This is a genomic window from Pseudoalteromonas sp. Isolate3 (genome assembly GCF_022398505.1).
Classification (GTDB): domain Bacteria; phylum Pseudomonadota; class Gammaproteobacteria; order Enterobacterales; family Alteromonadaceae; genus Pseudoalteromonas; species Pseudoalteromonas apostichopi.
Window position 1 is genome coordinate 1 of record NZ_JAKEVN010000012.1, and the last position, 57,671, is coordinate 57,671.

A 57,671-nucleotide genomic window follows, 5' to 3' on the forward strand; every position below is an offset into this window, starting at 1 on the left:
ATATTATAGTTGAGTTCTAGGATGGAAATTTCCCGTAACTCTTGCAGGGTGATTAAGTAAAAATTACAGCATAAGATAATTTTGTAATTATTCATTGGTTATTCATTAACCATTTTTCCCTAATCCATTACCAAGAAAATTGAAAAAAAATTTTTTTTCGATGTTTTCCACTTTTTCCCACGTAATTCATAGGCTTTGCCTGAGGCCTTATTTTTTCTGGCTTCACAAGGCGCTTATGATGATCTGCTTACTTGACAAAATGGCTTGTCAAGCCCTAAACTGGAGCACTGTGGTAAAAAGTGGTTTTTAGTGGATCAAACTGGATCGGAAATAATCATTAACGATTAATAACCTATTTTTAAGGCAAGTTATGTTTCGGGGTGCGAGCTCTCTGAGTTTGGATGATAAAGGACGCTTTGCGGTACCAACTAAGTACCGAGATGCGATCTTGTCTGAAGATCAGGGAACGGTTATTTGCACTGTGGCCTTAAACGAACCTTGTTTGTGGTTATACCCGTTAGCAGAATGGCTCGAAATCGAAGAACGATTATTAAAGATTTCGAACATGAATCCACGTGCTCGCCGCATGCAACGTATGTTGCTTGGTAACGCTACAGAGTATCAACTAGATAAAAATGGCCGAATTCTGCTGGCGCCGTCTTTACGAGCACACGCAGAACTTGGAAAAAAAATCATGTTGGTTGGCTTGATGAACAAGTTTGAAATTTGGGATGAAGATCGTTGGCATGAACAAATGCGCCAAGATACTGAAATTGAACGCCAAGGCGATTTTGAGGCGAATCCTGAGTTCGATAACTTCTCACTCTAACCACAATAATAAAAAGGCAAAAACTAGCTAATGACAGCGCAATTTGAACATGTCTCTGTACTGATGGACGAAACCATAGATGCTTTGGATATTAAACCCGAAGGCATTTATATGGATGGCACATTTGGTCGCGGCGGACACTCAGGGCAAATTCTTGCGCGTTTAAGTGAACAAGGTCGCTTGCAAGCGATTGATCAAGATCCACAAGCTATTAAAGCTGCTGAAAAATTTGCTGATGATGCACGTTTTTCGATTGCCCACACGCGTTTTTCAAATCTTAAAGCCGTTGCTGAAGATAACGATTTAATCGGTAAGGTTGACGGCATTTTGTTAGATATCGGTGTTTCTTCACCACAGCTTGATGATGCTGAACGCGGTTTTAGCTTTATGAAAGATGGCCCGCTCGATATGCGCATGGACCCAACCAGTGGTCGCAGTGCTTCACAATGGTTAGCTGAAGCTGAACTTGAAGATATTACCCATGTGATTAAAACCTACGGTGAGGAAAAGTTTGGTCGTCGCATTGCCCATAAAATCATTGAGACTCGTGAGCACACACCTATTACTAGCACTAAGCAGCTTGCTGATTTAGTCGATGAAGCTGTGCCGGTTAAAGATAAGTATAAGCATCCTGCAACACGAACATTCCAAGCGATCCGTATTTATATCAACAGTGAACTTGAAGAAATTCAAACTGCACTGCAAGCCGCTGTTGACGTTTTAAAGCCAGGTGGACGTTTAGTCGTTATTTCGTTTCACTCGTTAGAAGATCGCATTGTTAAGCAGTTTATAAAAAAACAGAGTAAGGGAGAGGCGATACCCAGAGGTCTGCCTTTGACTGATGCACAAATAAATAAAAACCTGACGTTAAAGGCAGTGGGTAAAGCCATTAAGCCAAGTAAGGCTGAAATTGAAGCTAATCCGCGTTCACGTAGTTCGGTATTAAGGATTGCACAGAGGCTGTAATGAAAGCTAAAGCGGTGAATCGACAACCCAACTTATTTGTGGAAATTTTTAAAGGCCTAGGAGCTAATAAGCTGACCTTGGCCTTATTGGTTGTGATTCTTGCTTCTAGTTTGAGTGTGGTTCAGGTGACGCACTTAGCGCGTCAACAATTGATAGAGCAAGATAAATTATTGCAAGAGCGCGATGAACTCGATCTTGAGTGGCGTTACTTGCTAGTAGAAGAAGAGTTTTATTCGCAGCATGCGCGCATTGAAGAAGTGGCAACCATGCAATTAGAAATGAAGCGGCCAACAAGCAAAGATGAACAGGTGGTAATACTGCAATGAGAAGCAGAGGGAAAAAGCCAACAAATACTTTGATCACATGGCGTTTTTCGCTGGTGTGTTCAGTCGTATTTTTAGTATTCATGTCGCTGGTCGCACGTGCTGCATTTTTACAAGTAATTGAGCCTGATAAAGCGCGCTCAGAAAGTGATAAACGTACGGTACGTGTTGAAAAACAACATGTGCAACGTGGCATGATCTTCGATCGCAATGGTAAAGAACTAGCTGTAAGTGTGCCTGTAGTGAGTGTTTATGCCGACCCTAAAGCGTTAAACAAGTCATTGATCAGTAAGGTACTGCGTCAAGCACGCAAAAACGGTGAAGACCAACAAGCGCTTGCTGAAAACACGGCAGAATTAAACAAACGTATTGCTGCTTATTACAATAATGATATTCGTTGGCGTGAGCTTGCGGATGTACTACGTATTGAACCTAGCAAAATTAACTCTCGTCTTCGTGATAATCCAAAGCGACGCTTTGTCTATTTAAAACGTCAAGTCACTCCTGCGGTTGCTAACTATATTGGCGATCTTCGTTTACCGGGTATCCATTTGCTGGATGAATCAAAACGTTATTATCCAGCCGGTGAAGTGACGGCTCATGTTATTGGTTTCACTAACATTGATGGCCATGGTATTGAAGGGATTGAAAAACTTTATGAAAAGGCGTTAACGGGCGTTGAAGGTCAGCGCACTATTCGTAAAGATGCCCAAGGTCGTGAAGTAGAGGTGCTTGATGAACGTGAGCGCGTAGAGCCAGAGAGCATTCACTTAAGTATCGACCAACGTATTCAAGCAATTGCTTATAAAGCAGTAAAATCAGCGGTGTTATCTTACAAAGCGACCTCAGGTTCAGCCATGGTTGTGGATGTTAAAACAGGTGAAGTGTTAGCGATGGTAAATAGCCCATCGTTTAACCCAAACAACCTTAATGACGCCGCACCGCATAAGCGCCGTAATCGAGCGATTACCGATTTATTTGAACCTGGCTCCACTGTTAAGCCACTAGCCATTTTAGCTGGTTTAGACTACGGCACAATTCAACCGGATTCAATCGTTGATACATACCCCGGCTGGATGCGAGTAGGCGGTAGTCTAGTACAGGATACCCGTAATCATGGTGAGATGACTTTAAGAGAAATCTTAAAATATTCAAGCAACATGGGGGTGACTAAGGTTAGCCAAGAACTTCCAAAAGATTACTTTGTTGGCCTATATCAAAAAGTTGGCTTTGGTAGCGATAGTGGTACTGGCATGGTTGGTGAGAGTAGTGGTTTATTTTACCCAAATCGCCGTTGGTCTGATCATGAAATTGCTGCACTATCATTTGGTTATAATCTAGCAGTAAGCACCGCACAAATGGCGCGTTTTTATGCCATGTTAGGTTCAGGTGGTGTCATGCGCCCATTGACTGTACTTAAACAAGATTCGGTACCTGAAGGCGAACGTATTTTTCAACAAAAAGACGTTGAAGCTGTTGTCCACATGATGGAAAGCGTATTCGAAAAAGGCGGTACTGCACAAAAAGTTCATGTTGATGGTTATCGTGCCGCAGGTAAGACAGGTACTTCTAAGAAAGCGGCTGTCGGTGGTTATGGTGACGAATACGTTGGTTACTTTGCTGGTATTGCACCTGCGAGTAACCCGCGTTTAGCAGTAGTAGTATTGATTAACGAACCGGGTGGAGATGTTTATTACGGCGGTGCGACGGCAGGCCCTGCATTTGCAGAGATTGTCTCCAATGCCTTAAGAATTCTAAACGTCGCACCGGACAAAGATGCGGTTGCGTACGTAGAAGGCAAAGATAACGATGCGTGATTTAAAACCGATTCTTAATCATATTGATATTGAGGCCAATAGTTTATTGGTCAATCAACTACGTCTTGATAGTCGAGATGTGAAAGCTGGCGATGTGTTTGTTGCCATTAAAGGTCATCAACTTGATGGCGGACAGTTTATTGAAAAAGCCATTGAAAATGGTGCGGTGGCAATAATTGCTGACCGTTTATGTGAGTTCGATTGTGAATTTGAACCACTTTATTTAGTAACAGATTTAGCAAAAAAGTTGCCAGCACTCGCCGCTGCTTTTTATCAACAGCCATCAAAGCAACTTGATTTAGTGGGTGTAACAGGCACCAATGGCAAGTCAACGACAACAGCGATGATCGCGCATTTAGCAGCGTACTGTCAAAAACGCACAGCGGTGATTGGTACACTTGGCTATGGGCACCCTGATAATCTCACTGAGCTTGCTAACACCACACCATCAAGTGTTGATTTGCAGCGTATTTTATCTGAACTCGTAGAGCAACAGAGTGATGTTGTGGCTATGGAAGTTTCGTCACATGGCTTAGTACAGCACCGTGTTGATCATTGTCAGTTTAAAGCTGCGGTGTTTACTAACCTTTCACGTGATCACTTAGATTATCATGGCACTATGGATGCCTATGGCGATGCTAAGTTGATGTTAATGCGTAATCATATGCCAGAGCTTGTGGTGCTTAACCAAGATGATGCTCAAGTTGAGGCATGGTTGGAAAAGTACGACTTTAATAACCTGATTTGTTATGGTCATAAAAATTTAACGCCTGAAAATGCACGCTTTGTGTATTTCAGTGATGTGACTTACGATAATGCAGGTATTTCGGCGAAGTTTGATACCAGCTGGGGGCAGGCTGAGGTTAATTGCACACTATTCGGTGAATTTAACTTATATAATTTAGCCGCTGCAATGGCCACTTTATTAGGTATGGGCTACCCACTCACTTTGTTAGTTGAAGCCTGTAAAACACTGCAACCAGTCGCTGGGCGCATGCAAGCATTTAGTGAGCCAGGTCAACCAACCTGCATTGTTGATTATGCTCATACTCCAGATGCACTTGCTCTTGCATTACAAGCACTACAAAAACATGTACCGGGTGGAGTGAGCTGTGTGTTTGGTTGCGGTGGTGATCGTGATAAAGGTAAACGCCCGATGATGGCCAAAGCCGCAGAAGGCAATGCAGACCGTATTATTGTTACTAGTGATAACCCGCGTAGTGAAGATCCAAACGCTATTATCGCAGATGTGGTTGCAGGGCTTGAACAGCCAGAACTTGCACATTGTGAAGCAGACCGAGCGCTAGCAATTAGTTATGCTATATCACAAGCCGGTGCTGATGATGTGATTTTAATTGCAGGTAAAGGTCACGAAGATTATCAAATTATTGGCGATCAACGAATCGACTTCTGCGATCGTCAATATGTACAACAACAACTAAAAGAAAAATCGCAAGGGGCGCAGTTATGATCCCTATGGATTTTGATTGGCTAGCAAATGTTCTAGCAACAGATTACCAAGGTGGTAATCAAAAGGTAAAAAACATCAACACAGACACTCGTACTTTGTGCGATGGTGAAGTGTTTTTAGCGCTACAAGGCCCCAACTTTGACGGCCACAAATTTGTTGCGCAAGCAAAAGAAAAAGGGGCGATAGCTGCTATTGTTGCGCGTCCCGTTAATGTCGATATTGTACAGTTTGTGGTTAGCGACACGCGCATTGCGTTAGGCCAAATTGGTACTGCTGTCATGGCTCAGGTCGCACCAAAAACGATTGCTATCACAGGTAGCGTAGGTAAAACGACCGTTAAAGAAATGTGTGCGGCGATTTTATCTGATCACGGTGAAGTCCTAGCAACAAAAGGCAACTTTAATAATGACATTGGTGTACCACTGACGTTATTACGCCTTGAGCCACAGCATCAATATGCGGTAATTGAATTAGGTGCCAATCACATTGGTGAAATAGCTTACACTGTTGCAATGACGAAACCTGATGTTGCTGTGGTATGTAATGTTGCAGCTTCTCACTTAGAGGGATTTGGGTCATTACAAGGTGTAGCAACGGCAAAGGGTGAAATCTATGACGGCTTAAAGCCTGATGGTGTCGCTGTGGTTAACTGCGACAGTGATTTTGCCGATTTTTGGCTCGAAAAATTAAATGATCGCAACGTAAAACGCTTTTCTACTAGCCAACAACTAGATTATTGGGCAGAAGATGTGGTGCTTGATGAACAAGCCCGTGCTTCTTTTGTGCTTTGTAATAAAGATAAAAAAGTGCCTGTCACCCTCGCATTACCTGGAAAACATAATATTGCCAATGCTTTAATTGCCACAGCCTTAACTACTGAGTTGGGTGTAAGCCTTGAAAATGTTGCATCAGCATTAGCAACCATGGGTGAAGTGAAAGGCCGTGTTAACGTCCTTAAAGTATCAGACACTTTGACTGTTATTGATGATACCTACAACGCAAATGTGCAATCGGTTAAAGCGGCAATTGATTTATTAAGTGATATGCCGGGCCGTCGTATTTTTGCGTTAGGAGATATGGGGGAGCTTGGCGAAGAAGCTCGTTTTTATCATCAACAAGTCGGTGAATACGCGCAGCAAAAAGGCATTGATGAGCTGTACAGCCTAGGGGTATTAAGCAAATCAGCCAGTGATGTATTTGAAAAGCCAAACCGCCACTTCTCAAGCCGTGAACAATTATTACAACAATTACAAAGTGAGCTTGCTCAATCGATGCAAAAAACCACGATCGTTGTAAAAGGTTCGCGTAGTTCTCGAATGGAACTTGTGGTCACAGATTTAGTAAATGGCCAGCAAAATGGCAACAATGGAGTATCGTCATGTTAGTTTGGCTGGCAGAGTATTTAACACAGTATTACAGTGGTTTTAATGTTTTTTCTTACCTTACGCTACGTGCGATTTTAGGTATTTTAACGGCGCTGCTTATCTCTCTTTATTTTGGCCCTAAGCTGATTCGTGCATTGCAAAAAATGCAAATTGGTCAGGTGGTTCGTCACGATGGTCCTGAGTCTCATTTATCTAAAAAAGGCACGCCAACCATGGGCGGCATTTTGATTCTAGGGGCAATTTTTACCAGCACATTACTGTGGGCTGACCTTTCAAATAAATATGTATGGGCAACCCTATTTGTAGTGGGCTCGTTAGGTGTGGTTGGCTTTATTGATGACTACCGTAAAGTGATCCGTAAAGATCCTAAAGGCTTAATTGCGAAGTGGAAATACTTTTGGCAATCAGTGATTGCGTTAGTGGTTGCAAGTGCACTTTATTTTACGTCGCAGCAAGCCAGCGAAACCTCGTTAGTAGTACCGTTTTTCAAAGATGTGTTACCTCAGCTTGGGCTGTTTTATATCGTTATGACTTACTTTGTAATTGTAGGTACGTCGAACGCGGTAAACCTGACAGATGGCCTTGATGGTCTAGCGATTGTACCTACGATTTTAGTGGCGGCGGCACTTGCCATTATTGCTTACTTAACCGGTAACGTTAATTTCTCAAGCTATCTACATATTCCACACTTACCATTAGCTAGTGAGCTTGTGGTTGTGTGTACTGCGATTGTAGGTGCAGGACTAGGCTTCTTATGGTTTAACACTTACCCAGCACAAGTATTTATGGGTGATGTAGGCTCATTAGCACTTGGTGGAGCACTGGGTATTATTGCAGTGCTTGTTCGTCAAGAACTGATACTTGTCATCATGGGTGGTGTGTTTGTAATGGAAGCATTGTCGGTGATTTTACAAGTAGGCTCTTACAAATTACGTGGCCAACGTATTTTTAGAATGGCGCCTATTCACCACCATTATGAATTAAAAGGTTGGCCTGAACCGCGCGTTATTGTGCGCTTTTGGATTATTTCAATCGTGCTAGTACTTGCTGGCCTTGCGACATTAAAGATCAGGTAAATGACAGTCATTAACGAGATTAAAAACAAACAAATTTCAGTGCTTGGACTCGGTGTAACCGGTCTGGGCATTGTGCGTTTTTTATTATCTCAGAATATTAAGCCAATCGTTGTTGATAGCCGCTCGGCTCCTCCTGGAGCTGATTGGTTAAACGAGCATGCCAGTGAGTTAACAACTCACTTTGGTGATTTAGAACAGGCTGACTTAGCTAGTAATGACATTATTATCATCAGTCCAGGTCTAAGCCTAGCTACACCTGCTGTAGCAAAAGCGATTGCTGCTGGTGTTGAAGTAATTGGCGATGTTGAATTATTTGCCCGCTTAACCGATAAACCTATCGTTGCTGTGACCGGCTCAAATGGTAAGTCGACTGTAGTTACATTGGCGTTTGAAGTACTTAAAGCGGCCGGTTATAAAGTTGGCCTTGGTGGCAATATTGGCACGGCAGTGCTTGATTTACTGTCTCAAGACTATGATGTATATGTACTTGAACTATCTAGTTTTCAACTTGATACCACTCACAGCTTAAAAGCGAAAAGTGCCTGTGTATTGAATGTCAGCGAAGATCACCTCGATCGTTATCCAAGTTATCAAGCATACATAGATTCTAAGCAAAGTATTTATAACGGCTCAGAGCTTGCTGTAGTTAATGCGATTGATGTGACTACGCACACTGCAAAGCAACCACAAGTGAGTTTTGCGCTTGCGAATGCAGATTTTGCTTTGGTTGAACATCAAGGTGAACAATACTTTGCAGCACAAGGCAATCCTGTATTACCTGTAAGCTGCTTGAAAGTAGTAGGCTCACATAATCAACAAAATGCGTTAGCGGTCATGGCGTTACTGAGCCCGTTTGCTATCGCGAAAGAGCATTATCAGCAAGCATTCAGTGCCTTTACAGGGCTTGCACATCGTTGTCAGTTTGTCGCTGAAATAAATGAAGTAAAATATTTTAATGATTCAAAGGCGACTAATGTAGGCGCAACCATCGCAGCTATTGATAGCTTGGCGGGCCAAGCAAAGCAATTGATTGTGATTGCTGGTGGTGATGCGAAAGGGGCTGATTTAGATGCCTTAAAGCCATACTTAAACGACAAAGTGAAAGCGCTTGTTTGTTTTGGTAAAGATGCTAAAGCGTTAGTGGCACTAACTGATAAAGGCCACCTAACAACCAATATGTATGAAGCTGTGCTGTTGGCAAAAAAGTTAAGCACGAGCGGCGATATCGTATTATTAGCACCGGCTTGTGCCAGCATTGATATGTATAACAACTATATGCAACGTGGTGATGACTTTGCACAGTGTGTATTGGCGGAGGCAGTATGATTGCATTTGCTGACATCCGTGAAGCATTAACACCAAAACAATCGCCACAGCTTTATGATGTGCCTTTGTTGTATTGCATGTTGATGTTGATTGGCGTTGGCTTTGTGATGGTAACCAGTGCCTCTATGCCAACAGCAGAACGATTATTTGATAATCCATATCACATTATTATTCGCCACGGCATGTTCTTAATTATGGGCTTTTTCTTGTTTTGGATTGCCACTAACGTGCCTATGGATTGGTGGAAGCGCAGTAACGCCTACTTATTATTACTAGGTTTAGGTTTGCTCGTTTTGGTGCTTATTGTTGGCCGTGAAGTAAATGGTGCAAAGCGTTGGATACCAATTGGTCCTGTTGGCTTTCAGGTTGCTGAGGCCGCCAAGTTGTATTTCTTTAGTTACATTGCAGGTTATTTAGTGCGTAAACGTGAAGAAGTACAAGAGAACTTGAAAGGCTTCTTTAAGCCATTAGCTGTATTTGGTGTTTATGCATTTTTGATTTTGATGCAACCAGACTTAGGAACAGTTGTTGTACTGTTTGTGACGACTGTTGGTTTGTTGTTTTTAGCAGGTGCTAAGCTATGGCAATTTTTTGGTCTTATCTTAACTGGTATTGCAGCAGTTGTGGTGTTGATCATCGCTGAACCATATCGTATGGCTCGAGTAACAGGCTTTTTGGAGCCATGGGAAGATCCATTCGGTAAAGGATATCAGTTAGTACAATCGCTAATGGCATACAGCCAAGGTGGCTGGTTTGGTCAAGGGTTAGGTAATAGCGTGCAAAAACTGCAATACCTACCTGAAGCACATAATGACTTTATCTTTGCTGTGATTGGTGAAGAGCTTGGCTTCTTTGGCGTATTAAGTATTTTGATAGTGCTCGGTGTGTTTGTATTTAGAGCCCTGTTAATTGGCCAAAAAGCGCTGAAATGTGGCAAAGAATACGAAGGCTATTTTGCCTTTGCTATTGGTATCTGGTTTGCGTTTCAAACCATGGTCAATGTTGGCGCTAGCGCGGGTATTTTGCCAACGAAAGGCTTAACATTACCGTTTATTTCATACGGTGGTTCTAGTTTATTAATTATGACCATAGCAACAGGTGTACTTTTGCGAATAGATTTTGAAACCAAAATGGCGACTAAGCAGGCAACCTCACGTGGAGGTAAGCGATGAGTAAAAAGTTACTTGTTGTTGCTGGCGGTACCGGTGGGCATATTTTCCCAGGTATTGCGGTTGCTGACTTTTTAAAGCAACAAGGCTGGCAGGTTAGCTGGATTGGTACCCCTGACAGAATGGAGGCAACTGTCGTTCCTAAGCACAACATTGAGATTGAATTTATCAATGTGAAAGGTGTGCGCGGCAACGGGGTTAAGCGCTTGATTAAAGCACCATTTATGGTGATGAATGCCATTTTTCAAGCACGTAAAATTTTAAAAAAGCAAAAGCCTGATGTTGTTTTAGCTATGGGTGGTTATGTAACTGGACCCACTGGACTTGCAGCGAAAAGCTTAGGTATTCCTTTGGTTATTCATGAGCAAAATGCAGTTGCAGGTATGAGTAACCGTTGGTTAGCAAAGTTTGCTAATAAAGTGCTGGCAGCTTTTCCGTCGGCTTTTGCAAAAGAACAATGTGAAGTGGTTGGCAATCCGGTGCGAGTAAGTGTTGCTAATGTCACTGCTAAAAAAACGACTTCGCCAATCAATGTGCTTGTGGTAGGTGGGTCACTGGGCGCTCAGGTACTCAATGAAACTTTACCTGCTGTATTCAGTGAACTTTCAGCGCTAACAGCGCTTAATATATGGCATCAAACGGGTAAAAATAATGAACCTAATGTGACTGCTAGCTATCAACAGTTAGGGTTAGCTGAAAATAGCAAAGTTGCTGAATTCATTGATGATATGGATAGTGCATATCAATGGGCCGATTTGGTAATTTGCCGCGCTGGTGCGTTAACGGTTAGTGAGATTGCTGCTGCAGGTCGAATGGCGTTATTTGTGCCCTTCCCACATGCTGTAGATGACCATCAAACTGCTAATGCAAAGTATTTAGTCGCTGAGCAAGCTGCATTGATTATGCAGCAAAGTGAGTTTAATCAAGCGGCGGTTGTGGAGTTATTAACACCGTATGTCAGCGCACCAGAAAAAATTTCAACAATGGCAAGCAAAGCAAAACAGCTTGCTATTTTAGATGCCACAGCCAATGTTGCAAAGCGCTGTGAGCAACTAGCAGATAGAAGAGATTAGTAGTGAAAGAAAGCACGATGAAAGAAAACAACACTCGCCCTGCGATGCGTCGTATCGACACCATCCACTTTGTTGGTATTGGTGGCGCAGGTATGGGTGGTATTGCCGAAGTACTTGCTTTTGAAGGCTACCGCATCACAGGTTCAGACATTGCGCACAGTGCGATGACTGAGCGCTTAATTCAACTGGGTGCAGAAGTATTTATTGGTCATGACGAAAATAATGTAAAAGATGCCAGTGTTGTGGTGGTATCAAGTGCGATTAATGAGCAAAACCCTGAGATTAAAGCAGCCAAAGCGGCGCGTATTCCAATTGTTCGCCGTGCAGAAATGCTGGCTGAATTAATGCGTTTTCGCCACGGTATCGCAGTGGCAGGCACCCATGGTAAAACCACAACAACCAGTTTAATTGCCAGCATTTATGCACAAGCAGGCCTTGATCCAACCTTTATTATTGGTGGCTTGTTAAATAGTGCAGGGAGTAATGCCAAGGTAGGTAAAAGCGATTTTTTAATAGCTGAAGCTGATGAGAGTGATGCGTCATTCTTACATTTACAACCTATGGTATCGGTGATCACCAATGTAGAAGAAGATCACATGGACACCTATGGCGGTAGCTTAGAAAAAATGAAAGATACTTACGTCGATTTCATTCATAACTTACCGTTTTATGGTTTAGCTGTAGTGTGTATTGATTCTGAAGTTGCGGCAGAACTTATTCCTCGTTTTGGTCGCCCTGTTATCACCTATGGTGAATCAACAGAAGCTGATTATCGAATGGCTGATTTTAGCCAAACAGCGAATACTTGCTCATTCAATGTGGTGAATAAACAAGGTGAAAGCCTAGCAGTAACGCTTAATATGCCGGGCAAGCACAACGCGCTTAATGCAACGGCTGCAATTGCAGTTGCTAAAGATCAAAACATTGCTAACCATGCAATTTTAGAAGCGCTAACAAAATTTGAAGGGGTAGGCCGTCGTTTTCAGCATTACGGAACGTTTGAAAATGAACGTGGCAATGTCATGTTAGTTGATGATTATGGTCACCACCCATCAGAAGTGGCAGCGACAATTGCGGCGGTTCGTGAGGGATGGCCGGATAAACGTTTAGTGATGGTTTACCAGCCGCACCGTTATAGTCGTACTCGTGACTTGTACGAGGATTTTGTAAAAGTACTGGCTGACGTTGATCAGTTGTTATTGCTTGATGTGTATTCAGCAGGTGAAGGGCCAATTGTCGGTGCTGACAGCAAGAGTTTATGCCGTAGCTTACGACAGCGAGGTAAAGAGCCATTACATGTTGCTAGTAGCTCTGAGCTTGCCGGTGTACTTGCGAATACACTGCAAGATAATGATTTAGTTTTAACACAGGGCGCTGGTAACATAGGCCAGTTAGTGAAAAAGTTAGCAGCAACTAAGTTGTCTATTGAACAACTAAAGCAGGTAAATGTATGAGCCAGTTAAGCGACAAATTTGGCAAAGTAGCGGTACTTTTTGGTGGCACATCTGCCGAACGAGAAGTTTCTCTAAAATCAGGCCAAGCCGTATTGAGCGCTTTGCAAAGTGTGGGTGTTAATGCCATTGCTTTTGATCCTAAAGATCAGCCGTTATGGCAATTAAAAGAGTTAAACATTGAACGTGTATTTATTGCTCTTCATGGCCGTGGTGGTGAAGATGGTACCATTCAAGGTGCACTCGAGTTTATGGGGATTCCCTATACCGGTAGTGATGTTTTAGGTTCTGCGCTTGCGATGGATAAAGTACGTTGTAAGCATTTATTTAAAGCAATGGGGCTGAGCACAGCACCCTATGCTGTAGTTGATAGCCGCCATGAATTTGATAGCCAAGCGATTATCAATGAATTTGGCAAAGTGATGGTAAAACCGTCACATGAAGGTTCAAGTATTGGTATGGCAGAAGCAAATAACGCAGAGCAACTAGATACTGCACTTAATGCCGCATTTAAGTTTGATAGCCAAGTACTGGTGGAACAATGGATCACTGGCCGTGAATTTACTGTTGCTGTACTAGGGCAAGATGTTCAACCTGTCATTGAGATGACGACGCCAAATGGCTTTTATGACTATCAAGCTAAGTATCAATCAAATACAACTCAGTACCATTGCCCTGCAGATTTATCTGTGCAAGAAACTGAATTATTGCAAGATATGGCATTAAAAGCGTTTGATTTAGTCGGTGCAAGTGGTTGGGGCCGTGTTGATGCAATGCGTGATCAGCAAGGTAACTTTTACTTATTAGAAGTAAATACGGTACCTGGCATGACCGAAAAGTCTTTAGTACCAATGGCGGCAAAAGCGAATGGTTCAAGCTTTGAGCAATTAGTTGTTCGCATTTTGGAGCAAACACTTTAATATGCATCCTTTTTTAGAAAAAGTGCAACAATTAAAACAGCAGTTAAACTGGTCGCTGATTTTTGGTGTGAGCTTTTTTCTATTGGTGATTTTTGCATTAGTAAAAATCACCACAGGCGTCTCAGATTGGTTGGTAGAGAACAAAGACGCGCAAATAAAGCATTTATCAGTTTTAGGGCAGCCCCAATACACTGATGAAAAAGCAATTATTGGTGCAATAAGAAAAGCCGACTTATCGAGTTTTTTTGAATTAGACGTAAAACATGTGCAACGCTTAGTACAAAGCTTGCCTTGGGTTGCTACGGCATCGGTCAGAAAACAATGGCCTGATACCTTGCAGGTATATGTAGTAGAGCACCAAGCTGTAGCGCACTGGAATAGTGATTTACTGCTAAATCAAGCTGGTGAAGTGTTTCAAGCAAGTAGTGACAAATTACCCACTACCTTGCCTCAACTATATGGCCCAGAAGGCAGTGAAATCGAAGCGTGGACAGCATTTCGTCAATTTCAAGAAATGCTCAAATTGAATAACTTAGAGCTGACCAGTTTAGCGCTTTCTGAGCGCTTTTCGTGGCAGTTATGGCTTGATAACGGCATTCGCCTGAACTTAGGCCGCAAAGAAAAAGCAAAGCGTGTACAGCGTTTTATTGACGTGTATCCGCGCATGGAACAACGTGCAGATGCACAAATCGATGTTGTTGATTTACGGTATGATACCGGCCTTGCAGTGAGCTGGAAGCCATTGCAAGAAGAACAATTAGAAAATAAGAGTAAGGCATGACCAAGTCAGCAGAAAGAAACCTAGTGATTGGATTAGACGTTGGCACATCGAAAGTTGTGGCCACCGTTGGTGAAATCACCGCAGATAACAAACTAAGCATTGTGGGTGTTGGCAGCCAAGTATCGCATGGTATGGATAAAGGCGGCGTTAACGACCTTAACCTTGTTTCTGAGTCGATTCGTCGCGCTATAGACGAAGCTGAGTTGATGGCTGATTGTCGTATCAGCTCTGTTTATTTAGGTATTTCTGGAAAACATATCCAGTGCCAAAACGAAAGCGGTGTCGTTGCGATTAACAACACTGAAGTGACTGACGAAGATATTGAAAATGTCATCCACATTGCTCGTTCGGTCCCTATTTCGGCAGAACGAAAAATGCTGCATGCACTGCCACAAGAGTACAGCATCGATATGCAAGAAGGGATTAAAAACCCATTAGGTATGAGCGGTGTACGTATGGAAGCTCGGGCGCATATCATTACTTGCTCAAACGATATGGCTAAGAATATCGAAAAATGTGTTGAGCGTTGTGGGCTTGAAGTTGATCAGTTGATCTTCACGGCATTGGCATCATGTTATTCAGTATTAACCGACGATGAAAAAGAGCTCGGTGTAGCTGTTCTAGATATTGGTGGTGGTACGATGGATATCACTATTTATATTAATGGTGCGCTTCGCCACTCAGCCGTTATTCCGGTAGCTGGTAACCAAGTGACTGGTGATATTGCAAAAATATTTAGAACTCCTATATCACATGCTGAGTCACTCAAAGTACAATATGCGTGTGCAAGTAGCCAAATGGCAAGCAACGAAGATACGATTGAAGTACCGAGTGTAGGTGGCAGACCTGCGCGTATTATGTCGCGCCATACCTTATCTGAGGTTGTTGAGCCACGTTTTAGAGAGTTATTTGAGCTGGCTATGGAAGAAATACGTCGCTCAGGTTTTGAAGACCAAATTGCTGCAGGTCTCGTCATTACTGGCGGAACAGCAAAAATGGCTGGGGCAATGGAAGTGGCAGAAGACATTTTCCAAATGCCAGTCAGAATTGGCAAGCCGATCGGGATGGTTGGTTTGACAGATTATGTAGATGATCCTTCGTACGCGACCGCGGTTGGTTTGTTACAATACGGCCGTACTATGCAATCGATGAATGCACAAAAATCGAAAGCTGAAGGTGATAATAATTGGTGGAACCGTATTACTAAATGGTTCCAAGGTGAGTTTTAAAACTCAAGTCGGAGAGTAAACATGTTTGATATGATGGAACAGCACAGCGAAGAAGCTGTCATTAAAGTAATTGGCGTGGGCGGTGGCGGCGGTAACGCTGTTGAGCACATGGTAAAACAACAAATTGAAGGCGTACGTTTCATTGCCGCGAATACGGATGCACAAGCATTACGTAATTCATCAGCTGATGTAACTGTACAGCTAGGTACACAAATCACCTCTGGTCTAGGTGCGGGTGCTAACCCAGAAGTGGGCCGTAATTCAGCTGAAGAAGACGCTGAAACTATCCGTGCCAGCCTTGAAGGCGCTGACATGGTGTTCATCGCAGCTGGTATGGGTGGTGGTACCGGTACAGGTGCTGCGCCAGTGGTTGCTAAAATTGCTAAAGAGTTAGGCATTTTAACGGTTGCAGTTGTAACGCGCCCGTTTGACTTTGAAGGTAAAAAGCGTGCTGCAGCTGCTGAACAAGGCATTAATGAATTGTCAGAAACTGTAGATTCACTTATTACAATTCCTAACAACAAATTGCTTAAAGTTTTAGGCAAAGGCACTACACTATTAGATGCCTTCGCAAAAGCGAATGACGTTTTATTTGGTGCGGTACAAGGTATTGCAGAGCTAATCACCCGTTCTGGTCTAATCAACGTGGATTTCGCCGACGTACGTACTGTTATGTCAGCGATGGGGACTGCGATGATGGGTACAGCATCTGCGTCTGGTCCTGACCGAGCACAAGAAGCGGCAGAAGCAGCTATCTCAAGCCCACTACTTGAAGATGTCGATTTAACAGGTGCTAAAGGTATCCTAGTTAATATCACTGCAGGTATGGATATTGCGATTGAAGAATTTGAAATTGTTGGTAACCACGTTAAAGCACTTGCGTCAGAAAACGCAACAGTGGTTGTAGGTGCGGTAATTGACCCTGAAATGAGCGACGAGTTACGTGTAACGGTTGTTGCAACAGGTTTAGGCGGCGACCGTCGTCCACAGTTTGGTATTGTTGATAATGGCTTTAAGAAAGCATCAGGTTCTGATGTACAAAGCTCAATGAACCAAACAACGAGCAGCATGTATGTACCAAGCTTTGCAAGTCAAGGTAGCAGCGATGATGTAAGCATGTCATCTGCGTCTGAAAAGCAAGAGCCAGTACAACAAAGTACAACGAGCAGCTCAGTATCTAGCAGCACTGAGAGCAGCAAAAAATCTGATAAGTCAGAAGGGGGAGATTATTTCGATATCCCTGCTTTTCTTAGAAAGCAAGCTGACTAAATAGACTTTTACTGGTTATTTTGTTTGATAAATAAACAAATTGGCAGCTGGATGTATTTATGATACAATTCGCCGTCTAACTGTAACTATAAGTGAGCGAACCTATGATTAAACAGCGTACGATTGCAGAAGTAGTCAAAGCCATAGGAATTGGACTTCATAAAGGTGAGAAGGTCACTATTACTCTCCGACCTGCGAGCGCAAATACTGGGATAGTATTTCGTCGCGTAGACCTTGATCCGGTTGTTGATTTTGAAACAACACCAGAAGCCGTTGGTGATACGCAACTGTGTACCTGTTTAACAAACAAAGATGGCGTTCGTTTATCTACGACTGAGCACCTTATTGCGGCGGTAGCGGCAATGGGTATTGATAATCTAATTGTTGAATTAGACAGCTCAGAAGTACCAATCATGGATGGTAGTGCATTACCATTCATCTATTTGTTACAAAAAGGCGGCATTAAAGAAGTAAATGCAGCTAAGCGCTTTATTCGTATTAAAGAAAAAGTACGTATTGAAGAAGGCGATAAATGGGCTGAGATCGAACCATACGATGGTTTCCACATCGATTTTGAAATTGCGTTTGATCACCCAGCAATCAATGAAAGCCGCCAACGTATCGGTTTAGATATCACGGCACAAAGCTTCACTGAAGAAATCAGCCGCGCACGTACTTTCGGCTTTATGAAAGATATCGAGTATATGCACGCTAACAACCTAGCATTAGGTGGTAGCATGGATAACGCAGTTGTATTGGATGAGTTTAAAGTACTAAATCCAAACGGCTTACGTTATAGCGATGAGTTTGTGAAACACAAGATCTTAGACTGTGTGGGCGATATGTTTATGACTGGCCACAACATTCTAGGTAAAATCACGGCTTATAAATCAGGCCATGATTTAAACAATAAACTACTTCGTAAAATTATGGCGACTGAGTCAGCATGGGAATGGGCAACATTCGATACCCCAGTAACGATGCCAGCACCAGGCCTAGAAGTAGCGACAGCTTAATCGCAAGCATATTACAGTTATAAAAAATGACGCTTTAAGCGTCATTTTTTTTGCCAATCATTTATCTAGAACTATAAGCCAAGAATCGCTTCAAGCTCGACCAACTGATTGATTTGATAGGTTGGTTTAATATCTTCTGGTAACTCAACCCCAGGATGTTGCAACCAGCAAGTGTCGATACCGACATTGTGTCCGCCTAAAATATCGCTGGCGGCGGTATCACCAACCATTAAAATCTGCTCTTTTGGCGGATTACCCATGAGTTGAAATGTATGTTGAAAAATTTCTGGGGCAGGCTTTGCTTTACCGACTAATTCTGAAATAACAAGCCAATCGAACATATCCTGTAGACCAGTGTGCTCTAGGCGTTTTTGTTGTAACTTAGCAAACCCATTGGTAATGATGCCTAGCTTGGCGTGTGGTTTTAATTTTGTTAGTAATTCAACGGCACCGGGTAGTGGCACACAAATAGAAGCCATAGCGTCTAAGAAGCCATCGTTCAGTGCTTTTGCTGGCACATCGAGTTTATTCGCCCATTCTGTAAAGCGAGTTATCTGCAGCTCACTAGCAGTAATTTCGTGCTTTTGATAAGCAACCCAAAGCGGCTTATTGGTTGCTTGGTAATGATGATAATCTGAATCAGTAAATTCTACGCCGTAATTAGCGAACATCACTTTTAAACCTTCAAATGCATTAAAGCTAAATAGCGTTTCATCGGCATCGAATAATACGTGGCTATACTTCATGGTTATCCTAATTACTGATTGAATAGAGTAGGGTGTAAAAATGGCGCCATTGCCAGTGTCAGCGCTTGTACATAAGTGCTTTCACGCGTAGCAAGGTGATTGGTTAGTAAGCCAATAGCGCCACCTTGTTGTTTAATATTAACGGTATTGAATGCATCATCCATGACATCACCTAGTTCTTTACCAGCTAGCAAGGCATCGTAAAAAGGTTGCGGTAACGGCAGGTTACTACTGCGACCAACGCTAAATTGTTGCGTGTTTGCAATCACCACAAAGGCAAAGGTTGCTGCGCCATAACTAAATTGTTCTGCGCCACCTTCCATTGCTGCATAAAAGTCGGCATCAAAGTGGTTTTGGCAATATTTAACACGGTTTTCAGCGCCAATACGGGTTTCGTCTTCGCCTAGCGGCTGATCTGGAACACCAGAAGGCGCATGTTCGCCTAGGCATTCAATCGTATGGTTTGGAAAGTAAAGACTAAAGACATGTTTAGCTGCGTTAATTTTAACAGGGTTCTTTGAACCGACAATAACACGTAATGTTTGTTTCAAGCCGACGACTCCATTATTTTCGACAGAGTCAGCAGTGTACCCGAGTGAGTTAAATCGGCAAGTCAACCGGGGCTAAATTTTCAAGTGCGCGCTTTTTCAAAATAATATCTTTAATTAACGGCGTTAAAACGAGCTCCATTGCTAAGCCCATTTTGCCTCCAGGCACCACAAGCGTATTAATACGAGACATAAAACTGCCTTCAATCATGCTCAAGTAGTAGGGAAAATCCACGTCATCTATGCCGCGAAAGCGGATAACAACAAAGCTTTCATCTAAAGAAGGAATATCTTTTGCGCTGAATGGGTTTGAGGTATCAACGGTAGGCACTCGTTGGAAGTTAATATGAGTACGCGAAAACTGCGGGGTAATGTGGTTTATGTAGTCGTCCATTGAACGCACAATAGAGCCCATTACCGCTTCACGAGAATGGCCTCGTTCAGAGGTGTCGCGAATGAGCTTTTGGATCCACTCAAGGTTGATGATAGGCACCATGCCAATCAATAAATCAACATGCTTAGCAACATCATGATTTTCATCGACAGCACCACCATGTAGACCTTCATAGAATAAGATATCTGTATTTGATTCTAAATCTTGCCAAGGGGTAAAGGTGCCCGGTAGTTGGTTATAAGGAACCGCTTCGTCAAAGGTATGTAAGTAGCGCCTGATTTTACCTTGCCCGGTTTCGCCATATTGGTAAAAAAGCTCCTCAAGGGCGCCAAAATCGTTAGCTTCTCGGCCAAAGTAGCTAATATGCTTGCCTTCTTGTTGTGCTTCACGGACTTTTTTATCCATCTCTGGACGCGTATAACGATGAAAGCTATCGCCTTCGATGAAGGCTGCATCAATGCTTAAGCTTCTAAAAATGTGCTTAATAGCATTGGTGGTTGTGGTAGTCCCCGCCCCAGATGAACCGGTTATAGCGATGATTGGGTGTTTAGCTGACATAATTATTCTCGTTATTGTTGATACCAATCTACTTAAATATATAACCATTCTAGCGCACTAAATGGTCAGGAACTTCACTCGATTAGTATAATCGCGCATAAAATCAATCAGTAGAAACTGATAAAAAACGAACACGTCCTAGTTATAAAGGTCGAGCATGGTAAGGTCAAGTGACTGGCGGATTAATTAACGCTATCATGGGTTGATAAAAATTAAAACGAGAGAACAACATGAAATTGATTTCGTCTTTACTTTTCGTCACAGCAGGGACATTTTTAACTAGTCACGCACATGCTGAGATGCCAAAAAGCGAAATATTACTCGCTGATTTAGATACCCCATATGGTATGCAGGTATCGCGAGTGACAGATGATAAAAGTTATAATAATCAACCATTTTTAGTTGATTCTGGGCTGTACTACACCCATGAGGTTGTTGGCGAAAATAGTCAGTCACAAACCGATATTGCATTTTATGACTTTGCAACTAAAAGCAGCGTCAATATAACCAACACGCCAGTCAGTGAATACTCTCCAACTCTGATGCCAAATCAGCAAGCTTTGTCTGCTATCGTAGTTGAGGAAGATGGTAAGCAAAAGTTATGGCAATATCCGTTGGCAGAAGAGTCATCAGCGAGCCGTATTTTTGAGTGGATTGAGCCTGTTGGCTACCATGCTTGGGGCGCTGATGATGACCTGATTATGTTTATCTTAGGTGAGCCTCACACATTGCAATACACTCGCATTGCAGCCGCTAAACCGCGAGTCATTGTGGGGGATATTGGCCGTACTTTAATTTTTGATAAGCACACAAACAGTTATTTGTTTAGTTATAACAAAGATAGCCAAAACTGGGTTGCACGCTTTGCGCCGCAAACTGAGGAAGTTAATGATTTATTTAGATTACCGGAGTCGGTGCAAGACTTTGCTTTAATTGACAAAGACACTGTAGCCTATGCGGTTAATAACCGAGTTCATAAGCGCAGTTTGACAGAGCCTGAAGTAGTATCACAGTGGCTCGATTTAAGACGCTTTTGTGAAGGTTCAATCTCGCGTTTAAATTACAAACAGAGCAAGCTGGCATTTGTATGTAATAAATGAGTAACGGTTTCAGCCTGATTGCTGTACTGTGGCTAAACTATCCACGTTATATGTAAGGAACGCCTTTGTCTTTTTCTGCCGAGCAAGTGAGTGTACAGCTGGTAAAAGCGGGCTGCCGCAGTAATTTTAAGATTAAGAATATTAACGAATTTATGCCAGCTAGCTCAAAAGAGGCATTTTATGTTCATGAGCAAAGTGGCCAAGCAAAAATCGTTATTAGACCTATTTTTGAAGTATTCAGTGCTGATTTCGAGTCAATAGAGGGCATTACGCGTATCAAAGACTACTTTCACAGTAGTGAAATGACCCGTTTTCCAACGCGCATTTATAAAAGTGCACAGCCCATTCATTATGGTATTGCATTTAAAGTCACCTCACCTGAAGCGGCTGAGCAATTTATAACTAAGTTAACTGCTATTTTAGCGCAATAAAAAAGGGCCACATTGTGGCCCTTTTCGTATTTGCTTTAATTAGCGTTTAAGGAAGCTATTCACCGAGTTTAGCTCACGGTTTTTCAGTGCAATACAATCATTGACGCTTTCTTCAAGCTTACTAAGAGAGCGAGCATAACCTGGTACTTCAGTGATTTTATCGTTGAAGAAGGTTTTGGTTTTCTCTAGGCTTTTCGCATCGCAGCTTGCGGTTGTGAAGAATGGCAAGTTTGGTACGAAGAACGGAGGTAAGTTCTTAGTGATCGCATCGTAATTGTTGTAAATCCACTCAATAAACAGTGCTTCACGCTCTTTACCATAGCCTAACCCACCTAATAACGTACGCATATCAGAGGCTGTTACGTTATCTGTTAAGCTGTACTCTAGAACCGCTTTTTGTAACTCAGGTTTACCAAAGTAACCCATCGCTGCCAGCATCTTAGTACGCACTTGTGGATCTTTGGTGGTTTTAAAGGTGTGTTTGTACTTTTCGAGTAACTTCGCATCGCCATGGTAAGCCGCAAGATTTAAGTAAGTTGAGGCTAAATATGGGTCAACATTTTCAGGGTTGTTTAAGTACAGTGCCGCTTGTGCTTTTGCGGTATCAATGACTTTTTGATCTTGGCCATCAAAACCTAAACGGGCAATAACTTGCGCACGTAATTGCGATACCGCAGCGTCTTCACCTACTTTTGCTATTAAGCCATACTGCTTCGCCGCAGGTGCAATGCTGTTACGGATAAACTTAGGCCATAGGTCACGGTTGCTGTCGTCTTCGAATACGCGTTTTTGAGCAGCAAGGTAACCTAATGCTGTGTTTGCCACTAATGGGTGAGCATCACTCACAAAAGCTTCTAAAGTTTGCATTAAGTGAGCCGCAGAGATAACACCTGCATCAAGTAATGAATCAACTGCAGAAAGTAGCGCTAAGCGCTCACGCACCGTTAGCTTGTCAGCAGCATTCTCTAATAGAGCATTAAACTGTGCGTCATTTAACACCCAACGGTAATAACCCATAGCCCCTTGATCTGGGTAAATCCACTCAGGTTCAAAGTCGAGAGTCAGTTGCTGTGTTTCTTTATTCAGCAGTACACTTGCGGTTTTAACTTTGTCGCCCGCACCATACTTAATTGCAACCGGAACATTCCAAAGTTGTGCTGGTGCATCAACGCCAGCATTTACAAAGCGGCTTTGGCTGATATTAATTTTTTTACCATCTTGCGTTACTTTAATAAGTGGGAAAGATGACTGTTCGATAAACGATTTAAGAACACTTGCCACATCTTTATTAGACGCTTCGCCTAATGCTTGCCAAAGATCGGCTGCTTCTGCATTTTTATAAGAGAATTTCTTCAAATAAGCACGAATACCCTGTTGGAATGCCTCTTCGCCTATCCAGTTTTCAACCATAGATAACACCGCGCTGCCTTTACTGTAAGCAAGGCCTAAGCCATCCATGATATCTGCTTCGGTTTTGATGGGCTTACGAATAGGCTTAGTACTTAAACGCGCGTCTAATGCCATTACATAATTTTGTGGTAAGTCTAAGTGTGATTCAAACTCTGGGTTGATTTGCGCAGTGATCTTCGCTGCCATCCAGCTTGCGAACGCTTCGTTTAACCATAAGTCATTCCACCATTTCATGGTAACTAGGTTACCGTACCATTGGTGCGCTAATTCATGGGCAATGATTGATACATTACGCTCTTTTTTACTGCGCGTTGCTGTTGCTAGATCTACCAGTAAAATGTCTTCACGGTAAGTAACTAGACCAGCATTTTCCATCGCGCCAAATGGGAATTCTGGCACTGCCACTGAGTCTAGTTTTTTGTAAACGTAAGGAATGCCAAAATAATCTTCCAGTGCTTTTAACACTCGAGGCATATTTTCTTTTGCGTAGTCAGCAAGATGAATTTTACCTTGTGGAGTCAGAACGCGGCCAGGAATTGGCATGCCTTTAATTTCGAGCTCTTCAAATGGGCCGACAGCCATTGCTACTAAGTAAGAAGGAATCGGTGGTGTTTTGTCGAAAAAGTGCGTTGTCATATCGCCATCAACTTTGGTTTTTAATACCGGTGTATTGGCATACACTTTTTGTGATGTTGGCGCAGTGATTGTTAGTTGAAATGGAATTTTATAACTTGGCTCATCAAAAACAGGGAATGCGCGACGAGCATCACTCATTTCAAATTGTGTGAAAAGATAAGGCGTACCTTGATCTAGAGTTTTATATAAACCAACACTTTGACGGTTGTAAGGTGCTGTAAAATCAACTTTTAATGTGTATTTCCCAGGTTGAATTTTTTCATCACAAGAAAATTTAACTTTACCTGTTTTTAGCATTTCAGCGCTTAGGTCACAGTTTTCTGCACCTAAAATTTTTGCCATGCTAACGGCATAATCAATACCGTTTAATTCGATATAATTTGTCGCTTTTAGAACTTCTAGGGCAATTTCGGTATGACCAGAAAAATTGTCCTTTGCAGGATCAAGCGTAAGTGCTACTTGTTGTGAACTAGGCTTGGCAAGCTTTTCGATAACATATTCATTGGCATGGGCAGAGCTAACAGCAAGTGCAACACTCACCGTTAATAGGCTTTTTAAGAACATAAGTATCCCTGATTTTTTGTTGTTAGAAAGGCACCTGCTATGAGGGGCGAATCACCATGCTATCAGGTTTTAATTTGAACAGTAATAAATAGTTAGTAACAAAGTTTGTCAGCTAATTATGGCGGTCGATGAAACGTTGCCAATGCAGTTGTGGGTTTATTTGTCGCACATTTTGTAGCACGGTATTTAATAACTGCATATCAGTAAAGCGTTGCTCATTGTAATCTTTAAAACCAAGTAAGTAGTTAAAGGCGTCTTTACAGTTGGCTTGCAGTGCGTGAATGCGAACTTGTTGTTCAAAGTTAAGTCGTAAGCTACTAATCGCAGTTTTCATACCTTGTTGATCAACACTGGGAATAGCGCATTTTTGTAAATAACCAGCGCGTTCACCTTCACCAGAAAACCAAATACGCACTTTTTCACTATAGCGACCTGATTTAGCAGGTAAATCAAACATCAGCCGTTGCTGGTTTTGTTCGCTTAAATAGCTTAAGTATTGGTTAAGTCCCGCATCGAGTAATGCATTGTGGATAGGCACATAGCGGGGCTTTATCTTGCCATGAGTATGAAAATTAAAGCAGCGGACACCATCTAGGGTGACAATATTATCAAGAGTTAAATGGCCAATTTCATCACTGTAGGCACCGGTGTAGTAGGCAAATAAAGGAAGCCAAAAGTGCCAGTGCTTAGCTTGTTCACGCACCAAACGCTGATCACCATAAATGTAACCATTATACAGGGTATGTAATTCCATGGCCGAAAAGGGCCTACGACCAAGATGGGACTTCAACCTAATACCTTGATAATAAAGATGTGTCGAAGAGTATAACTGATATACCCAAACCACCTCAAGATGCGAGTTTCAGTTGGAATTAAAAGCGATTTAGGCAAGGCATTGATTGCAAGTAATAGTGGTTCTATTGTTAAAATCAATAACGCAGTATAAATCGCTTTTAAACCAACCCTTCGGGCGCTTCACAGGCACTTACTCTCATCATTGTTACTTTTTAAAAGGGACTGCCATTGTTGCAAAGTAACGCCTTGATATTAAGCACCTGTGAAACGCTGAATTCTGCATCTTGAGGAGGTTTGGGTATAAGTATCAAGTTTCCAGCTTAACGACACTGCTATAAAAGTAGCCGTGTCGTTGTAAGCCTAAGGATTGCTATTAATCACAAAGCGCTTTAGCTAGACCAACCGGTTCGATTTCAACGCAAACTTGATCATCGTTCCAGTTTAAACCCACAAGTGCATCATCTTCGTTTAGGTCTTCAACCCATTCATCAAGAAACTCATCTAAGCCTATTTCAACAGGTGTGTAGTCTTGCCATTCATCTTTACATTGTGCTTTTGCAGCATCTTCAGTGCCCCAAAGTAGTAGCACGTCAGTGTCGCTAAATTGGTTTGATTCACAGACAACAAAACCACCATCTTCGGCACCCAGTGCCCACATAGATTCGTTCAAACGAACTTTTTCTACAAAGCTAACTAATTCTGATTCAATTTCGATATCGCTCATTTGCGTAACCCTTATCTTTATATTCGTGGATCTGTTTGTTGTACCGCCGCTTTATCGGCGAATTTATGATAAAAATCAACTAAGTTTTTTAGTTGGCTAAAATCAGTTAATTCGCGGAAGCGGATCCAATCTAGCAAGCAGTATAAACTGATGTTGAGGTATTCACAGCTTTTAAATACTGGCTCAGATAAATGACTATTTAAATAGGCTAATGTTTCAACAATTCGTTCATTTTGTAAATTAAAAAACAGTTTGTCGCTGTTGGTATCAAAGCCTGAGCGCTGACAAAGTAATATCTCTACCAGTGAATCATTGCAGGCATTGATAATGGTTAAGTAGTTCTCTTGCTGCCAGCTAAGTAATGGCTGATCAGCTTTTTCGAGCAAGTAGCGAATAATTGAGTTGGAATCACATAAGGTAAAATCATGATCGATTAATACAGGAATTTTTCTGGCAGGGTTGTGGGCTATCATGGTTTGTCTGTCGTGCTCAGAGAAAATATCCAAATTAATAAAATCAATAGGTAGGTTATTGAGAGCAGCCCAAACCCTGATGCGACGAACAAAGGGAGAGGTGGTCGAGCCTAGTAATTGCATGATGGTATCCTTCGCAAAAAAAAGCCGCTGTGAAGCGGCTTTTTGAAATCAATTTGTCAATTAGTCAGTACGGCTTGTTACTTCGAGAAGGTGATAACCAAACTGGGTTTGCACTGGACCTTGTACTTGGTTAATTGGTGCAGAGAATACGACTTTGTCGAATTCAGGAACCATCATGCCAGGGCCAAACTCACCTAATGCACCGCCATCTTGACCTGATGGGCAATTAGAATGAGCACGAGCAAGTTCTGCAAAGTCAGCTCCTTGCTCAATTTGCTGTTTTAAATCTAAACAGTGAGCTTCACTGTCTACGAGAATGTGTCTTGCACTGGCTACTGCCATAACATCTCCTAATGTGTGTTTTAGTATTAAATTACTAGTTTAGTTCAATATTTACCGAACGAAAAATTAAATTTATTTTGCAGTCAGCTCAGCTTCAATTGCATCGCGTAAAGTCTGCGATTGTGGCTTGGTTTTACTGTTAAAGCGCTGCACTGTCTTACGATCTGCAGACACTAAGTATTTGTAAAAGTTCCAGTTAGGTGAGCTTGTAACTTCGTTTAAATGTTTGAATATGGGGTTTGCATCACTTCCGCGAACGGCACTGGTAGCCAACATATTAAAAGTCACCCCATAATTGATGAAACATACTTTTGCAGTGTCTTTTTCATCGTCTTCTTCTTGGAAAAAGTCATCAGATGGAAAACCCAATACAACTAAGCCCTGGTCTTTGTATTCCTTATGGAGAGCTTCTAAGCCTTCAAATTGACCTGTAAAGCCACAATTACTTGCGGTATTGACGATTAAAAGTGGTTTGTTTTTGAATTCGCAAAAATTAATAGACTCTTTCGAACGCAATTTCCTCATCGTAACATTGGTGAAATCGTCACATTGGCTGCTTGCTTTAGGCGCTTCTGCGGCTTCAGTGGTTTGTGCTGCAAGGTTTGTTGTTATTAGGCCTGCTGCAAGTAACAAGGCATATTTATACATAGTTATTTCCCGCTAGTTATTTGTGTTGAATATACGCTAATATGCGGCAAAGTGATCATTTAATTTCAGCTATTTATGACGATTCGAAAAGCAACACAAAACGATTTAACTGACATAGTCGCTATTTATAACGAGACCATTCCTGGGCGTATGGTAACCGCAGATACAGAAGAGGTATCGGTTGCAGACAAACAAGCTTGGTTTGAAAGTCACACAGAAAAAAGACCGATCTTTGTTTTTGAGCAACAAGGTAAAGTGCTCGCTTGGTTAAGCTATAAGTCTTTTTATGGCCGCCCAGCCTATGATGGTACTGTTGAAATTAGCATTTATATCACACAACAAGCTCAAGGGCAGGGGCTTGGAAAACAATTGCTTACATTTTCAGAACACCATGCAAAAACGCTCGGCATTAAGGTTTTGTTGGCCTTTATTTTTAGTCATAATCTACCAAGCATAAATCTGTTTAATCGTTTTAATTACAAGGTCTGGGGAGAACTTCCTGAGATTGCGATTATGGATAATAAAGCATACAGTCTGACAATTTTAGGCAAGCGTTTAGACAGTTAATTCGTTAAAAAGCTAATAAAAAATTCGGTACAAATTGTGACCCATTGCGATTTTAGGCTACGCTAAAATAGGTATTTATTATTGATCGAGTCTAGTCTACTGTGCGAAGAATTTTAATTGTTGATAGCAATAGTGTTTTAGCAATGCGGGTCAAGGTTCTACTTGAGCTCATTGGTTGTAAGGTCGAGCTATTACATTTTGCGATGGTTGATGATGCTGTTCTAGAACAAGACTTTGATCTTGTGGCTGCGTCTCATGGTGTGCCAACCACAGTTATTAAAACGCTAATGGGGGTATTCTCACAAGAGCACTTCTTGCTGTTAGCGCCTAAAGCGCAGCGTAGTGATTTACTTGAACATTTTAGTGAAGTAAATCGCTTGTTACCTAATGCTGTGGTGATTTACCCCTTTTTTGCAAATAAAGAAATTAGCTCTTTATTAGAGGGGGTGCTTGAGTTAGAAAGTAACAATATTCTTCAACTTCCTACAGTACTTCTTGTTGACCATTGCGCAGAGCGTTTGGCTCAAGTTGCCCTAAATCTCAAAGGGGCACATATTAAAACTTACACCGCAGATAACACAGCATCAGCTCTGGATGTTTTTAAAGAGCACAATATTGATTTACTCATCAGCGATTTTACTTTTCCTAATGGTACAGGCCTTGAGCTCTTTAATAAGCTCAAAACACATCAGCCAAATAGTCGTTGCTTGCTTTATACCTCAAAGCCTGACCAAGTCTCAATGGTAGCGGCTATTCGCCAAGGGGTGGAAGATGTTCTTATTAAGCCGGTTGATGATAATAGTTTATTGCAATCAGTACATAAACTTTGGCAAACCGAATTATTAAGACGCCACAACACTGAATTAGTTGAGCGTTTGCAAAATACCGTTGATGCACTCATTGAAAAAGACAGTTTACTTCGGGTCATTTTTAAACATACCCCAGATGCCATTATTTTATTTGAACGCGGTGGTAAGGTTATAGAAACTAACGACGCCTGTGAGCAGCTTTTTGAAAAACCGTTAAAAGAGTTTGAGAATTGCTCGGTATTTGAGTTTTTGATGTTGCTTCAACTGAGCGAATTAAAGATAAGATCGCGACTTTAAATAAAAATCGTCAATTTAGTTGTGACTTACGACTACTTAAGAAAAATGGTAGCGAGGTACCTTTAGTTGGCTCGTTTAACGAAATTGATCATCATGGTGAAATAGCATTAGCGGTGATCTTTAAAAATGTAACGCACCTTAAAGAGAAAGAAGATTTACTCGTTGAAGCTAAAGACTTACTTGAAGAAGAGGTTAAAGCACGTACCGCACAGCTAGAGCATGCTAAAAATGTGGCTGAAGCAGCAAGCCATAGTAAATCTGAGTTTTTGGCTAATATGTCTCATGAGCTAAGAACCCCCATGCATTCAATTCTTAGCTTTGCTCGGTTTGGGCTTGATAAAATTGCCAATGATGACTTAAGTAAAGACAAGTTAAACAAATATCTATCGAGAATTGAGCAAAGTGGTGAGCGATTATTGTCGCTTCTAAATAACTTGCTCGATCTATCGAAACTTGATGTCGGGAAATTCCCTTTCAATCCTCGCAAGCATACCTTAAGCAATATTATAAAAACTAGTATTGATGATGTGTCAGGCACAGCCCTTGAAAGAAATATAACAATTCGGCCGATAGGTTTTGAACAAGGTATTGTGCTTGATTGCGACGAAGAACAAGTGAACCAAATTATGCGTAACTTGATAGGTAATGCACTGAAATTTAGTGAACCGAATAGTGAAATTGATATTAGTTTAGCGGTCAATGAGCAGATGGCCGAAATCGCTGTTATTGACCGAGGAATAGGTATTCCTGAACAAGAGCTCGAAAAGATTTTTGCTAAGTTTGAGCAAAGTAGTAAAACCAACAGTGGTGCGGGAGGCACCGGGCTTGGATTAGCTATTTGTCGTGAATTTGTAGCCTTACATCAAGGCACTATTTCGGCAAGTAACAATGAGTACGGGGGCGCCACTATTTTGGTGCGGTTACCCTTAGAAATAGACTTGCCGCAACACTTGGCAAACGAGCAGCAATCTATATCGATCAATTAATAAAAGGGAAGAGATAATTATGGCCTTGAAACGTATTTTAGCGGTAGATGATGAACCATTTAATTTAGAGATAATTGAAGAGATCTTAGAGGATCTTGAATTTGAGTTGAAAATGGTTAATAGCGGCCCTGAATGTTTAGAAGTCGTAGAGAAGTTCGACCCACAAGTGATTTTACTTGATGTGAGTATGCCACAAATGAGTGGTTATGACGTATGCCGTAAGCTGAAAGAAAACCCCAATACGCAAAAAATTATTGTGATGTTTGTCTCAGCCAGAGGCACTGTTGAGGAGCGCATGGAAGGCTACTCCGTCGGAGCAGAAGACTACATTGTGAAGCCATTTAGCCATAATGAGCTCAAGCTTAAGCTACAGCATTTAAATCAAGTGCTGATTGAAAAAGAATCGCTAGAACAGCAAGTTGAAGATGCGACTTCAACTGCATTTAATGCTATGGCAAATAGCAGCGAAATGGGTCAAATTGTTAACTATATAGAGCATATAGGCTCGATTGATAATGAACAAGAACTCGGTAGAGCCTTTTTAAATTGCCTAAGCGCATTTGAGTTGCAAAGTAACGTTGAGTTTCGGTTACATAATGAAATATTACATTTTTCGGTGTCGGGTGTGTGTTCGCCAATTGTGATCGAGCTGTTTGAAATGCTGAAAAGTAAAGGGCGTTTGCATGAGTTCTCAAATCGGATTTTAGTTAACTATGAAATGATTAGTTTGCTTATCTTGAACATGCCGGAGCAAGATCCAGATAAACACGGTCGAATTCGAGATCATATTTGCTTTTTAGTGAGTGTTACTGAGCAGCAGCTTAAAGCGATTATTACAAAAAAAGAGCTCCTTGAGCAGCAACAACAATTGAATGATGCCGTGAGTAAGGTGCATAGTAAATTTACTGGCTTGATTGAGCTTTTAAACGAAAACCGTATCAATAACGAAGCGATTTTTAAGCAGCTTCAAGAAGATTTAGAGCAACGTATACCGACCATGGGCTTAGATGAAGATCAAGAGGTGTTTATCTACCAAAAGGTCGACGAAACCATTCAAAACTCAGTGGCCCGTGAAGAGTCGGTTAAAGGCGTAAAAGTGGCTTTTAAAGAGATTGAGAATGACCTATCGCAATTATTAAAACGATAGAGTAAAGCTAGCTATCAAGCATCTCTTGGCAGACCTTTTTCAACAATACGAATTAAGCGCGCAGTTTTACGAAGCTTTAACTGGCGCTTATTTTTTTGTTGAGCAAGTGCCCACTCGATATGCTCTGCGACTAAAGGCGTAGCTGTGGTTAATCTTTGCTCTAAAGCCTCGATTATTTGCTCGTGGTAATCAGCGTTACCGAGTCCTACTGCTAGGTTTCTTAACCAACGCTCGTGGCCAATACGGCGAATAGGGCTGCCTTCGGTATTTTTAAGAAAGGTTGCTTCATCCCATGCAAATAAAGTCAGTAAGTCTTGATCTTTAAGCTGCTTTCTTGGGTGAAAGTCAGCTTCATCGGTGAGCTGACCATAGCGATTCCATGGGCACACTAACTGGCAGTCATCACAGCCATAGACGCGATTACCTAATAGTGGGCGATACTCTTCTGGAATAGCGCCTTGCAACTCAATAGTAAGGTAAGAAATACATTTACGGGCATCAACTACATAAGGCTCGACAATTGCACCAGTTGGGCACAGTGTCATACAGGCAACACATTTACCGCAACCTTCAAAACTATTTTCTTCATCAATAGGCAGCGGTATATCAACAAACAGCTCACCTAAGAAAAACCAAGAGCCCGCTTCTTTATTGATTAATAAACTATGTTTTCCACGCCAACCTAAGCCTGCTTTTTCGGCCAGTTGCCTTTCAAGCACGGGGGCTGAGTCAACAAAAGGACGAAAACCGAGCTGGCCAACTTGCTGCTCTATTTGCTGGCCTAACTTTTTCAAACGGTTACGAATTAACTTGTGATAATCACGACCTAATGCATAGCGACTGATGTACGCTTTGTCGGTTTGTTTAAGGTTTTTAGCAAAACTCGCATCAGGCGGCAGGTAGTTCATTTTTACTGAGATGACTCGCTGCGTGCCAGAGACCAGCTCTGCAGGGCGCGCTCGCTTCATACCATGGGCTGCCATGTATTCCATCTCACCGTGATAGCCTAAATCTAACCAGCGTTGTAGCTGAGCTTCGTGCTTAGTTAGGTCAATATCAGTGATCCCGACTTCTGCAAAGCCAAGGTCTTTACCCCATTGCTTTATTTGCAGTGCGAGTTGTTCATAATCAATAGCGGGTGTTGTCACGGTCAATAAAAAAGTAGCCAAGAAGCGGCTACTTTAACATAGTTTGACTCAGAGCAGCAGTTAAAAGCCGATTACACAAAGCGTTTTAATTGCTCTTGGGTTTGTTGGCTTAGTTTGTGCGACTGTTGGCAATCCGCGAGTGATTCATCAATTTGTTGTTTCGCTTGCTCGCCTAAAGCAACTATTTGCTCAACCGTTTGATGAGTGTGGGTTTGGGTTTGCTCTAATAAGTGCACTGCGCTAACAATTTGCTGCAGTTGCTGTTGATTTTGCTCAAATTCACCAAGCATATTAGTAAAACCTGTAGAGGTATTACTAATCGCGGTTTCAGCTTCACTCGAATGGCTAATTAATTGCTCAGATTCTTTATTTGTTTCGCTTACCAGACTATTCATTTGATTAATAAAGTCACTGATCTGGCGGGTTGCGTCGTTCACTTTGACAGATAGCGATCTGACTTCATCGGCAACCACAGCAAAACCACGGCCGGCTTCACCAGCTCGTGCTGCTTCAATTGCAGCATTGAGAGCAAGCAAATTGGTTTGATCCGAAAACTCTTCGACCATTTTTAAAATAGTGCGAATATTTTCACTGTTTTCTTTGAGGCCAGATACTGTCGCTGAGAAGTTCCCCAAAATTTGGCTTATCATCGCGACTTTTTTAACCAGCGCCGATAACTCAGTGGCCGAGTGCTTAACAAAGTTTAAGTGTTCATTATTAACGTGATGAACGCTGTCAGTATTGGCAGAGATATTCTCAAGGCTTGATGTTATTTGATTACTTGAATCAGTAATGGTTTGGCTGAATTTTATTTGCTGGTGGCTCATTTCTGCGGTTTGCTGCATTGAATGAGTCATCTTAGAGCTACTATCGGCACTGGCTTGAGCGCTTTGATAAGTGGTGGCTAATAGTTTTGCTAAATGAGTCGTAAATGTATTGTACTGCTCACTTAAATCACGAAACTCATCATAGGTAAAATGTGGGAGTTTGGCAGATAAATCAGCATCATGGCGATTAATTTGCTCTAGCGTATCGCGCATGGCCTGCACCGGTCGTACAATCAAAAAACGCATGTAGAAAATAGTAAAAATAAAACTCGCGACGATAATGAGCGCCATCAACCAAAACAGCCCCATACTCGCTTGTTGTTCTGAAAGACTGCTGTATAACCAGATCAAAGTAATCGCTTGAAACGCAAACACAAAACCTAAATTACCGACAATCTTACGTGTAAGGGTGTAAAAGAATGTTTGTTCGATAAAATTGTAAATGCGCATATAGCTACTCATTAAGGTGGTGTGTTGATTCATTTTGGCGTAATTTTTTATTATTCAATGTCACATAATTCAACAGTATAGCTTAGTTTTGTTGAGTTACAGTGACTGTAGTGTCATTTGTGTATGACATGGAAAATTAGTAAAAATACCATCTACGCCATACTCTAGCATTAATTCGATATCTTCTACTTTATCGACCGTGTAAGCATAAACTTGAAGGCCGCGTTGTTTTGCATCAGCAACAAATTCATGGTTTATAAAGTTTTTATCTACATGAATGCTATAGGCATGGAGTTTTTGCGCAAACTCGCTGTAATTAATAGGAATAGAAGCGGTAAGTGCGCCAATCTTTACCCAAGGCAGTTTTTGCTTTAGCCACATCAGTTGGTGATGATCGAAAGAAGAGACTAACAGGTTATCCCTAGAAATTTTCCCGGTACTGACATTTGACTCAATAAGCTCAACAAACTTGTCTAACGAAAAAGTATGTTTGAGCTCTAGATTAAGTAGGGTTTTATCACCAACCCAATCGATTGCTTGCTGTAAAGTCGGCACACATTCGCCATTTCCTGCATCGTATTGCTGAATTTGCTCTTTTGAGCAGGCGTTTACTTTACCGCGACCTGAGGTTGTGCGATCAAGCCAAGTGTCATGAATAATCATGTAATCATCAAGGCAGCTTTGCACATCAATTTCGATACCATCTACTGCCAAGTCTACAGCGGCGATAATGGCGCTCTGGGTATTTTCTGGGTAGGTACCACTGGCACCTCTGTGAGCGAAAACTTTCATCATTGCTTATACCTGCGAGTCACTGACCATGTTTCATAAAAAGCGGCACTAATCACCAGTGCGCCGCCAATAAGAGTGCTAATTGAAGGTTGCTCATGCAAAATCAAAAAAGCGAAAAACGTACCGTATAGAGGTTGCAAACACGATATCAAACCAGCGGTTGAAGCTGATAAGTTTTTTAAACTTGCTGCAAACAGTGAATGCGGTGCTGCTGTAAAAATAACCCCTACAGTAATTAATAACAGCCAATTAATTGTATCAACTTGTAATGGCGGCACTTCTACAAAGGCGCATAACATAATGCAGGCGATCCACGTTTGATAAAGCATGGTTTGTGGGCCACCATATTGACTAAAATAACGCTTGTGAACGATATTCCTAAAAGCAAAAAAGAACGCTGATAATATACCAATTGCAATTCCTAAGGTTACATCATTGCCTAAGCTGGCATCAGGAATAAGTAAATAAATACCCAGCATCACCACCAAGGCGCTAAAAATATCCTTGAGCTGCGGTTTGCTGCCATGAAAAAAAGGCTCTAAAAACACCGTGATAACAGGGTAAGTAAAAAAGGCAATCATACCGACAGCAATACCTGCCAATTGCATGCCTGCAAAGTAGGTGAGCCAATGAATTCCGACAGTTACACCAAGTAATAAGGCTATAAGATAATCACGACGAGAGTGAAGCTTGATGGCTTTCTTTTGCAATGCGAGTAAGACCAGTAGCGCACAGCCTGCAATTGCTGTTCGGTAAACGGTAATATCTAATGCACTCAGGCTAACCAGCTTGGCGAATAATGCAGTACCACCAAATAGGAGTACTGCAATGTGTAAGTACATTAGGCTTTGTTTGTGCGCCTGCATTACAAACCTTATTATTGTTGTTATTAACTCTCTTTTTAACGGTAATCCTTTACTTTGTAAACTCCCCAAATGGGCTAATCCATTCGTTTAGTTCCAATATTTCCAACCTTGTAAGTAATAGTGCAGCACATTTGGCTCATCAAGTGTCGATACTTTTTCATTGCTAGCGCTAATGTCTGGAGTAAAAATAAACAGTTGTGCGTCATTTTCAGGGCGGTAATAGCGGGTGTTAACAGGCAATACTTGGTGGTTGCTACACATTAAGTTGCAAGCCATAACAAAGCCCCATTCACCAAAAGAAGGCACATTCAAGTGATAAGGCAAGGTATGAGCAAAGCCTGCAGCACTGAGCGTGTTGTTGATAGACCAAAATGCCTGTTTCGCAAAAAATGGACTGGTAGCTTGGGTTACCACAATACCGTTATTTAGCATTCGTGTTTTTACCAGTTGATAAAACTGCTGGCTATAAAGCCGTGCTAAATTGATTGCTTTTGGATCCGGTAAATCAATAAAAATAATATCGAACAGCTGTTCGCTTTGCTCAATAAAGACATAGGCATCTTGATGAATAACAGTCACTTTAGGGTCACTGAGTGAGTGCTTGTTAAGTGTTGTGAGGTTGTGATTAGTTTGCGCAAGCCTAGCGACTGCTGGGTCTAAATCGACGAGGGTAATAGACTCTACTTGCGGGTATTTCAAAAGTTCTCTCGCTGCTAAGCCATCGCCACCGCCTAAAATGAGAATACGTTTGGCATTACCATGGCGCACCATAGCGGGATGAATAAGCGCTTCGTGATAGCGATACTCATCAATCGATGAAAACTGTAAGCCACCGTTTAAATAAAGCCGAATATCATTTTTATGACGAGTCAGTACAATTTGTTGGTAGGGCGTTTGTTCTGAGTGTACAACACGGTCATCGTAGATTTGGCTTTGCCAAAGATGGGTGAGCTGTTTACTGGCAAATAAACAAAGCACCAATATTGAGCTAACTAAAACAAGAGTGAGCCTCAGTACTTTTCGACGGTTTGGGCTGATATGGTCGATAAAGTACCACAGCAATAATAGCGCAATACTCAGATTCATTAAGCCAAAGCTTAGGGCTGTTTTAAAAACCCCAAGCCAAGGTAAAAATAAAAAAGGAAACAGTAACGTCGCGAGTAGTGCACCAAAGTAGTCAATAGATAACACGTTGGCGAGGTTTGCTTTTAGCGCATAATGTTTTTCCATTAGGCGACTTAAAAGCGGAATTTCTAAGCCAATCAAAACCCCTATTAACGTGGTGAGTAAAATACTAATTGCTTGCAGTGGTAAGCCAAACGCATAACAGAAATACAGTAATGGCACACTCAAGCCGCCAAGTAGTGCAAGCAGTAGCTCAAAACCAATAAAATACACCAGCAATGGCTTATCAGGCACAAAACGCGAAAAATAAGAGCCAACTCCCATTGCCGCCATATAGACGCCAATTGTCAGGGAAAATTGGGTGATGCTATCACCCAAAAAGTAGGCACCGGTAGTTGCAATCAGTAGCTCATAGATAATAGAGCAAAGGCCAGCAACAAAAATACTAAACAGTAAAATGTGGCTTTCGCGAATTGATTTATTTACCACCTGGGCCGCCTCGTGAACGGAAACCTGCACTACCAATACTTTGTTCACGTAATTGTTTATCAACGCTTATTGTGAGGTGGTGATAGGAGTAAACTTGCCAATCTTGCTCTTTGTCACCTTTGCCATATGCCAAGAAAGAAAAGAAGAGCACGGGGGCTAAAAACAGTAAGACAATAGGCCAAACTGAGATACGTGATTCCATTGCTTTTATAGCTTCAGGATTTAACTTATTGATTGGCTTATAAGTGATATCAGTTCCTTCACGCTTTGCCTCTAAACGATGCAGCATTACAAACAGCGCTACACCACCAATAAAACCAGAAATCCATAACAGCGGTAGCATGAAATTGCTGTTACCTTTGATTGGGATAATACGAAATGTATAGCTGAAATGTTCGGCACGTTTATTTGGGCCGAAAGTACTGCTGACGTAGGCGCTATATTGTCCCTTTTTAGGGAAGTGAACATCGTGGTGAGTATAGTCACGGTACTCAGTCCATTTACCATCTGAATCGTGTCCGGTTTCAGCCCAAAGTTCATCAGAGTAACTAAATAAATAGTGACCATCAGGGTCAAAAATTTCGATATCAATGGCTTTCCATGAGTTTAAAGGCAGTCTGCCTTTTATTTCTAAGCGCATCATTTGGCCATCTTCTGGCACTGTAAATAGGTAGGCTTTGTCTTGTCCGTCGTAGTCTTTAAAGTTGCCATATTGGCCACTAATAAGTGGCGCTTGTAGATCTGCACGTATCACTAAGCAAACAACAAATGTGATAGCGGCAATTATAAAAAGCTTATAGATGTTCATCCATTACTCCATAAATAAGCTTAAATAGCGATAGTGATGATAACAGCTACACAGATTGCAATGCTGCTTTCAATAACCGCAACAGCAGTGTTTTTGTCGTGCATTGCTTGGTCGAGCGAAATTTTGCTAAAGATAATTTTATCAACGAGGTAACGCACAATTGGTAAAATTAAAAAGCCAAATAATGCGTCAATAAAGAATAAGCTTAAGCTCTGTTGCCAAGTATGAAAGCCACCAATGAGCGCATGACACAAGATAATAGCTAACGCCAACATGGTGCCAGAAAAGCTAAGTGCAACGGCTTTGTTGCCTTTTTCGAGCTGTTCATGAAGATTAAAAGCAGTGAGGTGATCATAGCCTTTGGCAAAAATGATCAGCATTAGTTGCCCTAAAAAGTAAAACACAATGGCCGATAACCAGGTGCCTTCTCCGGTTAATGCGCCACCAATAATCAGTGCCGCGGCCATATAGTTTGCCGCTTGTACTAGGCCTACAGCCTCGTTTTGTTGGTTAATTAATTGCTCTTGGTTACAGAACAAACGCAGCAGTAATTTGTCATTTAAAATACGTGAGCAAGTCAGCAGCACCATACCTAATACGCTGTACAGTGATACATTCATTAAATCACTTAGCAAACCTTGGCTAGGTCCAGCTAAAACAAAGCCATAAATAATGGTAATTGCCCCTAAGTAGCCGCCAATAGATAAACCTAAAGCACTGTTGGCATTATCGGTTAACTGGCTGGTGGTGTTATAAGGGGTCGCTAAATTATACGATAGCTTTGCAAGGGCGATGATTGCAATGAACAGACCAATGTAGGCGCTGTTATAGGCCATCGTTGCGAGGTAGTGGGTTAAGTTAATATCCATATAATTATGTTAGCTTGTTGTTATTTTCCGAAAATATTAACACAGAGTGTTTGTTGCAAAGAATATCAAAGCTTCATTTTTGGCAGAATTAATCAATTTCTTAAAAGTTTCATAGCTTTTGCCTGTCTCATTGTTAGGTTATGGGTTAAAATAACAACATAACCAACTAACAAGATAGTGAATGTCAAAACAGGATCCCAATCTCAGTCGAGAACAAGAAAAGTACGAAAACCCCGTCCCTAGCCGTGAGTTTATACTTACTCACTTAGAATCTCGCGCCAAACCAGCAAACTTCACGCAACTTTGTGATGAATTACAAGTGAATGATACAGAGCGTCAAATTGCGTTTAAACGTCGTTTACGTGCTATGGAGCGCGATGGTCAACTGTATTTCAATAAGTTTAAATGCTACGCGTTGATAGATGAATCAGGCCTTGTTAAAGGCAAGGTCATTGGTCATCGTGACGGATTCGGCTTTTTAGAAGTTGAAGGTGAGAGTAAAGATTGGTTTATCGCAAAGCACCAAATGAATATGGTGTTGCACGGTGACATTGTGCTTGCTAAAGGCAATCGTAAAGGCTCAAGTGGTAAATGCGATGCACGTATCATTAAGGTACTGACCAATGAACGGGCCCCGATTGTTGGTCGCTATTTTGTTGAGCATGGTATTGCTGTTGTCGTGGCAGAAGACCCACGTATAACGCAAGATATTATGATACTACCGGGTAGTGAAAATGGCGCGCGCCACAACCAAATGGTGCAGGTGCAAATTACCCAAAACCCAAGCCGACATATGAATGCGGTAGGCAAAGTCACTGAGGTACTGGGTGAGCACTTAGCACCGGGTATGGAAATTGAAGTTGCACTACGCAATCACGATATTCCCCACGTTTGGCCAGAAGCGGTTGAAAAGCAAGTTGCTCATTTAGGTGAGTTTGTTGATGAACAAGCAAAGCAAGGTCGCGTTGATTTACGTGACTTACCGCTAGTTACAATCGACGGTGAAGATGCCCGTGACTTTGATGATGCCGTTTACTGTGAGCGCAAACCATCAGGTGGTTGGCGTTTATGGGTAGCTATTGCCGATGTGTCGCACTACGTAGGTATGAATACGCCTCTGAATAAAGAAGCGATTGAACGTGGTAACTCAGTTTATTTCCCTGAGCAAGTTATTCCGATGCTGCCAAAAGTGCTATCGAATGGCTTGTGCTCATTGAACCCAGAAGTTGACCGTTTATGTATGGTTGCTGAGATGACGGTGTCAGAAGCGGGTAAGTTGTCTGGGTATAAATTTTACGAAGCGGTGATGAATTCACACGCTCGTTTTACCTACACTAAAGTGAATGCGATTTTACAAGGCGATGAAAAGCTGCGTGAAGAGTACGCCCAAATGGTGCCACATTTAACTGACTTACAGCAAATGTACATGGCACTTAAAGCTGCTCGCCAAGACCGTGGTGCGATTGAGTTTGAAACCTTAGAAACGCGCTTTGTGTTTAATGCACATCGTAAGATCGAATCAATTGTGCCTGTGGTTCGTAATGATGCACACAAACTTATCGAAGAGTGCATGATTTTAGCGAACGTATCGGCAGCACGTTTATTAGAAAAGCACGAGGCGAGTGCGCTTTATCGTGTACATGATGAACCAGATGCTGAAAAGCTTGGCTTTTTCAGAAACTTTTTATCAGAGCTTGGCATCGAAAGTGCGATTTCTGATGAACCAACACCAAAAGAAATCACCCAAGTGTTGGCAAAACTAGGCGACCGCCCAGAAGCTGAGCTTATTCAAACCATGTTGCTACGCTCGATGAAGCAAGCGGTTTATCAGCCTGATAATATTGGCCACTTTGGTTTAGCTTTACCGGCCTATGCGCACTTTACATCACCTATTCGTCGTTACCCTGATTTGGTAGTACACCGTGCAATCAAAGCAGTGCTTAAAGCACAAGGTCAGCAAACATCCGGTGAATATGCATACACTGATGACGAAGTTGATATTTTAGGTGAGCAGTGTTCAACCACTGAACGCCGTGCAGATGATGCAACTCGCGAAGTAGCTGATTGGCTCAAATGTGAATATATGCAAGACCATGTTGGTGACGAATTTGGTGGGGTGATCTCATCGGTGACTAACTTTGGTTTATTTGTGCGCTTAGACGACTTACAAATTGACGGTATGATCCATGTAACCAATTTAGGTAATGAATACTTCCACTACGATGGTGCTAAGCATTGCTTGATTGGCGAACAAACACATACCGTTTATCGTTTAGGCGATAAAGTAACGGTTCAGGTTTCATCTGTAAGTCTTGATGAGCGACGCATAAATTTAGTGTTAGCCGGTGAAGCGCAACAAGACCGTTATGCGCGTCGTCGTAGTGCATCGTCAAAACCAAGTGTTCGTGCACAGCTTAAAGCAGGTAAAATTCCTGGTAAAAAAGCACAATCTAGCCGCCCTGAGGCAAAATCAGGCGACAAAGAGAACGAAAAACGTGGCAAGTCTTCTCCTTCTTCTAAAGGGCGAAAAAAGCCCAATAGTAAACAAGCTGATGCTGTAAAAGCTGGCAAGAAGAAGAGTAAGAAAAAAGCCACCAAAAAGGCAAAAAGACCGGGTAAGAATGCCCGCAAACAAAGTAGCCGAGGAGCAAATAATACGTGAGTAATGAATTAATTTTTGGTTTTCACTCAGTTGAAGCAATATTAGCAAAAGAGCCTGAGCGCTTTTTAGAAATATACGCTTTAAAAGGGCGTGAAGATAAACGTTTAAACCCGGTTATTGACCAAGCACGTAAATTCGGTATTTCTGTACAATTTATGCAGCGTAAAGCGCTTGATAACAAAGCAAATGGTGAGCAGCACCAAGGCATTATCGCTAATGTAAAAGCAGCGCGTATGTATAACGAAAAAGATCTTGATGAGATCATAGCCCGTGAAGAAACGCCTTTCTTATTGGTGCTTGATGGCATTACTGATCCGCATAATTTAGGTGCATGTTTACGTAGTGCTGATGCTGCTGGCGTACACGCGATCATCGTTCCTAAAGATAAATCTGCAAAACTCAACGGCACAGCGCGTAAAGTAGCGTGCGGTGCAGCCGAAACAGTGCCATTGGTACAAGTCACTAATCTTGCGCGTACGTTACGTGAAATTAAAGACGCAGGTGTCTGGGTTGTTGGCACTGCCGGTGAAACTGATACTGAGTTATTCGATGCAAATCTAACTGGGCCAATGGCTGTTGTTATGGGGGCAGAAGGTGATGGTATGCGCCGCCTTACTCGTGAGCATTGTGATCTATTAGTTAAAATCCCAATGGCTGGTTCGGTATCTAGTTTAAATGTGTCAGTTGCGACCGGTATTTGTTTATTTGAAGTGTTACGTCAGCGTAATGCAACGCAAATCTAACTACCGCGAAAATTTCAGACACAAAAAAAGCCGATGATACATCGGCTTTTTTATATCTAATAGTTTAGATTAGATTTTTGCGAAAGCGCCTTGTAGTGGTGGTACTACTTGCTTCTTACGGCTTAATACGCCATCTAACCAAACGCGACCATCTTCTGATTTAGCATCATAGGCAGCTTCGATTACTGATACGTCATCAGACGAAATTAGCATTTCTGAGCCTTCTTTCATGATATCAGTTAACAGTAGTAATACTGAGTGTCGACCGCCTTCTTCTTTAAGCTTTGCGATGTCAGCTTCAAGGTCTGCTTTGATTTCATCAAATACAGCAAGGTCGATAACTTCTAGCTGGCCAATACCTACTAGCTTACCGTTCATGTTGAAGTCTTTAAAGTCACGCATAACTAAATCACGTGCTGGAGTGCCTTCAACAGCTGATTTAACCTTGAACATTTCCATGCCAAGCTCTTTGAAATCTTCGATGCCAGCGATTTCAGCAAGTGCTTCAACACACTTGATGTCTGCCGTTGTACATGTTGGTGATTTAAAGATCACAGTGTCGCTTAAGATAGCGCATAACATGATGCCAGCGATATCTTTTGGAATTTCTACGTTGTAGAAGTCATACATCATTTTGATGATAGTGTTTGAACAACCAACTGGGCGGATCCAACACTCAAGTGGTGTTGACGATGTTAAGTCGCCTAGTTTGTGGTGATCAACAACACCCACAACACGTGCTTCATCGATGTCATCAGGTGCTTGTGTTTTTTCTGTGTGGTCAACAATATAAACGTCTTCGCCTGCATAGCTAAGTTTTAGCTCAGGTGCTTCGAAACCGAATTTATCTAGAATAAATTGTGTTTCAGGCGATACTTCACCTAAACGCGTCGGGATCGCAGGTTCATTGATCTGGTTTTTTAAGTAAGCAAGCGCAATTGCACCGCAAATTGAATCTGAATCAGGGATCTTATGACCCACTACATACATTGACATTGACGGAACTCCTTTAAATTTGGCGGATATTTTAGCAAAGTATCGACAGATTGATACATAACAGACATGAAATTTTGTTGATCAATTACAACTGCCAATTAATGCCCTTTTTGGTTACACTTTAAGATATTGAAAACTGAGGAAGATACTGATGCGCTTGAGCCGAAAAGCATGGAATAATGTGGTGATTATTTCGATGCTATTGATGATTTTTTTCTTCAATGGCCTCCATAAAAAGCTCAATACACAGCCCGTTGAAGAAGGAGTACAAGCATTACTCCCAGAGCAAAGCTTCATTTTGGCAATGGCCTTTCCAGAATTAAAAATTGAGCGTATCGGCACCTCTTGGCGTAGCCAATCACTGCACGAAACCACATGGCAAGGCGATGAGCAGCAGCTCGAGCAACTTGTTGAGCTGTGGCAGCATCAGCAACTAACTATTGCCAGTCTTCCTGTTAGTAAAATTTCACAGACGTCGGCTGATTATGTTGCTTCAGTGTGGTTAGCCGGGGAGCAGTTGCCTGCAGTGTACCAATTGTACAATATAGATCAGCAATACTATTTATTAGATAAGCGATTACAACGGGTATTTGAGCTTGAACAAGCTGATGCAGCTAAGTTATTTCCGTTATATCCGTTTTAAGAGAGTCACAGATGCCTGAATTACCAGAAGTTGAAGTTAGCCGTTTGGGAATAACGCCGCATGTGCTTAACCAAACAGTGACCAAAGTAAATATTCATAACGCCAGTATGCGTTGGCCAGTGCCTGATGATGTATATCAATTACAAGGACTTAAAGTTACTTCAGTGGAGCGCAGAGCAAAATATTTATTACTTGGTTGTGAGCTAGGTAGTGTAATTATGCACTTAGGTATGTCGGGTAATTTACGTGTTGTGGGTGCTGATGAACCATTAAAAAAACACGATCATATTGAATTTATTTTAGCCTCCGGTAAAGCATTAAGGCTGAACGACGCGCGTCGATTTGGCGCTTGCTTATGGCAAGCGCCAGGTGAATGCCATACTTTGCTGACCAAGCTCGGACCAGAGCCGCTAACAGATGAGTTTACTGCAAAGCGTGTTTACGAGCAGTCTAGAAATAAAAAAGTACCTATTAAACAGTTTGTTATGGATAACGCTGTGGTGGTTGGCGTGGGTAATATCTATGCCAATGAGTCGTTATTTAAGGCTGGAATTCATCCTAAACGAGAAGCTGGCAAGGTGTCTTTAAAGCGTTATCAGCAATTAGTGCCTATTATTAAAGAAACACTTGCTGCAGCTATAACGCAAGGCGGCACAACGTTAAAAGATTTTGCCCAAAGTGATGGTAAGCCTGGTTATTTTGCCCAGCAATTGCTGGTTTATGGTCGTAAGGGTGAGCCATGTGTAAATTGTAAAGAACCATTAAAAGAAATTAGATTGGGACAAAGATGCACAGTGTATTGTTCTAATTGTCAAAAATAACAATGAACCCTTCATCTATGTAGTATTGCAACAGGTAGCAAGATAGAGACAGGCTTAAGGAATGAGAAGGTTGTATGCTATTAAACAAATACGTCATAGGATGTGTGTACTTGGCGGCACTGGTAGGTTGCTCTAAAGAACAACCTCAAGTTATCGTTGAAGAAGTGGTCACTGCTGAGGTTAAGCAGTTTGATGTGCCTCTGTATGGGAATTACGTGGCACGCACAGATGCTTCGCTTGATGTTGAAGTGCGAGCGAGGATTACTGGTTTTGTGCAAAGCGTTGAGTTTGTTGAAGGTAGCTGGGTAAACGAAGGTGATTTACTCTATACCATAGATGATAGGCCTTACCGGGCTAAGCTTAATCGCGTTAAAGCTGCACTACAAAAAGACCAAGCGGCGCTTGCTAAAGCAAAGCGAGATGTTACCCGTCTAAAACCCCTTTACGAGCAAGACGCAGCAAGCCAACTCGACTATGACAATGCAATTTCTATTCAAGAGCAAGCGCAAGCGTCATTATCAGCAACCCAAGCTGAACTTGAAGAAACTAAGCTAGATTTAGAATATACCCGTATTACGGCACCAATTAGCGGCATGGTTGGCAGCTCTGAAGCCGATCTTGGTGCTTTGGTCGGCAGTAATGGTATTTCACTCCTTACCACCATTCAGCAAATAGACCCTATTTTCGTTAATTTTAATATGTCGGCACTTGATTACTTGAATGCCAAGCGGCGCATGACCAGCATGATGGAGCAGCTACAAGCCGAGCAAAAGGGCAAGGCGCTAGAAGGCTTTGTACGTATTTCTTTGCCTGATGGCAGCGAGTATCGATATTGGGGCGATGTGAGCTTTACTGATCCTAAAATCAGCCCTAAAACTGGTACTTTCAAAGTTCGGGCAAAACTGCCTAACCCAAACAGTGAATTGCTACCTGGGCAATATACAAAAGCACGCATTAAATTATCAGAGCTAACTGATGCTATAGTCGTTCCTGAGGAAGCTACACAAGTAGAACAGGGCGGTATTTATGTGATGGTCGTGCTTGATTCAGGTGAGATAGAGCGGCGCTTTATTGTCGTTGAACATTACGGTGAACAGGGAATTGTTGCCAGCGGTGGCTTGAGTGCTGGTGAGCAAGTAGTGGTTAAAGGTTTGCATCGCATTCGCCATGGCCAGCAAGTTAAAGCTATTTCTTTAGAAGAGTTTGAAAAACGCCAAATAACGCCTAACACTGACAATATTCCACTGGCGCCAGATAAACCAAACAAACAAGATGATGAAAAAAATCAGCAGGGAGCTTAACTATGTTTTCGCACTTTTTTATCAAGCGCCCAGTGTTTGCTATCGTTATTTCGTTAGTTATTTTACTTACAGGTTCGGTCTCGCTTTTTACCCTACCGATTGATCAATACCCAGATATTGCTCCGACGTCGGTTAAAGTGTCTGCTTCATTCCCTGGCGCAACGGCAGAGACAGCATCTGAGTCGGTAGCCATTCCTCTTGAGCAAGAATTAAATGGCACACCGAATATGTTGTATATGGAGTCAAAGGCCACTAACTCTGGCAGCGTTGGAATTACACTCACCTTTGATGTTGGCACCGATCCTGATCTCGCTCTTGTTGATGTGCAAAACACGGCAAGCCAAGCTGGCAGTAATTTACCGGTTGATGTGCAAACTGAAGGGGTGAATGTCTCTAATGAAAGTTCGGTTGAGCTATTGAAACTGGCACTGACCTCTGATGACCCTCGCTATGACGAAATCTATTTGAGTAACTACGCTAGCATCAATGTTGAGGCGGCTTTAAAGCGTGTGCCGGGGGTTGGTAAAGTGCGTAACACCGGCTCGCGTTCGTATGCTATGCGGGTCTGGTTAAAGCCTGATATTTTAGCGGGCTACGAGTTAACCGTGAATGATGTGACCGCAGCAATCAAAGCACAAAATAAAGAGGCCGCTGCAGGGGAGATTGGCGCTCAGCCAATGAGCGATGCAATTAAGCTTAACTTTCCGGTACGAGCGCAAGGAAGGCTTAATAAGGTTGATGAATTTAATAATATTATGCTGCGAGTTAACAGCGACGGCTCGATGATCCGCTTGCGTGATGTTGCACGGGTTGAGCTTGCTTCATCGGCTTATACTTTAAATTCAAAACTAAATGAACAGCCAGCAACTATTTTGCAGGTTTATATGTTGCCCGGCTCCAATGCATTAGCTGTAACAGAGCGTGTTAAAGCCGAAATGGATCGCTTGAGCGCGGCTTTTCCTAAGGGCGTGAAGTGGCAATTATTTTATGATGCCTCTGAGTTTATCAAACTGTCGATTAATGAGGTGATCAATACTCTTATTCAAGCTTTGATCTTAGTGATCTTGGTGGTTTATTTATTTTTGCAAAACTGGCGAACTACCTTGATACCAGCTTTAGCTGTGCCTGTGTCTATAATTGGTACTTTTATCGCCCTTGCTGCATTTGGTTTTACTATTAATAATGTCAGTTTATTGGCCATGGTCTTGGCGATAGGCATAGTCGTTGATGATGCTATTGTGGTGGTCGAAAGTGTTGAGCGGTTGATCAATGAGCAAAATATGGATGTTGTTGCTGCGACTAAGCAAGCGATGACAGAGCTTTCTGGGGCAATTGTTGCAACTTCCTTAGTACTTGCCGCGGTGTTTGTACCTGTGTCGTTTTTAGCAGGTATTACAGGCATCATGTATCGAGAGTTTGCGATTTCAATTACGGTTGCGGTGCTTATTTCAACCTTAGTTGCTTTAACCTTGAGCCCCGCTTTATGTGCGGTTTTCTTAAAACCTAGCTCCCCCTCAAACAATAAGATATTTGTTAAGTTTAATACCTGGCTTGAAAGTGTGGGTAAAAAATATACATGGCTTGTTAAGGTATGCTCAAAAAAAGCAAAACGTAGTTATATTGGTTTTTTTATTATGGTAGGAGGCTGCTATTTTGTGTTTAGCCAACTACCTAGCAGCTTTATGCCGCAAGAAGATCAAGGGCGCTTTTTTGTTGATATTACTTTGCCAGATGCGGCAACGGTTTCACGTACTAATGAGGTAATAAGTAAAGCAAACCAATTTGTTATGAACCATGCTGGGGTTGCTTATTCATTCACGTTAGCAGGGGAAAACCGCCGTGCTGGGAGTGCGCAATCACATGGTCAAATGGAAGTCATTTTACAGCCATGGCAAGTGCGTGCAGAACAAGGTTTTAGTGTTACAAGTGTGATGAATGATATTCGCAAACAACTGTATGCTATCCCTGATGCGGAGTTTAATGTGTTTCAACCCTCAGCAGTTGCAGGGCTTGGTTCCGGATCTGGTGTAGAGTTCGCATTACAAGAAAAAACGGGTGGCAACTTAACTAGTTTGGTTGAATCGCTAGAGGTACTGCTCGCTAACTTAAATAACCGTCCTGAAGTTGCTAAAGCAAGTAGCTCATTGCGCGGCTCAGTACCTCAGCTGTTTTTAGAGCTAGATAGAGAAAAAGCCATGGCATTAGAAGTGCCGATTGCGGATGTCTACAGTACCATGAAAGTACTCACAGGTTCTTCAACCATCAACGATTTTAACTTATTTGGCCGGGTTTATCGGGTTAAAGTCCAAGCCGAAGATGAATTCAGAGCACGCCCTGAAAACCTCAATGAATTTTATGTGCGTTCAAAGAATGGCGCTATGGTGCCATCAAATGTGCTTGCTAAACTTAATTTAACAACCGGTCCTTCTGCGATAAACCGTTTTAATATGTTTACTAGTGCGATGGTGAATGTATCGCCTGCTGAGGGTTATGCATCGGGTGATGTAATTAACGTGATCAAAGAAGAAATGGCAAAGCTACCACCTAACCTTGGTTATGAATGGACCGGTTTAACCTATCAAGAAATTCGCTCATCGGGTCAGCTTGGTATCGCGATAACTCTTGCTATCGTGTTTGTATTTTTATTTTTAGCAGCGCTCTATGAAAGTTGGAGCTTGCCGTTTGCTGTACTACTAATAAGCCCCATTGCCATGTTAGGGGCCTCTGTATTGACCTTAATGACGGGGCACGAAAATAACTTATTTTTTCAAGTTGCCTTTATTGCTTTGATAGGCCTTGCTGCTAAGAACTCTATATTGATTGTTGAAGTAGCAAACCAGCTTTATCAAGAAGGCATGAATGCCACTGATGCCGCGATAGAAGCGGCCCGTTCACGGTTTCGACCTATTTTAATGACCGCAGCCTCTTTTGTACTTGGTGTTTTGCCTTTAGTACTAGCATCTGGCCCCGGAGCAGTTGGTCGGCAGTCGGTATCTATGCCTATTTTAGGAGGTATGTTATTAGCAAGCTCTATCGGCATCGTTTTAGTGCCACTGTTTTTTATTACCGCAGCACGCTTTGTAAAAAAACAGCAAACACCACCGGCCTATAAAGCATTAGTAAAGGAGCAAGTTGATGCATAAACTGTTGCCATTGCTTTGTTTCGCTTGCATTCAAGGTTGTGCTGTAGGGCCTGATTTTGAAGTACCTGAACATAGTGAAGTTGTTAATTTTATGGGGATAACAGCTTCGCCTCAGTCGGAGGCTTTAGCAGGCTGGAAGCAAATTTATAGCGACCCTCATTTGCAAAAGCTGATTAGCCAAGCGCTGATCAATAATCAAGATATGTTAATTGCACAATCGAAAATTATTGAAGCGCGTGCTCGGTATCGGATTGCTGATGCAGCCTTATGGCCTGATGTGAATGTAGGTCTCACCTCGGAGCGGGAAGAAGAGCTTAATAGCAGTCCAGAAAACACGTTTGATTTAAAAGGTTACTTAAGCTGGGAGTTAGATTTATTTGGCAGCAACCGACGCGCAAGCGAAGCCGCACTGGCAAATTATTATAGCCAAGAACAAGCTAGAACTGCGTTGCAGTTAGCCTTGATTGCTGATGTAGCGCAGCAGTTTTTTGCCCTCAAAGAAGTTGAAGAGCAATTAAAGATCAGCCTGAGTACAATTAAACTTCGCGAGAAAGAGCTTGAAATTGCGCGTATTCGCAAAAAGGGCGGTATTATTTCTGGGCTAGAGCAGCGCCAAGCTGAAGTTGAACTTGAATCAGCAAAGGTTAAAATCCCACCTTTGCAGCATAATGAAAGGCGCATTACTAATCAGTTGAAGTTCTTAATTGGTGATGCCAATGCCGATGTGCAAGGTGGCAATGAGTTATCTGTGCAAACCCTTCCTAAGCAACTACCAACAGGGTTACCTAGCGAGCTTCTAAAACGCAGGCCAGATGTGCAGCAAGCAATGTATCAATGGCAAGCGGCAATGGCTGAGATTGGTGTCGCAAAAGCAGCGTTATTTCCAAAACTTAATTTGTATGCTGAACTTGGCAGTGAAAGTACTGATTTTAGTGATTTGCTCGCCAGTAATTCGCAGGTTTGGCTGTTAGGTTCAGAGTTGTTAATGCCAATATTCAATATGGGACGCAATCAGGCAAATTTAACGGTAGCGGAACAGCGGGCATACCAGGCCAGTATTAAATATCAAAAAACAGTGCTGGTGGCACTGCAAGAAGTGAGCAATCAGCTATCTAATTATCAGTCGGCAGAGCAAAGCTATGATGCGCAACGGAGTTTGGTGCTCAGTAGTCAAGATTACTATCGATTAGCACGTCTTAGGTATAGCAATGGTGTTGCCAGTTCCCTTGATTTAATGGATGCGCAGCGTCAGTTATTTTCGGCAGAAATCGCCTTATCACAAGCGAAAAATGATCGCTTACAAAGCTTAGCAACCCTCTATAAAGCTCTTGGTGGCGGATGGTATGAATTGAGCGATCAGGAATTAGAAAAAGAAAAGGTGGTTGATTAATTTAAAGAGCATGCTAAAGCATGCTCTTTAAAGTTTATAACTCAAATGGTGCTACACCCACCGCTTTCATCTTGTAGCCAACTTGAGCAATGTCACCAGACCAAGTTTCTGTGCTGATAACACCTGTCACTACAATCGCATCGTATAGGCTCTCGATTGGTACACCGCCTTTGATGGTGACATGCACAATTTGATTTGGCGGTGGCGGCGGTACATGAATACATGCGCCGAAATAAGGTACGAGTAAAAATTCAGTGATCACTTCGCTGTCACCTTCAAGTGGCACAACAAAGCCTGGTAAACTCACTGATTTACCATCAAGTTCTTTAACTACTGGCGCATCAAGGTCAGGTTGAACCCAGTTTTGCTCGCTACCTTCATGGTTTGCTTGTGCTTGAGTGTCGATTTGTACATGACCTTTTGGAATTAAATCTTCCCAAAAGATTTCTTTTGGAGCGCCAGCATTAGCAGCTACACACACGAATAATGCGACTAAAGCGACGAATTTTCGAAAAAACGGCATAACATTCCTTAAATTTTAATACTCATGCCATCAGCAAGAGAGTAGAAATACGCGCGGGTTGCAGGAATTAACCCAACAATAAAGCCTGCGACCATTATCGCAGCTAATAACATGAGTTCATAGGATGACAATAAAGCTATATTTAGGCTTATTCCGGCATGACTTTGCAAGTAATCTGCGCCGAGCAACATTAAGGCATAGAACAAAGCGGTGCCAACAACACAGCCGAGCCCTGTTATGAGTAAAGACTCGACACTGATCAAAGTGAAAATATGCCATGGTCTGGCCCCTACAGAGCGCAAAATAGCAAGCTCCCTGCGGCGTTGATTAAGGCTAGAAAGGAGACTCGTTAACATGCCAAGTAAACTGATCAGTACCACCACAATAGAAAATAACAGCAAGATTTTTTCCACGATAGAAAGCATTTCCCATAGTTCACGTAGGGTAACACCTGGCATGATGGCAAGCAGTGCTTCATCTTTGTATTGGTTGATATTACGACGCACTTGTAAGGTATAAAGCGGTGAATCAAAGCCAAGTAAAAAAGCGGTTATTTGTTTTGGTGTACCAACGAGATCAACATCATCATGATGGTCGTGGTCGTGGTCGTGGTCGTGGTCGTGGTCGTGGTCGTGGTCGTCTGTAGCAGTTAGGGCTGGTTCATGCTGATGCGAATGGCTGCCATGAATTACGTCAATTGCAGCTAGCGGAATATGCAATGTTTTATCAACAGGTGTACCTGTTGGCTTTAAAATACCGACCACTTTAAATGGATTATCGTCATGATTATGAAAGCTGGTATTGCCCATACCATGAGCAATCACCACTTCATCGCCTAGCTGATAACCTAAGGTATTGGCAACCTCTGCACCTAATACCACTTCAAACAAATGATTAAATGCATGACCTTGTGAAAAGCTTAGCTGCTGCTTTTTAGCAAAGCGATAGTGCTCAAAATAGTCTTTATTTGTTCCAAGTACAGCAAGACCTTTATGGCTGTCGCCTAGCGACATAGGAATAGCCCATTTAACACCACGTTGTTCAGTGATGTATTGGTAACTTTTCCAGCTCACGCCATTGTTAGCATGACCAATACGAAACACCGAAGATAGCAACAGTTGAATGTCACCGGTACGAGCACCGACAATTAAATCAGTGCCCGAAATTGTATTACTGAAGCTACTTTTAGCATCAACTCGAACGCGCTCAATCGACATTAGTAACATTACGCTAATAGCTATTGTAAATAATGTGAGTAGGGCGCTGGCCTTACGGTTTAATAAACTTTTTACGGCGAGTTTAACGAGTAGCATGTGTACCTCCTTGTAAATCGACAAGGCTGATACTACGGCTAAATAGTGTTTGTAGAGTTTCATCATGGCTAACAAACACCAGCGTGCTGTTAGCCGCACTTGCTTGCTCAAATAACAACTTTACAAAAGCTTGGCGATTTTGCGTGTCGAGTGCTGAAGTTGGTTCATCTGCAATGATAATTTCAGGGCTGCCAATAAAGGCTCGTGCTGCGGCAACTCTTTGCTGCTGACCAATACTAAGCTCAGCAACAGCTTGATGTTGCAGGGTATCGTTTAGTCCTAGAGCGCTGAGTAAGCGGCTTGCCTCTGCTGTTATTGTTGTACTATTTTCTAATGCTTTTTTTTGCCTTTGCTTTGAAAACTGGCACCCCAAGGTCACATTTTCAATAGGCGATAAATAAGGGAGTAAATTAAAGTTTTGAAAAATGTAGCCTATATGATCGGCACGAAAACGGTCTCGTTTACTATTATTAAATTGGTTTATCGCTTTACCGAGGAGTTCAATACTCCCTTGTGTTGGCACTGTAACACCAGCGAGCAGTGATAATAAAGTTGATTTACCACAGCCACTCGGGCCGTGAAGAAAAACATGTTCGCCTTGATCAATATGTAATTCAGTAATATTGATCGTTGGCTCAGGTTGTTTTGTGTGCCACTTGAATAGCACGTTTGCAAGCGTGATCATAACGACCTATCAATTGTTACCATCGCCAGTAATTTAAATTTCTACGCATTTTAAAGTTACGAATAAAATTACGTGGTTTTGGCTTAAGTGCTGGATTGCTCAATAGTAATTCATTGCTTGCAGCAAGTACACGTTGACTCGATAAGCCGTCCTGATACGGGTGTAACTGTTGGCAAAAGTGTTCAATTTTAGCCATTAATTCAGGTGGTCGTGTGAAAGCATAATCAATTGCCTCAGTTAGCTTATCGGCATCAGTGATATCTATAAGGTGTTCTCCAGGTGCTTGGTTACAAAAAGTCACGACAGGTTTTCTTTGTAAGATAAACATAAGCAATATAGAGGAAGTATCACACAGCATGACATCCGCCGCTTGCAACAGCGGTAATACATTATCTGTCTCTACAAAGGTTAGATTTTCGTTTTGTAGAGCCTTGTATTTATCAACAAGCTCGCTTGGCATTTTTGGGTGGAATTGCATTAAAATTCGCCACTTACCTTGCTCACTGTATGCTTTAATTTGTTCGTATAATTTAGGTGCTAGAGAGAGATTTCGAGAAAAAGTTGAACAAATTAAAAGAGTTTGTCTTTTATCGCCTTCATCTACGTATGGATTGTTGTCTATTTTTGAAAATAATGGATCTAGAGTAGGCCAACCTGTTTCTTTAGTTAAAAAGAAACCATGCTTTTCAGCTAGTTCCTCAAATCTAGAAGTTGTATTAGGGCCTTGTGTACAATATAGGTCAAAGCAGCCTCTAATATTAAAATGATCTTCGTACCCTTTTCTATTTAGTTTTCCAGAGTTAAATCCATGAAAGACAGCTACTTTTTTTCCGGGTATAAAGTTAGGGATGACATTTCCTGGGATGTATGAAATATTCGGCTGCCACTGGATGACATCTTCTATAGTTTCTAAACTAGATTCATCTGGATGCAAGAAATGCTTATTTACTTCATCACCCTCTAAAAACCACTTAACCTCACCGCCACGCGCTAAAATCTCCCGTTGTAATGGGCGCAAAATCGCGTACGAATAGTTTTGCGAAATATACATTAAGTATTTTTTTTCTTTTGTAGCTGCTAAGTAATCCAAGAAAACCTCCTATTGCGAGGCAATATTATAACGAAATATTGTTTATGACAGCAAAATTGCAGAATAATTAAGTTTTTATTGTACTTGGTGCGGTCAATTGTAAGTAGATAATCGGGCAATGATTGAGCTTTCAAGGCGTCTAGATTATTATAGGCGGCCATAACCCCAATCCCATACATGTGCTCACAAGAGCATGCCAAATACTTTCGGAGATAGCATGACTAGCTATAAAGTTTTAGACGTAAACGATGATTTACCGATCCGTACTAAAGGTGCAGTACACAGTGGTAAAGTGCGTTCAGTTTATTGGTTAACTGATGAAGACAGCGCTCGTTTAATTAATGAAAAAGGTTATCAAGTTCCAAAAGGAACTGAGCTAGCTATTATGGTTATTTCTGACCGTATTTCTGCGTTTGATTGTATTTGGCAAGGTGAAAACGGTTTAAATGGTGTGCCAGGTAAAGGCATTGCATTAAACTCAGTGGCATCTCATTGGTTTAAGTTATTTGATAAAGCAGGTCTTGCTGGTAATCATATCGTTGATATTCCTCATCCTTATGTATGGATTGTACGTAAAGCAAGCACTGTAAAAGTAGAAGCTATTGCGCGCCAATATATTACTGGCAGCATGTGGCGTGATTATGCAAAAGGCACCCGTAATTTCTGCGGTATTGATTTACCAGAGGGCTTAGCTGCGAATCAAAAGCTAGATGAAGTGTTAATCACGCCATCAACGAAAGGCATTATCACAGGTGTTGCTGACATTCCTGAAGTAGATGATGTGAACATTACCCGTGAAAACATCACGAATAACTTAGCTGTTTTTAACTTTAAGTCTGAAGATGATGTTGCTAAATATGAGCAATTACTTGTTGAAGGCTTCAAGCTGATTAGTGATGAACTTGCACAGCTAGATCAAATCTTTGTCGATACTAAATTTGAATTTGGTTATGTTGAAGATATTGATGGTTCAGATAAGCTTATCTACATTGATGAAGTGGGCACGCCTGATTCATCACGTATTTGGGATGGCCCAGCTTACCGTGACGGTAAAATCATTGAAAACTCAAAAGAGGGTTTCCGCCAGTTATTAATTAATAACGTGCCAGACAGCGATGTGTTATTAAATAAAGATCGTATGGGCGAGCGTGAGCAGCTTGCTAAAGACTACACCTTGCCAGAATCAGTGATGCTTGAAGTGTCTGATACCTACGTTGGTATTGCGAGTAAAATTATTGGGCAAAAAATCACTATTCCAAGCGATCCACGAAGTGAAGTCATCGCTATATTAGATAACGATTACGGCTTAATTAAGCACGATTAATTGCTGTTTTTAACTTAGTTATGCTCTAAGTTAATATTATTAAAGCCAAGTTGGTTTTCTAGTAAAACTGCTTGGCTTTTTTCTTGCTTTTCATACCTTCTCTCATTAACTTAAGCTAAGATTAATCTATACTTATTAGCAAACTAAGCTAAGCAAGGTTCAATTATGACGTTTTTTGCGCACTGTGCTCGCACGGTATGTTCTTTTGTATTTATGTGCTGCGCTGCGAATGTATTTGCAGCGGATATTTCATTTACCGTTCGAGATCAATTTGGTGAGCCTTTAGCCGATGCTGTAATTGAATTACAAGGTAATAAAAATTTAGCGCACACGCAGTTGCCTGTCGCAGTGATGGATCAGGTTAATAAGCAGTTTTCACCTAATGTATTGGTAATACAGCAAGGTCAGTCTGTTGATTTTCCTAATAGTGATAATATTCGCCATCATGTTTATTCTTTTTCAAGCGCTAAACCTTTCAATATTAAGCTATATGCTGACCGTCCAGAAAAACCAGAGTTATTTGATAACGCCGGGGTGGTAGTCCTAGGCTGTAATATTCACGATTCTATGGTGGGTTATATCTATGTAGCAAATGGCGCTAATACACTAAAAACAGCACAAGATGGCAAAGTACAATTAAAAGATATTTCAGTTCCAACGAATATAACGATTTGGCACCCAAACCAAGCAAGTGAAATTAATAAAAAATTATCAGTCACTGTAACTGAACAAGCAGCTGATATTACAATTGAAACAAATGCACCTGCACCGCGTAATACGTTTGGTGAGATGTTTAAGGCAGATAATGATTCATAGTTTAAGAGGGCGGATCATAGCCTTATGCGTAAGCCTCGTTTTATTAACTAGTTTAGTCAGTTTAGCGAGCTCTTGGTGGTCGACTAATCGGTTTAATGATCAAAAGTTACGTGAAGATATTAATGTCGCTGAAAATGTTTTTAAGCAATATTTAAGCGCTAAAGAAAGCCTGCTATTAACGGCTGCAAAGGTACTCACAGCAGACTTTGGTTTTAAACAAGCTATTGCTACCCAAGATGCTGATACCATTAGCAGTGTATTGAATAACCATAGTCGTCGAATAAATGCTGATTTGATGTTGCTCATTGATTTATCTGGGCAATTGGTCTCTGCAAATACTGAATTTAACCATACACCTGATGAGTTTTCTGCACTGATGAATGAATTGCTCATTAATGCAGAGCAATCTAATTTTATTGTTCTTGATCAAACCCTATACCAAGTTATCTTATTGCCGGTACGTGCGCCTCGTACTGTTGCCTACAGTTTAGTGGGCTTTGAAATTAATGACCTTGTTGCTGCAGAGCTAAAAAACCTTACCACAATGGATGTGAGTTTTATTGGTGAAGATGATGGTGTTGTAGAGACCTCACTAACCAAGCAACCTCAAACTAATTCAGTATTAGCGCATTTTAATAACGAGACAACGCAACGTATTTTTGGTGAAAAGCCGGTTTATAGAAATCGACTGGTTGAACTGCCATCCTTGCCCGGGCACATAGTCTCAGTGCTGTTAAGTGCTGATTTAACCCAGAGTTATCGTGAGTTTGAACAGCTATTTTTCACCATTATTGTGCTTGCTGCGATTACGGTTGTGATAGGCGTATTGACCAGTGGTATCTTGGCTAAAAACCTCACGACACCGCTTTCAAAGCTAACCTTACTTGCTCAGCAATTTGCTCGTGGCAATTATAAAGCTGAATTTGTAGGTAAAAAGCAAAGCAGCGAAATCACCACGTTAGTCGATGCCTTTAACAACATGGGTAACGACATCAAAGAACGTGAACAGCAAATAAGTTTTCAAGCTAGCCATGATTCATTAACTGGCTTTTATACCCGTTCTGCGATGTTAGAAAACATGGAGAACTTGTTTGCTGAAGGCGCTGAATACACACTCGTTGCCATAGATATAAGAGGTCTTCGTCATATCAATGATAAATTAGGCCCGCGTATTGGTGATGATTGTTTAAAAGCAGTTGCTGAGCGTATTGGTGAATACTCGGCACATCATAATGGTGTGAATGCTCGGATTGGCGGCGATGAATTTTTAACCTTACTTCCAGCAGATGAAACTAAGCAGTTTAAAGATGCAGTAATGAAGCTTGTTGCTCAGTTACAGGCTGGCTACTTAATTCAAGGCTTAAATATTACTTTACGCTTTAGTGTTGGGGTGGTGCATTGCCTTTCACAAAATGTCAGCCCTGAGGACTTAATGCGTCGCTCGTTAA

At 41.8% G+C, this 57,671-nt stretch carries 51 protein-coding genes and 1 pseudogene (1 of these 52 running past the window's edge); 31 read left to right on the forward strand and 21 right to left on the reverse strand.

Going from position 1 to position 57,671, the window contains the following annotated elements:
* Positions 1 to 370: 370 nt before the first annotated feature.
* The 16 genes from mraZ to lpxC all read left to right on the forward strand — a co-directional run bounded on the left by mraZ (position 371) and on the right by lpxC (position 18,101).
* Complete coding sequence (gene mraZ / locus L1D46_RS04335; protein WP_130050541.1) at positions 371 to 829, forward strand: division/cell wall cluster transcriptional repressor MraZ; 459 nt, start codon at positions 371 to 373, stop codon at positions 827 to 829.
* 30 nt (positions 830 to 859) lie between these two features.
* Positions 860 to 1,795: a 16S rRNA (cytosine(1402)-N(4))-methyltransferase RsmH gene (gene rsmH / locus L1D46_RS04340; protein ID WP_239976891.1), complete on the forward strand. Its 936-nt coding sequence runs from the start codon at positions 860 to 862 to the stop codon at positions 1,793 to 1,795.
* Positions 1,795 to 2,121 (forward strand): cell division protein FtsL, encoded by a 327-nt coding sequence (ftsL, locus tag L1D46_RS04345; protein ID WP_130050543.1) that lies wholly within the window; start codon positions 1,795 to 1,797, stop codon positions 2,119 to 2,121. Before rsmH ends, ftsL begins: the two co-directional genes overlap by 1 nt.
* Complete coding sequence (locus L1D46_RS04350) at positions 2,118 to 3,935, forward strand: penicillin-binding transpeptidase domain-containing protein (protein WP_130050544.1); 1,818 nt, start codon at positions 2,118 to 2,120, stop codon at positions 3,933 to 3,935. Before ftsL ends, L1D46_RS04350 begins: the two co-directional genes overlap by 4 nt.
* The gene (gene murE, locus L1D46_RS04355; protein WP_178927426.1) at positions 3,928 to 5,406 is read left to right on the forward strand and encodes a UDP-N-acetylmuramoyl-L-alanyl-D-glutamate--2,6-diaminopimelate ligase; all 1,479 of its coding nucleotides are present in this window, start codon (positions 3,928 to 3,930) and stop codon (positions 5,404 to 5,406) included. Before L1D46_RS04350 ends, murE begins: the two co-directional genes overlap by 8 nt.
* Entirely contained in the window at positions 5,403 to 6,791 is a 1,389-nt protein-coding gene (gene murF / locus L1D46_RS04360) for a UDP-N-acetylmuramoyl-tripeptide--D-alanyl-D-alanine ligase (protein WP_130050546.1), read from the forward strand. The genes murE and murF overlap by 4 nt, the downstream gene beginning before the upstream one ends.
* Positions 6,785 to 7,867, forward strand: coding sequence for a phospho-N-acetylmuramoyl-pentapeptide-transferase (gene mraY, locus L1D46_RS04365; RefSeq protein ID WP_239976893.1), 1,083 nt, complete (start codon positions 6,785 to 6,787; stop codon positions 7,865 to 7,867). The genes murF and mraY overlap by 7 nt, the downstream gene beginning before the upstream one ends.
* Positions 7,868 to 9,193 (forward strand): UDP-N-acetylmuramoyl-L-alanine--D-glutamate ligase, encoded by a 1,326-nt coding sequence (gene murD / locus L1D46_RS04370; RefSeq protein WP_239976894.1) that lies wholly within the window; start codon positions 7,868 to 7,870, stop codon positions 9,191 to 9,193.
* Entirely contained in the window at positions 9,190 to 10,365 is a 1,176-nt protein-coding gene (gene ftsW, locus L1D46_RS04375) for a cell division protein FtsW (RefSeq protein ID WP_130050549.1), read from the forward strand. The genes murD and ftsW overlap by 4 nt, the downstream gene beginning before the upstream one ends.
* On the forward strand, positions 10,362 to 11,435 hold the full coding sequence (gene murG, locus L1D46_RS04380) for an undecaprenyldiphospho-muramoylpentapeptide beta-N-acetylglucosaminyltransferase (RefSeq protein WP_130050550.1): 1,074 nt from the start codon (positions 10,362 to 10,364) through the stop codon (positions 11,433 to 11,435). Before ftsW ends, murG begins: the two co-directional genes overlap by 4 nt.
* 2 nt (positions 11,436 to 11,437) lie before the next feature.
* On the forward strand, positions 11,438 to 12,889 hold the full coding sequence (gene murC, locus L1D46_RS04385) for a UDP-N-acetylmuramate--L-alanine ligase (RefSeq protein ID WP_239976895.1): 1,452 nt from the start codon (positions 11,438 to 11,440) through the stop codon (positions 12,887 to 12,889).
* Entirely contained in the window at positions 12,886 to 13,806 is a 921-nt protein-coding gene (locus L1D46_RS04390) for a D-alanine--D-alanine ligase (RefSeq protein ID WP_239976896.1), read from the forward strand. The genes murC and L1D46_RS04390 overlap by 4 nt, the downstream gene beginning before the upstream one ends.
* Before the next feature lies 1 nt (position 13,807).
* Complete coding sequence (locus tag L1D46_RS04395) at positions 13,808 to 14,587, forward strand: cell division protein FtsQ/DivIB (RefSeq protein ID WP_239976897.1); 780 nt, start codon at positions 13,808 to 13,810, stop codon at positions 14,585 to 14,587.
* Positions 14,584 to 15,816, forward strand: coding sequence for a cell division protein FtsA (gene ftsA, locus L1D46_RS04400; protein ID WP_130050554.1), 1,233 nt, complete (start codon positions 14,584 to 14,586; stop codon positions 15,814 to 15,816). The genes L1D46_RS04395 and ftsA overlap by 4 nt, the downstream gene beginning before the upstream one ends.
* 21 nt (positions 15,817 to 15,837) lie before the next feature.
* Positions 15,838 to 17,085: a cell division protein FtsZ gene (gene ftsZ / locus L1D46_RS04405; RefSeq protein ID WP_054561045.1), complete on the forward strand. Its 1,248-nt coding sequence runs from the start codon at positions 15,838 to 15,840 to the stop codon at positions 17,083 to 17,085.
* Positions 17,086 to 17,189: 104 nt separating this feature from the next.
* Positions 17,190 to 18,101 carry a UDP-3-O-acyl-N-acetylglucosamine deacetylase gene (gene lpxC / locus L1D46_RS04410; RefSeq protein ID WP_036971181.1) on the forward strand — a complete coding sequence of 304 codons (912 nt, stop codon included), beginning with the start codon at positions 17,190 to 17,192 and terminating at the stop codon, positions 18,099 to 18,101.
* A 71-nt stretch (positions 18,102 to 18,172) separates the two neighbouring features.
* On the opposite strand, the gene yjjG is transcribed toward lpxC, so the two are convergent.
* From yjjG to L1D46_RS04425, 3 genes are read right to left on the reverse strand one after another with little or no spacing between them, the layout of a single operon-like run.
* The gene (yjjG, locus tag L1D46_RS04415) at positions 18,173 to 18,847 is read right to left on the reverse strand and encodes a pyrimidine 5'-nucleotidase (RefSeq protein WP_167658666.1); all 675 of its coding nucleotides are present in this window, start codon (positions 18,845 to 18,847) and stop codon (positions 18,173 to 18,175) included.
* 11 nt (positions 18,848 to 18,858) lie between these two features.
* Positions 18,859 to 19,398, reverse strand: coding sequence for an inosine/xanthosine triphosphatase (yjjX, locus tag L1D46_RS04420; protein ID WP_130050557.1), 540 nt, complete (start codon positions 19,396 to 19,398; stop codon positions 18,859 to 18,861).
* Between the two features lie 49 nt (positions 19,399 to 19,447).
* A complete protein-coding gene (locus tag L1D46_RS04425) occupies positions 19,448 to 20,347 on the reverse strand; it encodes a phosphoribulokinase (protein WP_054561042.1) in 900 nt (299 codons plus the stop codon).
* 230 nt (positions 20,348 to 20,577) lie between these two features.
* On the opposite strand from L1D46_RS04425, the gene L1D46_RS04430 reads away from it, so the two are divergent.
* Entirely contained in the window at positions 20,578 to 21,447 is an 870-nt protein-coding gene (locus L1D46_RS04430) for a hypothetical protein (RefSeq protein WP_239976898.1), read from the forward strand.
* Positions 21,448 to 21,512: 65 nt separating this feature from the next.
* Positions 21,513 to 21,878 carry a hypothetical protein gene (locus L1D46_RS04435; RefSeq protein ID WP_130050559.1) on the forward strand — a complete coding sequence of 122 codons (366 nt, stop codon included), beginning with the start codon at positions 21,513 to 21,515 and terminating at the stop codon, positions 21,876 to 21,878.
* Between the two features lie 39 nt (positions 21,879 to 21,917).
* On the opposite strand, the gene L1D46_RS04440 is transcribed toward L1D46_RS04435, so the two are convergent.
* The 6 genes from L1D46_RS04440 to L1D46_RS04465 all read right to left on the reverse strand — a co-directional run bounded on the left by L1D46_RS04440 (position 21,918) and on the right by L1D46_RS04465 (position 27,593).
* Entirely contained in the window at positions 21,918 to 24,488 is a 2,571-nt protein-coding gene (locus L1D46_RS04440) for a M1 family metallopeptidase (RefSeq protein ID WP_239976899.1), read from the reverse strand.
* Positions 24,489 to 24,600: 112 nt separating this feature from the next.
* Entirely contained in the window at positions 24,601 to 25,278 is a 678-nt protein-coding gene (locus L1D46_RS04445) for a hypothetical protein (protein ID WP_239976901.1), read from the reverse strand.
* 378 nt (positions 25,279 to 25,656) lie between these two features.
* Entirely contained in the window at positions 25,657 to 26,007 is a 351-nt protein-coding gene (locus L1D46_RS04450; protein WP_054552718.1) for a DUF2750 domain-containing protein, read from the reverse strand.
* Positions 26,008 to 26,024: 17 nt separating this feature from the next.
* The gene (locus L1D46_RS04455; RefSeq protein WP_239976903.1) at positions 26,025 to 26,603 is read right to left on the reverse strand and encodes a glutathione S-transferase family protein; all 579 of its coding nucleotides are present in this window, start codon (positions 26,601 to 26,603) and stop codon (positions 26,025 to 26,027) included.
* Between the two features lie 60 nt (positions 26,604 to 26,663).
* The gene (locus tag L1D46_RS04460) at positions 26,664 to 26,945 is read right to left on the reverse strand and encodes a peptidylprolyl isomerase (protein WP_054552716.1); all 282 of its coding nucleotides are present in this window, start codon (positions 26,943 to 26,945) and stop codon (positions 26,664 to 26,666) included.
* 72 nt (positions 26,946 to 27,017) lie between these two features.
* Complete coding sequence (locus L1D46_RS04465; RefSeq protein WP_130050563.1) at positions 27,018 to 27,593, reverse strand: glutathione peroxidase; 576 nt, start codon at positions 27,591 to 27,593, stop codon at positions 27,018 to 27,020.
* Positions 27,594 to 27,668: 75 nt separating this feature from the next.
* On the opposite strand from L1D46_RS04465, the gene L1D46_RS04470 reads away from it, so the two are divergent.
* The 3 genes and pseudogenes from L1D46_RS04470 to L1D46_RS04480 all read left to right on the forward strand — a co-directional run bounded on the left by L1D46_RS04470 (position 27,669) and on the right by L1D46_RS04480 (position 31,399).
* The gene (locus tag L1D46_RS04470; protein ID WP_167658671.1) at positions 27,669 to 28,160 is read left to right on the forward strand and encodes a GNAT family N-acetyltransferase; all 492 of its coding nucleotides are present in this window, start codon (positions 27,669 to 27,671) and stop codon (positions 28,158 to 28,160) included.
* A 143-nt stretch (positions 28,161 to 28,303) separates the two neighbouring features.
* Positions 28,304 to 30,252 (forward strand): annotated as a pseudogene (locus tag L1D46_RS04475) (ATP-binding protein).
* A gap of 19 nt (positions 30,253 to 30,271) precedes the next feature.
* On the forward strand, positions 30,272 to 31,399 hold the full coding sequence (locus L1D46_RS04480; protein ID WP_130050565.1) for a response regulator: 1,128 nt from the start codon (positions 30,272 to 30,274) through the stop codon (positions 31,397 to 31,399).
* Between the two features lie 14 nt (positions 31,400 to 31,413).
* Here L1D46_RS04480 and queG read toward each other — a convergent pair whose 3' ends face one another.
* From queG to L1D46_RS04515, 7 genes are all read right to left on the reverse strand, one after another.
* Positions 31,414 to 32,547 (reverse strand): tRNA epoxyqueuosine(34) reductase QueG, encoded by a 1,134-nt coding sequence (queG, locus tag L1D46_RS04485; protein ID WP_239976925.1) that lies wholly within the window; start codon positions 32,545 to 32,547, stop codon positions 31,414 to 31,416.
* 71 nt (positions 32,548 to 32,618) lie between these two features.
* On the reverse strand, positions 32,619 to 33,836 hold the full coding sequence (locus L1D46_RS04490; RefSeq protein ID WP_239976926.1) for a methyl-accepting chemotaxis protein: 1,218 nt from the start codon (positions 33,834 to 33,836) through the stop codon (positions 32,619 to 32,621).
* Between the two features lie 84 nt (positions 33,837 to 33,920).
* Positions 33,921 to 34,619, reverse strand: coding sequence for a glycerophosphodiester phosphodiesterase family protein (locus tag L1D46_RS04495; protein WP_130050566.1), 699 nt, complete (start codon positions 34,617 to 34,619; stop codon positions 33,921 to 33,923).
* The gene (locus L1D46_RS04500) at positions 34,616 to 35,482 is read right to left on the reverse strand and encodes a DMT family transporter (protein WP_130050567.1); all 867 of its coding nucleotides are present in this window, start codon (positions 35,480 to 35,482) and stop codon (positions 34,616 to 34,618) included. The genes L1D46_RS04495 and L1D46_RS04500 overlap by 4 nt, the downstream gene beginning before the upstream one ends.
* Before the next feature lie 87 nt (positions 35,483 to 35,569).
* Positions 35,570 to 37,096: a polyamine aminopropyltransferase gene (locus L1D46_RS04505; protein ID WP_239976905.1), complete on the reverse strand. Its 1,527-nt coding sequence runs from the start codon at positions 37,094 to 37,096 to the stop codon at positions 35,570 to 35,572.
* Positions 37,086 to 37,904, reverse strand: a complete 819-nt coding sequence (locus tag L1D46_RS04510; RefSeq protein ID WP_239976907.1) for a hypothetical protein — start codon at positions 37,902 to 37,904, stop codon at positions 37,086 to 37,088. Before L1D46_RS04510 ends, L1D46_RS04505 begins: the two co-directional genes overlap by 11 nt.
* Positions 37,905 to 37,924: 20 nt before the next feature.
* Entirely contained in the window at positions 37,925 to 38,773 is an 849-nt protein-coding gene (locus L1D46_RS04515) for a DUF350 domain-containing protein (RefSeq protein WP_239976908.1), read from the reverse strand.
* 181 nt (positions 38,774 to 38,954) lie between these two features.
* Between L1D46_RS04515 and rnr the strand changes: the two genes are divergently transcribed.
* Positions 38,955 to 41,435, forward strand: coding sequence for a ribonuclease R (rnr, locus tag L1D46_RS04520; protein WP_239976909.1), 2,481 nt, complete (start codon positions 38,955 to 38,957; stop codon positions 41,433 to 41,435).
* Complete coding sequence (gene rlmB / locus L1D46_RS04525; protein WP_054561023.1) at positions 41,432 to 42,178, forward strand: 23S rRNA (guanosine(2251)-2'-O)-methyltransferase RlmB; 747 nt, start codon at positions 41,432 to 41,434, stop codon at positions 42,176 to 42,178. Before rnr ends, rlmB begins: the two co-directional genes overlap by 4 nt.
* Positions 42,179 to 42,247: 69 nt before the next feature.
* Here rlmB and L1D46_RS04530 read toward each other — a convergent pair whose 3' ends face one another.
* Positions 42,248 to 43,174 carry a manganese-dependent inorganic pyrophosphatase gene (locus L1D46_RS04530; RefSeq protein ID WP_130050571.1) on the reverse strand — a complete coding sequence of 309 codons (927 nt, stop codon included), beginning with the start codon at positions 43,172 to 43,174 and terminating at the stop codon, positions 42,248 to 42,250.
* Between the two features lie 151 nt (positions 43,175 to 43,325).
* On the opposite strand from L1D46_RS04530, the gene L1D46_RS04535 reads away from it, so the two are divergent.
* The 5 genes from L1D46_RS04535 to L1D46_RS04555 all read left to right on the forward strand — a co-directional run bounded on the left by L1D46_RS04535 (position 43,326) and on the right by L1D46_RS04555 (position 50,472).
* Complete coding sequence (locus L1D46_RS04535) at positions 43,326 to 43,817, forward strand: hypothetical protein (RefSeq protein ID WP_178927414.1); 492 nt, start codon at positions 43,326 to 43,328, stop codon at positions 43,815 to 43,817.
* Positions 43,818 to 43,828: 11 nt separating this feature from the next.
* The gene (mutM, locus tag L1D46_RS04540) at positions 43,829 to 44,638 is read left to right on the forward strand and encodes a bifunctional DNA-formamidopyrimidine glycosylase/DNA-(apurinic or apyrimidinic site) lyase (protein ID WP_239976910.1); all 810 of its coding nucleotides are present in this window, start codon (positions 43,829 to 43,831) and stop codon (positions 44,636 to 44,638) included.
* Positions 44,639 to 44,712: 74 nt separating this feature from the next.
* Complete coding sequence (locus L1D46_RS04545; protein ID WP_239976911.1) at positions 44,713 to 45,939, forward strand: efflux RND transporter periplasmic adaptor subunit; 1,227 nt, start codon at positions 44,713 to 44,715, stop codon at positions 45,937 to 45,939.
* A 2-nt stretch (positions 45,940 to 45,941) separates the two neighbouring features.
* Positions 45,942 to 49,082 (forward strand): efflux RND transporter permease subunit, encoded by a 3,141-nt coding sequence (locus tag L1D46_RS04550; protein WP_239976912.1) that lies wholly within the window; start codon positions 45,942 to 45,944, stop codon positions 49,080 to 49,082.
* Positions 49,075 to 50,472, forward strand: coding sequence for an efflux transporter outer membrane subunit (locus L1D46_RS04555; RefSeq protein ID WP_239976913.1), 1,398 nt, complete (start codon positions 49,075 to 49,077; stop codon positions 50,470 to 50,472). Before L1D46_RS04550 ends, L1D46_RS04555 begins: the two co-directional genes overlap by 8 nt.
* 34 nt (positions 50,473 to 50,506) lie before the next feature.
* On the opposite strand, the gene L1D46_RS04560 is transcribed toward L1D46_RS04555, so the two are convergent.
* From L1D46_RS04560 to L1D46_RS04575, 4 genes are read right to left on the reverse strand one after another with little or no spacing between them, the layout of a single operon-like run.
* On the reverse strand, positions 50,507 to 50,995 hold the full coding sequence (locus L1D46_RS04560) for a DUF3299 domain-containing protein (RefSeq protein ID WP_130050577.1): 489 nt from the start codon (positions 50,993 to 50,995) through the stop codon (positions 50,507 to 50,509).
* Between the two features lie 8 nt (positions 50,996 to 51,003).
* Complete coding sequence (locus L1D46_RS04565) at positions 51,004 to 52,308, reverse strand: ABC transporter permease (protein WP_239976915.1); 1,305 nt, start codon at positions 52,306 to 52,308, stop codon at positions 51,004 to 51,006.
* The gene (locus tag L1D46_RS04570; RefSeq protein WP_130050579.1) at positions 52,295 to 52,993 is read right to left on the reverse strand and encodes an ABC transporter ATP-binding protein; all 699 of its coding nucleotides are present in this window, start codon (positions 52,991 to 52,993) and stop codon (positions 52,295 to 52,297) included. The genes L1D46_RS04565 and L1D46_RS04570 overlap by 14 nt, the downstream gene beginning before the upstream one ends.
* A gap of 16 nt (positions 52,994 to 53,009) precedes the next feature.
* Positions 53,010 to 54,083 carry a CDP-glycerol glycerophosphotransferase family protein gene (locus tag L1D46_RS04575; protein WP_175580467.1) on the reverse strand — a complete coding sequence of 358 codons (1,074 nt, stop codon included), beginning with the start codon at positions 54,081 to 54,083 and terminating at the stop codon, positions 53,010 to 53,012.
* Between the two features lie 217 nt (positions 54,084 to 54,300).
* Between L1D46_RS04575 and L1D46_RS04580 the strand changes: the two genes are divergently transcribed.
* From L1D46_RS04580 to L1D46_RS04590, 3 genes are all read left to right on the forward strand, one after another.
* Complete coding sequence (locus L1D46_RS04580) at positions 54,301 to 55,407, forward strand: phosphoribosylaminoimidazolesuccinocarboxamide synthase (protein ID WP_130050580.1); 1,107 nt, start codon at positions 54,301 to 54,303, stop codon at positions 55,405 to 55,407.
* Positions 55,408 to 55,572: 165 nt separating this feature from the next.
* Positions 55,573 to 56,223, forward strand: coding sequence for a methylamine utilization protein (locus L1D46_RS04585; RefSeq protein WP_239976917.1), 651 nt, complete (start codon positions 55,573 to 55,575; stop codon positions 56,221 to 56,223).
* On the forward strand, positions 56,213 to 57,671 hold the 5' portion of the coding sequence (locus tag L1D46_RS04590; RefSeq protein ID WP_178927408.1) for an EAL domain-containing protein. The gene runs 857 nt beyond the window's last position; the window shows 1,459 of its 2,316 coding nt (coding positions 1–1,459); it begins with the start codon at positions 56,213 to 56,215; its stop codon lies off the right edge, out of view. Before L1D46_RS04585 ends, L1D46_RS04590 begins: the two co-directional genes overlap by 11 nt.

What these genes read in the sequence shown, in the direction of transcription:
- L1D46_RS04440 (WP_239976899.1), bottom strand. Translation starts at nt 24,488, where the DNA reads ATGTTCTTAAAAAGCCTATTAACGGTGAGTGTTGCACTTGCTGTTAGC.
- L1D46_RS04465 (WP_130050563.1), bottom strand. Translation starts at nt 27,593, where the DNA reads ATGTATAAATATGCCTTGTTACTTGCAGCAGGCCTAATAACAACAAAC.
- L1D46_RS04545 (WP_239976911.1), top strand. Translation starts at nt 44,713, where the DNA reads ATGCTATTAAACAAATACGTCATAGGATGTGTGTACTTGGCGGCACTG.
- L1D46_RS04555 (WP_239976913.1), top strand. Translation starts at nt 49,075, where the DNA reads ATGCATAAACTGTTGCCATTGCTTTGTTTCGCTTGCATTCAAGGTTGT.
- L1D46_RS04425 (WP_054561042.1), bottom strand. Translation starts at nt 20,347, where the DNA reads ATGTCAGCTAAACACCCAATCATCGCTATAACCGGTTCATCTGGGGCG.
- L1D46_RS04580 (WP_130050580.1), top strand. Translation starts at nt 54,301, where the DNA reads ATGACTAGCTATAAAGTTTTAGACGTAAACGATGATTTACCGATCCGT.
- L1D46_RS04565 (WP_239976915.1), bottom strand. Translation starts at nt 52,308, where the DNA reads ATGCTACTCGTTAAACTCGCCGTAAAAAGTTTATTAAACCGTAAGGCC.
- L1D46_RS04480 (WP_130050565.1), top strand. Translation starts at nt 30,272, where the DNA reads ATGGCCTTGAAACGTATTTTAGCGGTAGATGATGAACCATTTAATTTA.
- L1D46_RS04535 (WP_178927414.1), top strand. Translation starts at nt 43,326, where the DNA reads ATGCGCTTGAGCCGAAAAGCATGGAATAATGTGGTGATTATTTCGATG.
- murE (WP_178927426.1), top strand. Translation starts at nt 3,928, where the DNA reads ATGCGTGATTTAAAACCGATTCTTAATCATATTGATATTGAGGCCAAT.
- ftsW (WP_130050549.1), top strand. Translation starts at nt 9,190, where the DNA reads ATGATTGCATTTGCTGACATCCGTGAAGCATTAACACCAAAACAATCG.
- L1D46_RS04390 (WP_239976896.1), top strand. Translation starts at nt 12,886, where the DNA reads ATGAGCCAGTTAAGCGACAAATTTGGCAAAGTAGCGGTACTTTTTGGT.
- L1D46_RS04515 (WP_239976908.1), bottom strand. Translation starts at nt 38,773, where the DNA reads ATGGATATTAACTTAACCCACTACCTCGCAACGATGGCCTATAACAGC.
- mraY (WP_239976893.1), top strand. Translation starts at nt 6,785, where the DNA reads ATGTTAGTTTGGCTGGCAGAGTATTTAACACAGTATTACAGTGGTTTT.
- L1D46_RS04560 (WP_130050577.1), bottom strand. Translation starts at nt 50,995, where the DNA reads ATGCCGTTTTTTCGAAAATTCGTCGCTTTAGTCGCATTATTCGTGTGT.
- L1D46_RS04500 (WP_130050567.1), bottom strand. Translation starts at nt 35,482, where the DNA reads ATGCAGGCGCACAAACAAAGCCTAATGTACTTACACATTGCAGTACTC.
- lpxC (WP_036971181.1), top strand. Translation starts at nt 17,190, where the DNA reads ATGATTAAACAGCGTACGATTGCAGAAGTAGTCAAAGCCATAGGAATT.
- L1D46_RS04350 (WP_130050544.1), top strand. Translation starts at nt 2,118, where the DNA reads ATGAGAAGCAGAGGGAAAAAGCCAACAAATACTTTGATCACATGGCGT.
- L1D46_RS04470 (WP_167658671.1), top strand. Translation starts at nt 27,669, where the DNA reads ATGACGATTCGAAAAGCAACACAAAACGATTTAACTGACATAGTCGCT.
- ftsA (WP_130050554.1), top strand. Translation starts at nt 14,584, where the DNA reads ATGACCAAGTCAGCAGAAAGAAACCTAGTGATTGGATTAGACGTTGGC.
- murF (WP_130050546.1), top strand. Translation starts at nt 5,403, where the DNA reads ATGATCCCTATGGATTTTGATTGGCTAGCAAATGTTCTAGCAACAGAT.
- L1D46_RS04530 (WP_130050571.1), bottom strand. Translation starts at nt 43,174, where the DNA reads ATGTCAATGTATGTAGTGGGTCATAAGATCCCTGATTCAGATTCAATT.
- mutM (WP_239976910.1), top strand. Translation starts at nt 43,829, where the DNA reads ATGCCTGAATTACCAGAAGTTGAAGTTAGCCGTTTGGGAATAACGCCG.
- mraZ (WP_130050541.1), top strand. Translation starts at nt 371, where the DNA reads ATGTTTCGGGGTGCGAGCTCTCTGAGTTTGGATGATAAAGGACGCTTT.
- L1D46_RS04430 (WP_239976898.1), top strand. Translation starts at nt 20,578, where the DNA reads ATGAAATTGATTTCGTCTTTACTTTTCGTCACAGCAGGGACATTTTTA.
- rsmH (WP_239976891.1), top strand. Translation starts at nt 860, where the DNA reads ATGACAGCGCAATTTGAACATGTCTCTGTACTGATGGACGAAACCATA.
- L1D46_RS04450 (WP_054552718.1), bottom strand. Translation starts at nt 26,007, where the DNA reads ATGAGCGATATCGAAATTGAATCAGAATTAGTTAGCTTTGTAGAAAAA.
- murD (WP_239976894.1), top strand. Translation starts at nt 7,868, where the DNA reads ATGACAGTCATTAACGAGATTAAAAACAAACAAATTTCAGTGCTTGGA.
- rnr (WP_239976909.1), top strand. Translation starts at nt 38,955, where the DNA reads ATGTCAAAACAGGATCCCAATCTCAGTCGAGAACAAGAAAAGTACGAA.
- L1D46_RS04570 (WP_130050579.1), bottom strand. Translation starts at nt 52,993, where the DNA reads ATGATCACGCTTGCAAACGTGCTATTCAAGTGGCACACAAAACAACCT.
- L1D46_RS04495 (WP_130050566.1), bottom strand. Translation starts at nt 34,619, where the DNA reads ATGATGAAAGTTTTCGCTCACAGAGGTGCCAGTGGTACCTACCCAGAA.
- L1D46_RS04490 (WP_239976926.1), bottom strand. Translation starts at nt 33,836, where the DNA reads ATGAGTAGCTATATGCGCATTTACAATTTTATCGAACAAACATTCTTT.
- murG (WP_130050550.1), top strand. Translation starts at nt 10,362, where the DNA reads ATGAGTAAAAAGTTACTTGTTGTTGCTGGCGGTACCGGTGGGCATATT.
- ftsZ (WP_054561045.1), top strand. Translation starts at nt 15,838, where the DNA reads ATGTTTGATATGATGGAACAGCACAGCGAAGAAGCTGTCATTAAAGTA.
- yjjG (WP_167658666.1), bottom strand. Translation starts at nt 18,847, where the DNA reads ATGAAGTATAGCCACGTATTATTCGATGCCGATGAAACGCTATTTAGC.
- ftsL (WP_130050543.1), top strand. Translation starts at nt 1,795, where the DNA reads ATGAAAGCTAAAGCGGTGAATCGACAACCCAACTTATTTGTGGAAATT.
- L1D46_RS04585 (WP_239976917.1), top strand. Translation starts at nt 55,573, where the DNA reads ATGACGTTTTTTGCGCACTGTGCTCGCACGGTATGTTCTTTTGTATTT.
- L1D46_RS04550 (WP_239976912.1), top strand. Translation starts at nt 45,942, where the DNA reads ATGTTTTCGCACTTTTTTATCAAGCGCCCAGTGTTTGCTATCGTTATT.
- L1D46_RS04395 (WP_239976897.1), top strand. Translation starts at nt 13,808, where the DNA reads ATGCATCCTTTTTTAGAAAAAGTGCAACAATTAAAACAGCAGTTAAAC.
- L1D46_RS04455 (WP_239976903.1), bottom strand. Translation starts at nt 26,603, where the DNA reads ATGCAATTACTAGGCTCGACCACCTCTCCCTTTGTTCGTCGCATCAGG.
- L1D46_RS04510 (WP_239976907.1), bottom strand. Translation starts at nt 37,904, where the DNA reads ATGAACATCTATAAGCTTTTTATAATTGCCGCTATCACATTTGTTGTT.
- L1D46_RS04460 (WP_054552716.1), bottom strand. Translation starts at nt 26,945, where the DNA reads ATGGCAGTAGCCAGTGCAAGACACATTCTCGTAGACAGTGAAGCTCAC.